Annotated in this window: 55 protein-coding genes, 1 tRNA gene and 1 riboswitch (1 of these 57 cut by a window edge); of the genes, 30 read left to right on the top strand and 26 right to left on the bottom strand. The window is 72.1% G+C overall.

The genetic code is table 11. From position 1 onward, the window contains the following. Window positions 1–165 (bottom strand): DUF397 domain-containing protein (locus ACIP4O_RS11700; RefSeq protein WP_401574929.1); only part of this gene is annotated, 165 nt, incomplete at its 3' end. Beyond that, complete coding sequence (locus ACIP4O_RS11705) at window positions 162–686, bottom strand: DUF5753 domain-containing protein (protein WP_401574930.1); 525 nt, start codon at window positions 684–686, stop codon at window positions 162–164. The genes ACIP4O_RS11700 and ACIP4O_RS11705, both read right to left, overlap by 4 nt. Window positions 687–1,014: 328 nt before the next feature. Here ACIP4O_RS11705 and ACIP4O_RS11710 point away from each other — a divergent pair, with 328 nt between their 5' ends. After that, window positions 1,015–1,275: a hypothetical protein gene (locus ACIP4O_RS11710; protein ID WP_009068317.1), complete on the top strand. Its 261-nt coding sequence runs from the start codon at window positions 1,015–1,017 to the stop codon at window positions 1,273–1,275. A 125-nt stretch (window positions 1,276–1,400) separates the two neighbouring features. Here the strand turns inward: ACIP4O_RS11710 and ACIP4O_RS11715 are convergent, their stop codons facing one another. From ACIP4O_RS11715 to hemC, 3 genes are all read right to left on the bottom strand, one after another. Beyond that, on the bottom strand, window positions 1,401–2,228 hold the full coding sequence (locus ACIP4O_RS11715; RefSeq protein ID WP_401574122.1) for an SAM-dependent methyltransferase: 828 nt from the start codon (window positions 2,226–2,228) through the stop codon (window positions 1,401–1,403). Between the two features lie 86 nt (window positions 2,229–2,314). Then, entirely contained in the window at window positions 2,315–2,644 is a 330-nt protein-coding gene (gene cutA, locus ACIP4O_RS11720; RefSeq protein ID WP_401574124.1) for a divalent-cation tolerance protein CutA, read from the bottom strand. Window positions 2,645–2,682: 38 nt separating this feature from the next. Further along, window positions 2,683–3,627 carry a hydroxymethylbilane synthase gene (gene hemC / locus ACIP4O_RS11725; protein ID WP_401574126.1) on the bottom strand — a complete coding sequence of 315 codons (945 nt, stop codon included), beginning with the start codon at window positions 3,625–3,627 and terminating at the stop codon, window positions 2,683–2,685. Window positions 3,628–3,895: 268 nt separating this feature from the next. On the opposite strand from hemC, the gene ACIP4O_RS11730 reads away from it, so the two are divergent. From ACIP4O_RS11730 to ACIP4O_RS11740, 3 genes are all read left to right on the top strand, one after another. After that, the gene (locus ACIP4O_RS11730; protein WP_361332238.1) at window positions 3,896–5,686 is read left to right on the top strand and encodes a DEAD/DEAH box helicase; all 1,791 of its coding nucleotides are present in this window, start codon (window positions 3,896–3,898) and stop codon (window positions 5,684–5,686) included. A gap of 358 nt (window positions 5,687–6,044) precedes the next feature. Next, a complete protein-coding gene (locus tag ACIP4O_RS11735; protein WP_361332236.1) occupies window positions 6,045–6,689 on the top strand; it encodes a helix-turn-helix domain-containing protein in 645 nt (214 codons plus the stop codon). Window positions 6,690–7,144: 455 nt separating this feature from the next. Continuing rightward, a complete protein-coding gene (locus ACIP4O_RS11740; RefSeq protein ID WP_401574129.1) occupies window positions 7,145–7,930 on the top strand; it encodes a S16 family serine protease in 786 nt (261 codons plus the stop codon). 89 nt (window positions 7,931–8,019) lie between these two features. On the opposite strand, the gene ACIP4O_RS11745 is transcribed toward ACIP4O_RS11740, so the two are convergent. The 8 genes from ACIP4O_RS11745 to ACIP4O_RS11780 all read right to left on the bottom strand — a co-directional run bounded on the left by ACIP4O_RS11745 (window position 8,020) and on the right by ACIP4O_RS11780 (window position 15,238). Beyond that, window positions 8,020–8,301: a hypothetical protein gene (locus ACIP4O_RS11745; protein ID WP_401574132.1), complete on the bottom strand. Its 282-nt coding sequence runs from the start codon at window positions 8,299–8,301 to the stop codon at window positions 8,020–8,022. A 114-nt stretch (window positions 8,302–8,415) separates the two neighbouring features. Beyond that, window positions 8,416–9,027, bottom strand: a complete 612-nt coding sequence (locus tag ACIP4O_RS11750; protein ID WP_401574134.1) for an ArsR/SmtB family transcription factor — start codon at window positions 9,025–9,027, stop codon at window positions 8,416–8,418. Window positions 9,028–9,127: 100 nt separating this feature from the next. Next, window positions 9,128–10,234, bottom strand: coding sequence for an NAD(P)-dependent alcohol dehydrogenase (locus ACIP4O_RS11755; protein ID WP_401574136.1), 1,107 nt, complete (start codon window positions 10,232–10,234; stop codon window positions 9,128–9,130). 145 nt (window positions 10,235–10,379) lie between these two features. Continuing rightward, a complete protein-coding gene (locus tag ACIP4O_RS11760; protein WP_401574138.1) occupies window positions 10,380–11,414 on the bottom strand; it encodes a glycine betaine ABC transporter substrate-binding protein in 1,035 nt (344 codons plus the stop codon). 17 nt (window positions 11,415–11,431) lie between these two features. After that, window positions 11,432–12,442: an ABC transporter permease gene (locus ACIP4O_RS11765; protein WP_401574140.1), complete on the bottom strand. Its 1,011-nt coding sequence runs from the start codon at window positions 12,440–12,442 to the stop codon at window positions 11,432–11,434. After that, window positions 12,439–13,959: an ABC transporter ATP-binding protein gene (locus tag ACIP4O_RS11770; RefSeq protein ID WP_401574142.1), complete on the bottom strand. Its 1,521-nt coding sequence runs from the start codon at window positions 13,957–13,959 to the stop codon at window positions 12,439–12,441. The genes ACIP4O_RS11765 and ACIP4O_RS11770 overlap by 4 nt, the downstream gene beginning before the upstream one ends. Further along, window positions 13,952–14,599: an ABC transporter permease gene (locus tag ACIP4O_RS11775; protein ID WP_401574144.1), complete on the bottom strand. Its 648-nt coding sequence runs from the start codon at window positions 14,597–14,599 to the stop codon at window positions 13,952–13,954. The genes ACIP4O_RS11770 and ACIP4O_RS11775 overlap by 8 nt, the downstream gene beginning before the upstream one ends. Window positions 14,600–14,764: 165 nt before the next feature. Then, window positions 14,765–15,238: an Lrp/AsnC family transcriptional regulator gene (locus tag ACIP4O_RS11780; protein ID WP_164287929.1), complete on the bottom strand. Its 474-nt coding sequence runs from the start codon at window positions 15,236–15,238 to the stop codon at window positions 14,765–14,767. Window positions 15,239–15,375: 137 nt separating this feature from the next. On the opposite strand from ACIP4O_RS11780, the gene ACIP4O_RS11785 reads away from it, so the two are divergent. Continuing rightward, window positions 15,376–16,767 (top strand): FAD-binding oxidoreductase, encoded by a 1,392-nt coding sequence (locus tag ACIP4O_RS11785; RefSeq protein WP_401574147.1) that lies wholly within the window; start codon window positions 15,376–15,378, stop codon window positions 16,765–16,767. Window positions 16,768–16,874: 107 nt separating this feature from the next. Here the strand turns inward: ACIP4O_RS11785 and ACIP4O_RS11790 are convergent, their stop codons facing one another. Continuing rightward, window positions 16,875–17,354 (bottom strand): SsgA family sporulation/cell division regulator, encoded by a 480-nt coding sequence (locus ACIP4O_RS11790; protein WP_361332217.1) that lies wholly within the window; start codon window positions 17,352–17,354, stop codon window positions 16,875–16,877. Between the two features lie 213 nt (window positions 17,355–17,567). Between ACIP4O_RS11790 and ACIP4O_RS11795 the strand changes: the two genes are divergently transcribed. Next, the gene (locus ACIP4O_RS11795) at window positions 17,568–19,598 is read left to right on the top strand and encodes an RDD family protein (RefSeq protein WP_401574149.1); all 2,031 of its coding nucleotides are present in this window, start codon (window positions 17,568–17,570) and stop codon (window positions 19,596–19,598) included. 57 nt (window positions 19,599–19,655) lie between these two features. Continuing rightward, window positions 19,656–20,549, top strand: a complete 894-nt coding sequence (locus ACIP4O_RS11800; protein WP_401574151.1) for an RDD family protein — start codon at window positions 19,656–19,658, stop codon at window positions 20,547–20,549. A gap of 9 nt (window positions 20,550–20,558) precedes the next feature. Here ACIP4O_RS11800 and ACIP4O_RS11805 read toward each other — a convergent pair whose 3' ends face one another. Beyond that, a complete protein-coding gene (locus ACIP4O_RS11805; protein WP_401574153.1) occupies window positions 20,559–20,807 on the bottom strand; it encodes a hypothetical protein in 249 nt (82 codons plus the stop codon). A gap of 368 nt (window positions 20,808–21,175) precedes the next feature. Here ACIP4O_RS11805 and ACIP4O_RS11810 point away from each other — a divergent pair, with 368 nt between their 5' ends. Further along, a complete protein-coding gene (locus tag ACIP4O_RS11810) occupies window positions 21,176–23,545 on the top strand; it encodes an immune inhibitor A domain-containing protein (protein WP_401574155.1) in 2,370 nt (789 codons plus the stop codon). Between the two features lie 115 nt (window positions 23,546–23,660). Continuing rightward, on the top strand, window positions 23,661–24,050 hold the full coding sequence (locus tag ACIP4O_RS11815; RefSeq protein ID WP_401574157.1) for a hypothetical protein: 390 nt from the start codon (window positions 23,661–23,663) through the stop codon (window positions 24,048–24,050). Window positions 24,051–24,118: 68 nt separating this feature from the next. Here ACIP4O_RS11815 and ACIP4O_RS11820 read toward each other — a convergent pair whose 3' ends face one another. Both ACIP4O_RS11820 and ACIP4O_RS11825 read right to left on the bottom strand, forming a co-directional pair. Beyond that, entirely contained in the window at window positions 24,119–24,703 is a 585-nt protein-coding gene (locus ACIP4O_RS11820; protein ID WP_361332205.1) for a nicotinamidase, read from the bottom strand. A 148-nt stretch (window positions 24,704–24,851) separates the two neighbouring features. Then, the gene (locus ACIP4O_RS11825) at window positions 24,852–26,201 is read right to left on the bottom strand and encodes a nicotinate phosphoribosyltransferase (RefSeq protein WP_401574160.1); all 1,350 of its coding nucleotides are present in this window, start codon (window positions 26,199–26,201) and stop codon (window positions 24,852–24,854) included. A 237-nt stretch (window positions 26,202–26,438) separates the two neighbouring features. On the opposite strand from ACIP4O_RS11825, the gene clpS reads away from it, so the two are divergent. Next, window positions 26,439–26,729, top strand: coding sequence for an ATP-dependent Clp protease adapter ClpS (clpS, locus tag ACIP4O_RS11830; protein WP_031001208.1), 291 nt, complete (start codon window positions 26,439–26,441; stop codon window positions 26,727–26,729). Beyond that, window positions 26,729–27,316, top strand: a complete 588-nt coding sequence (locus ACIP4O_RS11835; RefSeq protein ID WP_164287908.1) for a DUF2017 domain-containing protein — start codon at window positions 26,729–26,731, stop codon at window positions 27,314–27,316. The genes clpS and ACIP4O_RS11835 overlap by 1 nt, the downstream gene beginning before the upstream one ends. Before the next feature lie 93 nt (window positions 27,317–27,409). Here the strand turns inward: ACIP4O_RS11835 and ACIP4O_RS11840 are convergent, their stop codons facing one another. Next, a complete protein-coding gene (locus tag ACIP4O_RS11840) occupies window positions 27,410–28,423 on the bottom strand; it encodes an SDR family NAD(P)-dependent oxidoreductase (RefSeq protein WP_401574162.1) in 1,014 nt (337 codons plus the stop codon). A gap of 308 nt (window positions 28,424–28,731) precedes the next feature. Here ACIP4O_RS11840 and ACIP4O_RS11845 point away from each other — a divergent pair, with 308 nt between their 5' ends. From ACIP4O_RS11845 to ACIP4O_RS11865, 5 genes are all read left to right on the top strand, one after another. Continuing rightward, window positions 28,732–30,216 (top strand): amino acid permease, encoded by a 1,485-nt coding sequence (locus ACIP4O_RS11845; protein ID WP_401574165.1) that lies wholly within the window; start codon window positions 28,732–28,734, stop codon window positions 30,214–30,216. Between the two features lie 91 nt (window positions 30,217–30,307). Continuing rightward, window positions 30,308–30,730 carry a Mov34/MPN/PAD-1 family protein gene (locus tag ACIP4O_RS11850; RefSeq protein WP_164286086.1) on the top strand — a complete coding sequence of 141 codons (423 nt, stop codon included), beginning with the start codon at window positions 30,308–30,310 and terminating at the stop codon, window positions 30,728–30,730. Between the two features lie 136 nt (window positions 30,731–30,866). Beyond that, a complete protein-coding gene (locus ACIP4O_RS11855; protein ID WP_010295339.1) occupies window positions 30,867–30,971 on the top strand; it encodes a putative leader peptide in 105 nt (34 codons plus the stop codon). A 121-nt stretch (window positions 30,972–31,092) separates the two neighbouring features. Further along, entirely contained in the window at window positions 31,093–31,371 is a 279-nt protein-coding gene (locus tag ACIP4O_RS11860; protein WP_401574168.1) for a MoaD/ThiS family protein, read from the top strand. After that, window positions 31,371–32,321, top strand: a complete 951-nt coding sequence (locus tag ACIP4O_RS11865; RefSeq protein WP_401574170.1) for a PLP-dependent cysteine synthase family protein — start codon at window positions 31,371–31,373, stop codon at window positions 32,319–32,321. Before ACIP4O_RS11860 ends, ACIP4O_RS11865 begins: the two co-directional genes overlap by 1 nt. Window positions 32,322–32,464: 143 nt before the next feature. Here the strand turns inward: ACIP4O_RS11865 and ACIP4O_RS11870 are convergent, their stop codons facing one another. Next, window positions 32,465–32,911 carry a type II toxin-antitoxin system PemK/MazF family toxin gene (locus tag ACIP4O_RS11870; RefSeq protein ID WP_401574172.1) on the bottom strand — a complete coding sequence of 149 codons (447 nt, stop codon included), beginning with the start codon at window positions 32,909–32,911 and terminating at the stop codon, window positions 32,465–32,467. Window positions 32,912–33,257: 346 nt separating this feature from the next. On the opposite strand from ACIP4O_RS11870, the gene ACIP4O_RS11875 reads away from it, so the two are divergent. Beyond that, window positions 33,258–34,010: an MBL fold metallo-hydrolase gene (locus tag ACIP4O_RS11875; protein ID WP_401574174.1), complete on the top strand. Its 753-nt coding sequence runs from the start codon at window positions 33,258–33,260 to the stop codon at window positions 34,008–34,010. A gap of 107 nt (window positions 34,011–34,117) precedes the next feature. Here the strand turns inward: ACIP4O_RS11875 and ACIP4O_RS11880 are convergent, their stop codons facing one another. Then, window positions 34,118–35,410, bottom strand: coding sequence for a PTS transporter subunit EIIC (locus ACIP4O_RS11880; RefSeq protein ID WP_401574176.1), 1,293 nt, complete (start codon window positions 35,408–35,410; stop codon window positions 34,118–34,120). 148 nt (window positions 35,411–35,558) lie between these two features. Here ACIP4O_RS11880 and ACIP4O_RS11885 point away from each other — a divergent pair, with 148 nt between their 5' ends. The 4 genes from ACIP4O_RS11885 to rdgB all read left to right on the top strand — a co-directional run bounded on the left by ACIP4O_RS11885 (window position 35,559) and on the right by rdgB (window position 37,773). Continuing rightward, window positions 35,559–35,792: a glucose PTS transporter subunit EIIB gene (locus ACIP4O_RS11885; RefSeq protein ID WP_008745947.1), complete on the top strand. Its 234-nt coding sequence runs from the start codon at window positions 35,559–35,561 to the stop codon at window positions 35,790–35,792. A gap of 75 nt (window positions 35,793–35,867) precedes the next feature. Further along, window positions 35,868–36,593 (top strand): ribonuclease PH, encoded by a 726-nt coding sequence (gene rph / locus ACIP4O_RS11890; RefSeq protein ID WP_401574178.1) that lies wholly within the window; start codon window positions 35,868–35,870, stop codon window positions 36,591–36,593. Window positions 36,594–36,743: 150 nt separating this feature from the next. Next, window positions 36,744–37,136 carry a hypothetical protein gene (locus ACIP4O_RS11895; protein WP_361332182.1) on the top strand — a complete coding sequence of 131 codons (393 nt, stop codon included), beginning with the start codon at window positions 36,744–36,746 and terminating at the stop codon, window positions 37,134–37,136. Window positions 37,137–37,170: 34 nt separating this feature from the next. Further along, window positions 37,171–37,773 (top strand): RdgB/HAM1 family non-canonical purine NTP pyrophosphatase, encoded by a 603-nt coding sequence (rdgB, locus tag ACIP4O_RS11900; protein ID WP_401574181.1) that lies wholly within the window; start codon window positions 37,171–37,173, stop codon window positions 37,771–37,773. A gap of 54 nt (window positions 37,774–37,827) precedes the next feature. Here rdgB and ACIP4O_RS11905 read toward each other — a convergent pair. From ACIP4O_RS11905 to bcp, 4 genes are all read right to left on the bottom strand, one after another. Continuing rightward, a tRNA-Leu gene (locus ACIP4O_RS11905) sits at window positions 37,828–37,911 on the bottom strand. Window positions 37,912–37,927: 16 nt separating this feature from the next. Next, window positions 37,928–39,091, bottom strand: a complete 1,164-nt coding sequence (locus ACIP4O_RS11910) for an HNH endonuclease (RefSeq protein ID WP_401574183.1) — start codon at window positions 39,089–39,091, stop codon at window positions 37,928–37,930. Window positions 39,092–39,226: 135 nt separating this feature from the next. After that, window positions 39,227–40,726 carry a glycine betaine/L-proline transporter ProP gene (gene proP / locus ACIP4O_RS11915; RefSeq protein ID WP_401574185.1) on the bottom strand — a complete coding sequence of 500 codons (1,500 nt, stop codon included), beginning with the start codon at window positions 40,724–40,726 and terminating at the stop codon, window positions 39,227–39,229. 121 nt (window positions 40,727–40,847) lie between these two features. After that, the gene (gene bcp, locus ACIP4O_RS11920; RefSeq protein ID WP_401574187.1) at window positions 40,848–41,327 is read right to left on the bottom strand and encodes a thioredoxin-dependent thiol peroxidase; all 480 of its coding nucleotides are present in this window, start codon (window positions 41,325–41,327) and stop codon (window positions 40,848–40,850) included. A gap of 274 nt (window positions 41,328–41,601) precedes the next feature. On the opposite strand from bcp, the gene ACIP4O_RS11925 reads away from it, so the two are divergent. The 3 genes from ACIP4O_RS11925 (at window position 41,602) to sugE (ending at window position 42,865) form a co-directional block, all read left to right on the top strand. Beyond that, complete coding sequence (locus ACIP4O_RS11925; RefSeq protein WP_361332170.1) at window positions 41,602–41,931, top strand: DUF3618 domain-containing protein; 330 nt, start codon at window positions 41,602–41,604, stop codon at window positions 41,929–41,931. Between the two features lie 157 nt (window positions 41,932–42,088). After that, a complete protein-coding gene (locus ACIP4O_RS11930) occupies window positions 42,089–42,391 on the top strand; it encodes a co-chaperone GroES (RefSeq protein ID WP_361332280.1) in 303 nt (100 codons plus the stop codon). Window positions 42,392–42,444: 53 nt separating this feature from the next. Continuing rightward, window positions 42,445–42,509, top strand: a riboswitch (guanidine-III (ykkC-III) riboswitch). A gap of 35 nt (window positions 42,510–42,544) precedes the next feature. Next, window positions 42,545–42,865, top strand: coding sequence for a quaternary ammonium compound efflux SMR transporter SugE (gene sugE, locus ACIP4O_RS11935; RefSeq protein ID WP_361332168.1), 321 nt, complete (start codon window positions 42,545–42,547; stop codon window positions 42,863–42,865). Between the two features lie 104 nt (window positions 42,866–42,969). On the opposite strand, the gene ACIP4O_RS11940 is transcribed toward sugE, so the two are convergent. Then, window positions 42,970–46,149, bottom strand: a complete 3,180-nt coding sequence (locus ACIP4O_RS11940) for a transglycosylase domain-containing protein (protein ID WP_401574189.1) — start codon at window positions 46,147–46,149, stop codon at window positions 42,970–42,972. Window positions 46,150–46,369: 220 nt separating this feature from the next. Here ACIP4O_RS11940 and ACIP4O_RS11945 point away from each other — a divergent pair, with 220 nt between their 5' ends. From ACIP4O_RS11945 to ACIP4O_RS11960, 4 genes are read left to right on the top strand one after another with little or no spacing between them, the layout of a single operon-like run. Further along, window positions 46,370–47,179: an ABC transporter permease gene (locus ACIP4O_RS11945; protein WP_401574191.1), complete on the top strand. Its 810-nt coding sequence runs from the start codon at window positions 46,370–46,372 to the stop codon at window positions 47,177–47,179. After that, window positions 47,172–48,020, top strand: coding sequence for an ABC transporter permease (locus ACIP4O_RS11950; protein WP_401574193.1), 849 nt, complete (start codon window positions 47,172–47,174; stop codon window positions 48,018–48,020). Before ACIP4O_RS11945 ends, ACIP4O_RS11950 begins: the two co-directional genes overlap by 8 nt. A gap of 37 nt (window positions 48,021–48,057) precedes the next feature. After that, a complete protein-coding gene (locus ACIP4O_RS11955; protein WP_401574195.1) occupies window positions 48,058–49,038 on the top strand; it encodes an ATP-binding cassette domain-containing protein in 981 nt (326 codons plus the stop codon). A 51-nt stretch (window positions 49,039–49,089) separates the two neighbouring features. Beyond that, on the top strand, window positions 49,090–49,773 hold the full coding sequence (locus ACIP4O_RS11960) for a DUF1707 domain-containing protein (protein WP_401574197.1): 684 nt from the start codon (window positions 49,090–49,092) through the stop codon (window positions 49,771–49,773). Between the two features lie 24 nt (window positions 49,774–49,797). Here the strand turns inward: ACIP4O_RS11960 and ACIP4O_RS11965 are convergent, their stop codons facing one another. Beyond that, a complete protein-coding gene (locus tag ACIP4O_RS11965) occupies window positions 49,798–51,123 on the bottom strand; it encodes an SGNH/GDSL hydrolase family protein (protein WP_401574199.1) in 1,326 nt (441 codons plus the stop codon). Between the two features lie 370 nt (window positions 51,124–51,493). Here ACIP4O_RS11965 and ACIP4O_RS11970 point away from each other — a divergent pair, with 370 nt between their 5' ends. Next, on the top strand, window positions 51,494–53,041 hold the full coding sequence (locus ACIP4O_RS11970; protein ID WP_401574201.1) for a DUF445 domain-containing protein: 1,548 nt from the start codon (window positions 51,494–51,496) through the stop codon (window positions 53,039–53,041). Window positions 53,042–53,293: 252 nt separating this feature from the next. Then, window positions 53,294–54,539, top strand: the 5' portion of a protein-coding gene (locus ACIP4O_RS11975; protein ID WP_401574203.1) for an MFS transporter. 287 nt of this gene lie beyond the right edge of the window; 1,246 of the gene's 1,533 nt are visible here — the first part of the coding sequence; it begins with the start codon at window positions 53,294–53,296; its stop codon lies beyond the right edge, outside the window.

The raw sequence follows: 54,539 nt of genomic DNA on the forward strand, positions 1-54,539 counted from the left end.
GACGAGGCCGGTCCAGGAGTGCGAAGTCAGGTTCAGGACGGGTCCGTTGGGGAGTTTGCTGTCCCGTACGGGTACGAGCCCGCTGGTCAGCAGGTCCGCGCTGCACTCCACGCAGGCACCGCCGTTGGAGCTGTAGGACGACTTTTGCCAGCGGAGAGTTGTCACAGCTTGCCCTTTCGTGCCTGAGTGATCAGCGCCACCGTAGCCGACGGCGACAGCGCTTCGGCCATGAGGTGATGATAGGCCGCCCGGATGCCCAGCAGTCTTGATGGTTCCCGCTCCATCTGGCCTTGAATTTGCGATTCCGCGTAACCCACTTGGCTGCCGTCAGCCATCGTCAGCAGGTAGACGGGCAGATTGAAGGGGCGAGCCTGCCCCAGCGCGTGGGGCGCCACCTGGAGAACCGCGTTCGGACGCGCGGCGAAGGCCGCCAACGCCTCGAACTGTTCTTGCATCACGCCGTCGCTCCCCACTCGGTGACGCAGGCAGCTTTCATCCATGATCACGAGCATCATGGGAGGGCGTAGTCGCTGCAACGACGCCTGGCGTTTGGCCAGGTAGGTGAGCCTGTGTTCCGCTTGTTCCTCGGTGATGAGGCCCCGCCACACGTCCGCCTCGGCCAAGGCGCGCGCGTACGCGGGAGTTTGCAGCAGACCGGGTACGAGACCGATCTCGAACAGCCTTATTTCGACGGCTCGTTCTTCCGCCCGCGATCGGCGTCCAGGAGAGCTTCGTTCACGATCCCCCCTTCCTTTTTGACAGGTTGAAGTGGTCCCGACTGTACGTCAGCTTGTACTCCAGTGTGACGGCTTCGCTACAGAGGGGGACCAGTATGGCGAACGAGCCCCAGCCGGAAACGGCGCGCACCTCACCGACCGACAGCGAACCCTGCGCGACGTGCCACACGTGGCGGTTGGCGGAGAGGGGCGCGGAAGCGGAACGGGACTACTCGCGGGCGGCTGACTGTCGCGTCATGCTCAGGCGGCATCGCGCCGACGCGCACGGCGGTTCCGAGTGACGACCTCTGAGGAGAGCGCCGGGCGGCTCAGCGTCGGGCGCTACGCCCGCGACCGGAGGACCGGCCTCGTCGGACGGGTGATGGGGCACGTAGGCCCGTACACGCAGCTGCGCCCGGTCAGGGGTGGGTGTGAATGGGACGCGGACCCGGTGGACTTGGAAGAACTCGGCGGCTCGGACGAACTGAGCGCCAAGGTCGCGGAGAAGAACAGGGAATCGGCGGTGGGGCTCGCGATGAAGTACCCGAATCCCCTTTGATCGGGCAGGGTCTCGGCTACCGGTAAGGCCCGGTGACCGGGCTCGCTGGCCACGCGCCGATGGCGCGTGGCGCGTGACCGACACGGCCGCCTCAGTTTCCGGAGCGCCCGGACGGGGCGGCACTCTCAGGGCTTGCGCGCGACGCCCACCCAGAACGGCAGCGTCGCCGTGTCGAGGAGCTTGTCGGGGAGGTCGCCCAGCTCCGGGCGCCAGTTGTCCGGGCCCACGAGGCCGGGTTCGACGAAGGTGAAGCCCTCGAAGAAACGGGCGATCTCCTCGCGGGGGCGCAGGGCGAGCGTGATCCGCCCGGCCCGGTACCGCTCGTCCGCCTCGTCCACCCGCGCGTCGTTCGCCTTGAAACCCGCCTGTGTCACGACGAGTTGGCTGCCCGGAGCGAGGGCGTCCCGCAAAGTGGCCACGATCTCGTGCGCGCCCTGCTCGTCGCTGATGAAGTGCAGCAGGGCGATGAGGGAGAGCTGCACGGGCCGGTCGAAGTCGAGGATTTTCGCGGCCTCTTCGAGGATCTTCCCCGGCTCCCGCGCATCCCCCTGCACATAGGCCGTGACCCCTTCGGGCGTCCCCGTCATCAACGCCTCGGCATGCGCCAGCACGATCGGGTCGTTGTCGCAGTACACGACGCGCGCCTCGGGGGCCACCTCCTGCGCGACCTGGTGCAGGTTCGGGGCGGTCGGTATCCCCGTACCGATGTCGAGGAACTGCCGCATGCCCTCCTCGGCCGCCCATCGCGTCACCCGGCGCATGACCGCCCGGTTCGACCGCGCCATGTCCCGCACCCCCGGCTCCAGGGCGAGCATCCGCCGCCCCAACTCCTCGTCCGCCGGGTAGTTGTCCTTGCCGCCGAGGTAGAAGTCGTAGACACGGGCGGGGTGGGGCGTGCTGGTGTCGATGACGGCCGGGGCGGAGGCGGGAAGCGATGGGTCGGAGTGGGGCACGGGAACTCCTCAGGCGGGGTCGCTGGTTCGTGTGCGCGAGCGATCAACTCCCGCAAACTACCCGCCAAGAGCCCGCCGGGCGAGCCTCATTCCCGCGTCTCCGCAGCCACCCACGCCAGGTACTCCGCGCTGCCGCCCGTCAGCGGCAAGGCGATGATCTCCGGTGTGTCGTAGGTGTGTTCCGCCCTGATCCGGGCTTCCAGGGCGTCGTACCGCGCCGCCGTCGTCTTGTACGTGACACGCCACTCGGTGTCCGTCGTCACCTCGCCCTCCCAGCGGTACACGCTCGTGAGCGGCCCGTCGATCTGCGCGCACGCGGCGAGGCGCGACTCGACGGCCCGCGCGGCGAGGTGGCGGGCACGCTCCTCGGAGTCGGTGGTGGTGAGGACGGTGAGGAAGCGGGTGGGGTCGGTCATGGGGCGAAGATAGCGGGCCGGTGAGAATCCGAAGCCACTCAGCCCGCCGCCCCGGCGAGGATGCGGGCCGCGCCCTGGGCGAGCAGGGATTCCGCCACCGTCAGCGACAGCTTCTCCGGCTCGGCCGCCGGACCCTCCGCCGTGGCGGTGATCTGCTCGGTGCCGTCGGGGGTGGTCACGGCCGCGTGGAGGCGGAGGCGGGTGGGGGAGGGGCGGCTCGTCCAGGTGCCGAGGGGGACGGAGCAGCCGCCGTGGAGTTCGGCGAGCAGCACGCGTTCGGCCCGCACCGCCGCATCCGTCGCCGCGTCCCCGCTCCCGGCGAGGAGACGGGCCGCCTCGCTGTCCTCCCGCACCTGGATCGCGAGCGCCCCCTGACCGGGCGCGGGCGGGTACGCCTCCGGGTCCAGGTACTCGGTGATCTCGCCCGCGAGCCCGAGACGGTGCAACCCGGCCGCCGCGAGGACGACGGCGTCGAGCGTGCGGGTACGGGCCAGCCGGGCCGGGACGTTGCCCCGCACCGGGACCACCTCCAGGTCCGGCCGCAGGGCGAGGAGCTGCGCGATCCGCCGCGTCGAGCCCGTACCGACCCTCGCTCCCGTGGGCAGTCCCGCGAGCGTCGCCCCGCACAGCGCGTCGCGCACGTCCTCGCGCGGACCCGGCGTGCGGAGCAGCACCGTGCCGGGGGCCGGTGCGGTCGGGAGGTCCTTGAGGCTGTGCACGACGATGTCCACCTCGCCCCGTACCAGCGCCGCCTCCTGCCGCGAGGAGAAGGCCGAGACACCCGCGCGCCGCGTCACCTCGGCCACCGTGGGCGTGCGCCGGTCCGCGTCCCCGGCCTCCGTGATCACCCGCCGCACGAACCGGACCCCCGGCACCTCGCGCTCCCAGCGCTCCACCATCTCCCGCACCTGCGCCCGCGCCAGCGCGCTCCCGCGCGAGCCGACCGCCACCACGTTCTCCGCCACGCCGCTCGACTCCCTCACCGCTCCGCTCCTCGGGCCGTCCGAGTCTAGGTAGGCCCGGCAGACGGCCATGCCAACGCACTGTCGCCAAGCGGGTTGCCGGGCAGGAAACGGGGCAGCGCCTCTCCGGTGGCACCGTGCTCGTGACAGCGCGCCCACGCCCTGTGCCGTCCCGGTGTGACCCCCGTCGCACCCGTGCCCTTCCTTTGTGCCGGGCGCCGTGCCCGTCCTCGGGGCGGGGATAGGGTGGCTGCTCGTCCACGCAGCCGAGCCTGATTCAGCGGAGAACGTGACTACCACCCCCACCTCCTCCACACACCTCTCTCCCGCCTTCCCCGGCCGGGCCCCCTGGGGTACGGCGGGGAAGCTGCGCGCCTGGCAGGAGGGCGCGATGGAGCGGTACGTACAGGAACAGCCGCGCGACTTCCTCGCGGTCGCCACTCCCGGCGCCGGGAAAACGACCTTCGCGCTCACGCTCGCCTCTTGGCTGCTGCACCACCACGTCGTCCAGCAGATCACCGTCGTCGCCCCGACCGAGCACCTCAAGAAGCAGTGGGCGGAGGCCGCCGCGCGCATAGGGATCAAGCTCGACCCGGACTACAGCGCGGGCCCCGTCTCCAAGGAGTACGTGGGCGTCGCCGTCACCTACGCGGGCGTCGGGGTGCGCCCGATGCTGCACCGCAACCGCGTCGAGCAGCGCAAGACCCTCGTCATCCTCGACGAGATCCACCACGCGGGCGACTCCAAGTCCTGGGGCGAGGCGTGCCTCGAAGCCTTCGAACCCGCGACCCGCCGCCTCGCCCTCACCGGCACCCCCTTCCGCTCCGACACCAACCCCATCCCCTTCGTCACCTACGCGGAAGGCAACGACGGCATCCGCCGCTCCGCCGCCGACTACACCTACGGCTACGGCAACGCCCTCGCCGACGGCGTCGTGCGCCCGGTCATCTTCCTCTCCTACAGCGGCAACATGCGCTGGCGCACGAAGGCGGGCGACGAGATCGCCGCACGGCTCGGCGAGCCCATGACCAAGGACGCGATCTCGCAGGCCTGGCGCACCGCGCTCGACCCGCGCGGCGAGTGGATGCCGAACGTGCTGCGCGCCGCCGACCAGCGCCTCACCGAGGTCCGCAAGGGCATCCCCGACGCCGGCGGCCTCGTCATCGCCTCCGACCAGGACCAGGCCCGCGCCTACGCCAAGCTCATCCGCGAGATCACCGGCACCAAGGCGACGCTCGTCCTCTCCGACGACTCCGGCGCCTCCGACAACATCGACACGTTCTCGCACAACGAGGACCGCTGGATGGTCGCCGTCCGCATGGTCTCCGAAGGCGTCGACGTGCCGCGCCTCGCCGTCGGCGTCTACGCCACCACCATCTCCACGCCGCTCTTCTTCGCCCAGGCCGTCGGCCGCTTCGTGCGTTCGCGCAGGCGCGGCGAGACCGCCTCCGTCTTCCTCCCCACCGTCCCCGACCTGCTCGGCCACGCCAACGCCCTTGAGCTGGAACGGGATCACGTCCTCGACAAGCCGAAGAAGAACGGCGAGGAGGACCCGTACGCCGAGTCCGAGAAGGAGATGGACGAGGCGAACAAGGAGCAGGACGAGGACACCGGCGAGCAGGAGGAGTTCTCCTTCGAGGCGCTGGAGTCCGAGGCCGTCTTCGACCGCGTCCTCTTCGACGGCGCCGAGTTCGGCATGCAGGCGCACCCCGGCAGCGAGGAGGAGCAGGACTACCTCGGCATCCCGGGGCTCCTCGAACCCGACCAGGTGCAGATGCTGCTCCAGAAGCGGCAGGCCAAGCAGATCGCGACGAGCCGCAAGAAACCGGCGGAGGACGCCGACCTTCTCGAACTCCCCGCCGAGCGGCGGCCCGTCGTCTCGCACAAGGAACTCCTCGAACTGCGCAAGCAGCTCAACACCCTCGTCAGCGCCTACACCCACCAGAGCGGCAAACCGCACGGCGTGATCCACACCGAACTGCGCCGCGTGTGCGGCGGGCCGCCGAGCGCGGAGGCGACGGCGGGGCAGATCCGGCAGCGCATCGACAAGGTGCGGGAGTGGGCCACGCGGATGAAGTGAGGCAGCGGCGCAGGCGCACCGGCGGCAGGGCGGGCGGGGCGGCGACGCACCGCCCGCGACCCGTCCCGGGCGCCGCGCCTCCCCTTGTGTGCTTTCCGTGTACATGCTGAGTTCCTCAAGAGGTAATACGGACGGTTCGGCTCCGTTACCGCCCGGATACTGGACAACGCCTTCCGCTGAGCGGGGACCGCTCGCTACTGTCCGGGCAACGCACACGCCCCGTGGCAGCGTCGCCCCGGAGCGCAGCCGGTGCGACTCGCAGGCGGACCGGGTACGAGGTGCCGTGCGCCGGACGGGACCGGTGGCCCCGCGCCCGTACGGTCGGGCCCCGCCGCACCTCATCGAAGGAGTGGGCGTCGTGACCGCGGAGACCTCTCAGACGCTCGACCGTGGACTCAAGGTCCTCAAACTGCTCGCCGAGACCGATCACGGTCTCACCGTCACCGAACTCTCGGCCCGGCTCGGGGTCAACCGCACCGTCGTCTACCGCCTCCTGGCCACGCTGGAACTGCACGCGCTGATCCGGCGCGACCTCGGGGGCCGCGCGCGCATCGGGCTCGGCGTGCTCGGTCTGGGCAGGCAGGTGCACCCGCTCGTGCGGGAGGCCGCGCTGCCGGCGCTGCGCTCCCTCGCCGAGGACATCGGCGCGACCGCGCACCTCACGCTCGTCGACGGCAGCGACGCGCTCGCCGTCGCCGTCGTCGAGCCCACCTGGACCGACTTCCACGTCGCCTACCGCACCGGCTTCCGCCACGCCCTCGACCAGGGCGCGGCGGGCCGGGCCATCCTCGCCTCCCGCACCCCGGCGGGCCGCACCGTCCCCACCTGCACCCTCACCCGCGACGAACTCGACGCGGGCGCCTGCGGAGCCGCGGCCCCCCTCCTCGGCGTCACGGGCCTCGAAGGCAGCGTCGGCGTCGTGATGCTCCCCGACTCCGTCCCCGAACGCGTCGCGCAACGCGTCGTGGACGCCGCCCGCGAGGTGGCGGACGCCCTGCGCTGAGGGGGCGGGCGCCCTGCGCTGAGGGGAATGGTGGGGAAGCGGTCGGTGGGGTGGCCCGTGCGAGTCGGCGGGGTGGCCCGGGCCGGGCCGCCGGATGGCTCGGGCGAGGCGGTGGGGCGGCTTGGGCCCGGGTGGCCGGGCAGCTTGCCCCGGGTGGCACGGGCTTGCGCTGAGCGGGGGCGGACCCCCTGCGGCGAGCAGCGCCCCGCGCCGAGCGGGCGGCTTTGCGCCGGATGACGGCCGCTCGCATTGAACGGCCAGGCGCTGTGCCCCGAGCGGGCACCCTGCCCCGAGCCGGCACCCTGCCCCGAGCCGGCGCCCTGCCCCGAGCGGCCGTCTGGGGCTGAGCGTGGGGGGAGGCCCGCGCCGGGCGGGGGCGGGGCGAGTTGCGCGGGCGGCGCGGCTGGCGCGGGTGGGGACGCCGGGGGCCGAGTGGCTCGCGTTAGATTGTGGGCGTGTCCTTCCGTCTCAGGCGCCCCCGCGTCCTCCTCCTGTGCGTCCTGCCGGTGCTCGCGCTGATTCTCGTCGCCGCGCTCGCACCGCTGCCGTTCACCGTCGCCCAGCCCGGCACCACGGCGAACGTGCTCGGTTCGGACAAGGGGCAGAAGGTCATCACGATCAGCGGCGCCCCCCAACGCCGCACCAGTGGACAGCTCAGGATGACGACCATCCTCGCCACCGCCCCCGACGCGACCGTCAAGCTCGGGGACGTGATCGACGGCTACTTCCGCACCGACCGCGCCGTCATGCCGCGCGGCTCGGTCTACCCCGGCGGCGACATCAAGGAGATCGAGAGGCACAACCTCGCCGACATGCGCTCCTCCCAGGACCACGCCACCAACGCCGCCCTCTCCTTCCTGGGCCGCACCGACGAGAACGTCAACGTCACGCTGCGCCTCGCCGACGTCGGCGGCCCGAGCGCCGGGCTCCTCTTCTCGCTCGGCATCGTCGACAAACTCGACGGCGACGGCAAGGGCGGCGACCTCACCGGGGGCCGCACCATCGCGGGTACGGGCACGATCACCGACGGCGGCGAGGTCGGTGCGGTCGGAGGCGTCGCGCTCAAGACGAAGGCCGCCCGCCGCGACGGCGCGAGCGTCTTCCTCGTCCCGAAGGACGAGTGCTCCGACGCCCGCTCCGAACTCCCGAAGGGCCTCCGCCTCATCCCCGTCACCACGCTCAAGGGTGCGGTCTCCGCGCTGCGCGCGCTCAACGACGGCGGCAAGGTACCGAGTTGCTGACCGCGCGAGCCGCATCGGCAAGCTGAGCCACCCCGGCACCGGCCTCACGCGCGCACCAGCGCGCACCACCGCGCGCCCCGGCACCGGCCTCACGCGCGCACCACCGCGCGCCCCGGGACCGCGAGCCGCAGCCCCAGGCCGACGAGCCCCCAGCCGAAGCGCGCCCGCAGCCCCCGTATGTCCCTCGCGCCCAGCGCCTGTTCCGCTTGTCGCGCGTGCTCCCCGCGGAGCCCCCGCTTCCGGGCGAGCGCGTCGGCGGTGGCCTCGGCCCGCAGGTCCCTGGCCCGGTAGGAGTGCAGCAACTGGTGGTCGGTCTCCAGGATTCCGAAGGCTCCCATGAGGACGTGCTTTCCGTAGATCTCGTACGACATGGCTGCCGCCTGCCTCTCTGCGACGTGCGAAGTGAACGTTTGTTCGAATGAATGGTCGTGCGGTGCCCCGTCGCGCGGACCGGGCGCGCGGGACCCGCGCCCTTCATGGGTGCCTCAGGTGCGGGCCTGGCGGTGCATCGGCAGGGCGTGGAGGTGCACTCGGACCTCCTGCCGCCCTGCCTCCTTCGCGTCCCGCCCGTCGTACTCGTTGACGAGAGCGAGCAGTCGCTTGCTCAGTTCCGTCAGCTCTTCCGGGGTCAGGTGCAGGCTCATGTCGCTGAACGTCCCCGCCTCGTTCCACGGCGTACCGCGCCAGCGGTCGCGGTCGGCGACCCAGGCGGCCGTCTCGCGGTAGTGCGACGAAGCGAGTTCGTGGAGCAGGACATCGGCCGCGCCTCGCAGTTCGGGGTTGTCCTGGTCGATCTCGCCCGCGTCGAAGGTGATCGAGTCGGGGACCGCGCGCCACCAGCGCTCGCGCCCCTTCCCGTGCTCCGGGTCGTCCTCGACGAAGCCGTACTCCGCGAGCTGGCGCAAGTGGTAGCTCGTCGCGCCGCTCGACTCGCCCAGCTCCTTGGCCAGCTGCGACGCGGTGGCGGGACCGCCGCGCCGCAGGGAGTTGAACAGCTGCATGCGCAGCGGGTGGGCGAAGCCGCGCAGCCCGCGCGCGTCGAGCTGCCGCGTCGTGTGTGCGATGGCCTCTTCGGCGGGCGTCAGGTCCTCGTTCATGGCACTACCGTAGGCAACGCAAAGACTCTTTGCAAGGTATTTTTGCAAAGAGCCTTTGCGTTCATCCGGAAGGGTGAACTCCACCTCGCCGGAGGCGGGTTCAGAACACGACCACCGGCTTCACCGTCGCCCCCGAGGCCGAGTCCTCGAACGCCTTGTTGATGTCCTCGAACGCGTACCGCTTGACCAGCTTCTCCACCGGGAAGCGGCCCTGCGACCACAGTTCCACCAGGCGCGGGATGAAGTTCTGCGAGACCGAGCTGCCCTGGATGATCGTCTTGAAGGTCCAGCCCTTGGGGAGCGAGAGGCCGATCTCGAAGGGGACCTCCGTGCCGGCGGGGGCCGAGCCGACGGTGGCGAGGACGCCCCGTACCGCCAGCGCGTTCGCCAGGTGCGAGAGGACGGCGGGGACGGCGGTCGTGTCGAGGATGTAGTCGACGCCCCGGCCGCCGGTGATCCGCTCCAGCTCCGCGCCGAGGTCGGTGGTCCCGCTGTTGACGGTGTGCGTCGCGCCCAGCTCGCGGGCCAGTTCGAGGCGCGAGTCGTGCACGTCCACGGCGATCACCGTGCCGCACCCGGCCACCCCGGCCGCCATGATCGCCGCGAGCCCGACCCCGCCCGCGCCCGCGACGGCGAGCACGGAGCCCGCCTCCGGACGCAGGTCGTTGAGCACCGAGCCCGCACCGGTCTGGATGCCGCAGCCGAGCGGTGCCAGGAGCTCCAGCGGCACGTCGGCGGGCACCGGCACGACGCTCCGCTCCAGCGCGTTGACGTACGTACTGAAGGAGGACTGCCCGAAGTAGTGCGAGGAGACGACCTCGCCGGCCTCGGTGGACAGGGAGGTGGACCCGTCGCGGCGACGGCCCGCGAAATCGACGCTCATCATGTTGGCGCAGTACGCCACGTCGCCCGCCAGGCACTGCGCGCAGTGACCGCAGTACGCGGCCGAGAGGATGACGTGGTCGCCCGGCTCGACGCTCGTGACGTCGGCCCCGACCTCCTCGACGATCCCCGCGCCCTCGTGCCCGAGCACGGCGGGCAGCGGCGTCGGGTAGACGCCGTCCCGCGTCAGCGCGTCGTTGTGGCAGATGCCCGAGGCCACGAGCCTGACCCGGACCTCGTCGTTGCGGATGTCGTCCAGGCGCAGCTCCTCGATGCTCAGCGGGGCCTTGCGCTCCCGGGCGACAGCGGCGGTGACCGTCTTCATGGCGTCGTACTCCTGTGCTTCGCAATAGGGAACCAAAACGTTCCTTATCTGTACGGTACTGCGCCCCGCCGGAAGCGCGGGCGCGCCCCCTTCCCCCTCGGGGCCCGCTGCCCCCCTGGGGCCCGCCGCCGCGTCACGCGCCCCCTTACTCCCCTCCCTTCTTCACGAACCCCTCCTCCTCCAGCCAGTCCCGCGCCACGTCGTGCGGGTCCTCGCCGTCCACGTCCACCTTCGCGTTCAGCTCCAGCGCCACCGCGTTCGTCAGCTTCTTCGTGATCGGCGCCAGCACCGTCTCCATCCGCGGGTGCTCTTCGAGCGACTTCGTGTGGAAGACGGGCGCCACGTTGTAGTTCGGGAAGAAATGCTTGTCGTCCTTCATGACCTTCAGGTTCAGCGCCTTGACGCGGCCGTCCGTCGTGAACACCTCGCCGAAGACGCACGCCCCCTTCGCGGTCTGCGTGTAGACGATGCCGCCCGCCATCTTGGTGACGCGCGAGTTCGGGATGTTCATGCCGTAGGCCCGCTTGAGCCCGTTGAGCCCGTCCTCGCGCGCCGCGAACTCGCCCTCGACGCACAGCGTCACCGCGCCGGGGTTCTTCTTCGACAGCGCCGCGACGTCGGAGAGGGTCTTCGTGCGGTACTTCCGCTCGTTTCGCTGGTTGAGCGCGAGCGCGTACGTGTTGTTGAGCGGCCCGGGCGGCCCCCACGTGATGCCGTTGCGCCGGTCCGCGTCGCGCACGGCGACCCACTGCTCGTGCGGGTCGATGATCGGTTTCGTGTGGCCGAGGTACGTGATCCAGCCGGTCCCCGTGTACTCGTACATCGCGTCCGCCGTGCCGCTCTTGACGGCCTCGCGCGCGCCGATCGAGCCCTGGATGCCGGTACGGTCCAGGACGTCGGCGCCCGCCGCCTTGAAGGCGATGCCCATGATCGCGCCGAGCACGAGCTGTTCGGTGAACTCCTTCGAGGTCACGGTGATCTTCGCGTCCTTGAGCGGCTCGCCCTTGCCCACGGACCCAGGCCCGACGTCGTCCACGAGCGGGCTGCCACTCGTGAGCCCGCACCCCGCCGCGCCGATCAGGAGCGCCCCGGCGAGCGCGGCGACGGCGGTACGGGGGTACTTCGGGCCGGTGCGGAGGCGGCCGCGTACCCCCGCGGGCGAGCCGCCGCGTTCACCCATACGAATGACACCCGCCTTCATGAGCCGACCTCCAGTCCCCGCGGCCTCAGCAGCAGTTCCGCCAGCGAGGCGAGCCAGTCGACGAGGAGGGCGAGCACGATCGTGAGGATCGAGCCGATCACGAGGACCGACATGCGCTGGTTGGTGATGCCCGCCGTGATGATGTCGCCGAGCCCGCCGCCGCCACCGAACGTCGCGAGGGTCGCGGTGCCGACGTTGAGCACGAGCGCGGTACGCACGCCCGAGAGGATCAGCGGCACCGCGAGCGGCAGCTCGACCCTGCCGAGCACCATGAGCGGCGACATGCCGATGCCGCGCGCGGCTTCGAGGAGCGTCGGGTCGTTGGCGCGCAGGCCGGCGATCGTGTTCGAGAGGACGGGCAGGATCGCGTAGATGATGATGCCGACGAGCGCGGGGAACTCGCCCGTGCCCAGCCAGATCACGAGCAGCGCGAGGAGCCCGAGCGCCGGGGTCGCCTGCCCGATGTTGGCGAAGGCGACCGCGACGGGCGCGGCTTTGCGCAGTCGCTGCCGGGTGAGCAGGATGCCGAGCGGGATCGCGATGACCAGCACGAAGAACGTGGAGATGACGGTGAGCTGGATGTGCTGGCGCACCCGCAGCCAGATGTTCCCGCCGCCGAGCGAGTTGCGGGCGATGACGTCGAGCGTCGCCGTGTCGTAGTAGAGCCACGTGCCGAGCAGCGCGAGCGCGAGCACGAGGGGCAGGAAGGTGAGTTTGCGCCAGCCGATACGGCGCGTGGCGCGCTCGACGCGGCCGCCGCGCGGCGCGTCGTGCTCGTCGCGCGGGCCGTCGCCCTCGCGCCCGTCCCGGCCGTCGTCCTCACGCCCGTCCCGGCCGTCGTCCTCACGCCCGTCGTCCTGAGGGCCGCCGTCGCCGCGCGCGCGGTGCGGGCCTTCGTACCTGGTGGCGGTACGGGCGAGACGTTCGGGGGCCGGGTCGTGACCGCGTGCCGTCTCGCGGTCCTCGGCCGGATCGCGCGGGCGGCGCCGGGGGTCCTGCTCGCTCATCCGGCCCCACCGCCCCGGCGCGGGTCATCGGGGCGCGACTCGCCCCGCCCGGTCTCCGGCCCCGCGTCGCTGACCGCCGAGCCGCCCGGCCGCAGTCCGCCGGGGTTCTCGGGCGACCCGTCGGGCGCCGCGGTCCCCGTCCCGCCGGGCGCCGCCCCCGCCCCCGTACCGCCCGCTCCCGTCCCCGTACCGCCCGAGGCCCCCGCCCCTTCCTCCTCCGCCTCCAGCGCCGTGACCCGGCCGTGGTGCGCGTGGTCCTGCTCCTCCTGGATCTCCTCCAGCTCGTGGCGGTGCTCGATCGCCTCCAGCCGGTCTTCTTCGAGCAGTTCGTGCACCGAATTCATCAGGGTCTGCATGTCGACGACGCCCTCGTACTCGCCGCGCCGCCCGGTCACCGCGACGCGGCCCGCGTTGTCCGTGAGCACCGCCTCCAGGGCGTCGCGCAGGGTCGCGTCCCGCGTCACCGTGTCCTGCACGAGCGCCCCGGCCCGCGAGAGCGAGCCCTTGGCGCGGCTGAGATCGCCGCGCCGGAGCCACTTATAAGGGCGCTCGCGGCGGTCGAGCATGAGCAGTTCGGTGCGCCCGTCCTCACGCAGCTTGTCGAAAATGGTCTGGAGCGGGTCGTCGACGGACACGGTCGGCCAGTCGGTGATCCCCACGTCCCGTACCCGGGTGAGGTTGAGGCGCTTGAGCGCCGCGCCCGCGCCGACGAAGCCGGAGACGAAGTCGTCCGCCGGATTGGTCAGGATCGCCTCCGGGGTATCGAACTGAGCGATCTTCGAACGATCACGCAGCACCGCGATCCGGTCGCCGATCTTGATCGCCTCGTCGAAGTCGTGCGTCACGAAGACGATCGTCTTGTGCAGTTCGTGCTGAAGCCTGATCAGTTCGTCCTGGAGGTGATCGCGCGTGATCGGGTCGACGGCGCCGAAGGGCTCGTCCATGAGCAGCACGGGCGGGTCGGCGGCGAGCGCGCGGGCGACGCCCACGCGCTGCTGCTGACCGCCGGAGAGCTGCCGCGGATAACGCCCGCGGAACTCCGCCGGGTCGAGCCCCACCAGGTCGAGCATCTCCTCGACCCGGTCCTTCACGCGCCCCTTGGACCAGCCGATCATCTTCGGCACGAGCGCGATGTTCTGCGCCACGGTCAGGTGCGGGAAGAGACCGGACGACTGGATCGCGTAGCCGATCTTCCGCCGCAGTTTCACCGGGTCCATGTCGGTGACGTCCTCGCCGCCGATCCTGATCCGTCCGCTGCTCGGTTCGATGAGCCGGTTGATCATTTTGAGCAGCGTCGTCTTGCCGCCGCCCGAGGGGCCGACGAAGACGACGGTCTCGCCCGCCTTGATCTCCAGGCTCACGTTCTCGACGGCGGGGACGGTGGTGCCCGCGTAGATCTTGGTGAGGTTCTCCAGCTCGATCGTCGCCCCGCTCGTGTCGCCCGTCCCTGGCGCGTCCGGGGCGGTGCTCGCTGAGGGCGCCGAGGCGCCCGAGGGCGGTGTGGTGGCGTCAGACACGGATACCCCTCGGAATGGTGAGCCTGCCGATCAGGACGTAGCCGAAGTCGAAGAGCAGGGCGAGGACGACGATGCCGACGGTGCCGGCGAGGACCTGGTTGAGCGCGTTCTTGCTGCCCAGCGAGGCGATGCCGCGGAAGATCTCGTTACCGAGCCCGGGCCCGGACGCGTACGCGGCGATCGCGGCGATGCCCATGAGCATCTGGGTGGAGACGCGGATACCGGTGAGGATCGGTGGCCACGCGAGCGGCAGCTCGACCCGCAGGAGCCGGGAGGTACGGGACATCCCGATGCCCTTCGCGGCGTCCACGAGCGTCGCGTCGACCCCGCGCAGGCCCACGATCGCGTTCCGGACGATCGGCAGCAGCCCGTACAGCACGAGCGAGATGACCGTGGGCGCGACACCGAGCCCGACGATCGGCACGAGCAGGCCGATGAGCGCGAGCGAGGGCACGGTGAGGATCGTGGACGTCGCGGTCGTGGCGAGGTTGCCCGCCCACTCCGAGCGGTAGCAGAAGACGCCGATCAGCACCCCGATGACGGTCGCGATCACCATGCACTGGAAGACGGCGCTCGCGTGCTGGTAGGCGTCCGAGAGCAACTGCTCGTGCCGGTTGCCGACATAGGTCCAGAAATTCACGCCACCGCTCCTGACTCCCGACGTCGTCCGGCCGGTCCACCGCGCTCGGGGGCGGTGCGTGGACGTGCCGTACCGCTCCACAGTGGCGGCGGCGCCGGGACCGCGCTCCCCGGGTACGGCCATCCGGCGGGCGCGGGGGCGAGGCGGCGTGGGGGAGGGGCGGGTCTACTCCCGCGCGGCGTGCGCGGCCTGCTCGATGAGCGGGAGGACCCGCAGCGGTACGGGGTTCTCCATGACGATCGCCGTCGAGGCCCGTACGATCCCCTCGAAACCGACGACCTGGTCGATGACCCGCTGCAGATCGGCGTTGGACCGGGCCACGAGGCGGCACAGCATGTCGCCCTGCCCCGTCGTCGTGTGCAGTTCGAGCACCTCGGGCACCCGCGCGAGGTGCGCCCGCACCTGCTCCCCGCGCCCCTGCCGGATCTCCAGCGTCGCGAACGCCGTCACCGGGTACCCGAGCGCCGCCGGGTCCACCTCCGGACCGAACCCCCGGATCACTCCCCGCGCCCGCAAGCGGTCGAGCCGCGCCTGCGCCGTCCCGCGCGCGACCCCGAGCCGCCGCGACAGGGCGAGCACCCCGATCCGCGGCTCGCGCGCGAGCAGCAGCAGAAGACGGGCGTCGAGGGCGTCGATCATGAAGGGCTCCCGGCCGAACGGGTGACGAGTGCGAGCGAGCCAATTCAGTCATCCGGGGGCGGGGGCGGACAAGGTGCGAGGTGGACGAGAGCCCGGGGTCTTCACACCCGGCGCTCCCCGGTGCCACTGTGGGGATCATGACCGAGCCGCTGAGCGAGGACGCCTCCCCCCTTCTCGACGACCTCCGGGCCGGGCTGCCCGCCGGAGCCGTCGTCGACGATCCCGAGGTGATCGCCTCGTACGCGCACGACATGGCGAGCTTCTGCGCGGCCGGGCGCGCGGCCGTCGTGGTGCTGCCGCGTACCGTCGAAGAGGTCCAGCACGTCATGCGGACCGCGACCGCGCACCGCGTGCCCGTCGTGCCGCAGGGCGCGCGCAGCGGGCTGTCGGGGGCCGCGAACGCGATCGAGGGGTGCGTCGTCGTCTCGCTCGTCAAGATGGACCGCATCGTCGAGATCGATCCCGTCGAGCGCGTCGCCGTCGTCGAGCCCGGCGTCATCAACGCGGCGCTCTCGCGCGCCGTCGCCGAGCACGGACTGAACTACCCGCCCGATCCGTCGAGCTGGGAGATGTGCACGATCGGCGGGAACATCGGGACCGGCTCCGGCGGGCTGTGCTGCGTCAAGTACGGCGTCACCGCCGAATACGTCCTCGGGCTCGACGTCGTCCTCGCCGACGGCCGCCTCCTGCGCACCGGGCGCCGCACCGCCAAGGGCGTCGCCGGGTACGACCTCACGCGGCTCTTCGTCGGCTCCGAGGGCAGCCTCGGGATCGTCGTACGGGCCGTGCTCGCCCTCAAGCCCGCGCCCGCCCCGCGACTCGTCCTCGCCGCCGAGTTCGGCACAACGTCCGCCGCCTGCGCGGCCGTCAACGCGATCATGACGGGCGGCCACACCCCGTCCCTCCTCGAACTCATGGACCGCACGACCGTCCGCGCCGTCAACGCGCACGCCCGCATGGGCCTCTCCGAGTCCACCGCCGCCCTCCTCCTCTGCGCCTTCGACACCACGGAACCCGCGGCCGACCTGGCCGCTGTCGCGGCCCTGTGCCGCGCGGCGGGCGCGAGCGAGGTCGTCCCCGCCGAGACCCCCGCCGAGTCGGAACTCCTCCTCGCCGCACGGAGGTTGTCGCTCGTCGCCCTCGAAGCCGTCAAGGGCACCACCATGATCGACGACGTCTGCGTGCCCCGCTCCCGCCTCGCCGAACTCCTCGAAGGCGTCGAACGCATCGCACGAGCACACGAGTTGACCATCGGCGTCTGCGCCCACGCAGGCGACGGCAACACCCACCCCACCGTCTGCTTCGACGCCGCCGACGAGGACGAGTCCCGCCGCGCCCGCGCCTCCTTCGACGAGATCATGGCCCTCGGCCTCGCTCTCGGCGGCACCATCACCGGCGAGCACGGCGTCGGCCTCCTCAAGAAGGAGTGGCTCGCCCGCGAGTTGGGCGAGACAGGCCTGGAGGTACAACGCGCGCTCAAGGCCACCCTCGACCCGCTGGGCATCCTCAACCCCGGCAAGGTGCTGTAGGCGGGGCGGGAACCGGCGGTACGCGTACGCAGCCGCGCGCCCGGGTACGGAACCGCCCCCGCGCCCCGCAGGGAACCGCCCCCGCGCCGCCCCCGCGTCCGGGCGGCTCACTCGCTCTCGTACCCCTCCTCCCGCCACGGATCGCGGTCCCGCTGCCACAACTCCTCCACCGGCATCGGCGCGAGCAGGTGCCGCAGGCCCTCCTCGATGCCGAGCAACTCGGCCTCCGTTCCCGGTGGTACGACGCGCAGCGTGCGCTCCAGCCACGCCGTCATCGGCAGTGCGGGCGCCTGGATGAGCGCCTCGCCGTCCGGCGAGGTGAGCGCGACCCGTACCGTCTCGCGACCGTCCTCCTTCGCCGGCCACACCCGCACGTCGCCGTGGCCCGAGGGCCGGAACACGCCTTCGATCAGTAGTTCGCGCGAGAAGGTCCACGCCACCGGGGACTCGGAGTTGAGATGGAAGAGGATGTGCACGGCGTAGGGGTCGTCCGTGCGGTACGTCAGCCGTGCGGGTACCGCGACGGTGCGTTCCGGCGAGACGAGGAGCTGGAGTTCGAGTTCACGTTCCACGACGGAGTGCGCCACGGCTGGTCCCTTTCTGCCTCTGCGACGGCCCACCTACAGGCCCGTACCGGGAGAGAGGGCGGTCGCAGCACAGCATTACGCGGGTTGCGGAAAGATTTTTGCTCAACCGCCGGGATTGCCCCCACCTCCGCCGGACCGGCCCGCAACACGCCCGAGTTCTGGTAAATGTGGACGCCCACCCCACTCACCGAGCAGATACGGGACGAGCGGACGATGAGCGCCCCCACTCCGGCAGCAGGCGACGCGTACCCCGGCGAGGGGTACTACCCCGATCCCTCCATCCCCGGCTACCTGCGCTACTGGAGCGGTACGGGGTGGGTCCCCGGCACCAGCCGCCCCGCGCCCGCCGACGGTTCGGTCCCGGCCCCGCCCCCCGGCTACCCGCGCCAGGCCGCACAGCCGCCGCCCGCCCCGGCCGCGGCCGCTCCCGAGGAGACCGGCCCCCTCTTCTTCGACGGCCCCCGTACCGCCACCTCGCCCGTCCTCTACGGCCCCGAGCCGACCAACCCGCCCCAGGAGCCCGGCCCTTGGGACGCGCACCCTCCGCAGGGCCGGTCCCCGCGCGTCTCCTGGGGCACCGGACCCGAGCAGGGCAACGACCCCCGCGTCCCGCACCCCGCCGCCTCCCCGGAGTCCACCGGCGAGCCGAACCCCTACCGCGACACGCCGCAGCCGACGTACGACCCCCGCCCCCCGCTCGAACCCGTCCGCCCCCAGCCCGCACACCCCCGCCCGGAGGGCACGGGCACGGTGAGCCTGCGCCCACAGGGTCAGGTGACGCCCTATCAGGGGCAGGGGCAGGGGCAGGGGCAGGGCGCGGGCGTTGCCGGGGCGGGCGTCGATGGCGCGGCGCCCGGCGGTGGTACGGGGCCCGGGGAGCGGCGCGCGCTCGACGCGCCCGGCGCGTATCCCGCCCTTCCGTCGGCCGGTGGTCCCACGACGGGCGGCCAGGGGACGCTGTCGATGCGCCCGAGGAGCGGTGGCGGGGCGGCGGGGGAGTGGGGGCAGGGGCGGCAGTGGGCCGGGGGTCCCGGCGCGAACCCCGAGAACGGTACGGACGAACCGGGCGGCTTCGAGGCGGGCGGCTCCGAGCCCGGGGCCTTCGAGCCGGGCGGCTCCGCGTCAGGTGCGTCCGCGCGGGGCGGCGTCGCCTTCGGCAAGCCGGCGGGCATGGACGACACGGTGCGGGCCCGGGCGGCCCGCCTCGCGGAGCAGGAGGCCCCGCCTGCGGCGTACTCACCGGGGGCGTCCGGGTACGCGGACGCGACGGGGAACCACGGCAGTGGTCATCCCGGGAACCAGGTCCCCGGCGCCCCTGGGAGCCAGGTCCCCGGCGCCACCGGGAACCCCGCCCCCCTCGGGAACCCCGCCCCCCTCGGGAACCCCGCCCCCCTCGGGAACCCCGCCCCCGCCCCCCTCGGGAACCCCGCCCCCCTCGGGAACCCCGCCCCCCTCGGGAACCCCGCCCCCGCCTCGCGCGTTGGGCCCACCGGGGGGCCCACCGAACCCCTAGGTGAAGCGTTCGACCGCCCCCTAAGGGACACCCCCGCGTCCCCTCCCGCCCCAGAACCTTCTCCCGCTCCCATCCCCATCCCCACCCCCACCCCCGCTCCCCCTCCCGCCCGCTCCTGGGCCGCCCAGGTCTCCGCCCTCGCCCAACCCGCCCACCCCGCCGCCCCGGGCAGCGAGGGCAGCGCCCCAGCCACTCCCTTCAAGCCCGTCCGCGAGGACCCGTTCACCGCCGCCGCGCGGCGGCAGGCGGCGGCGCGGCCCGCCGGGCTCGGGCGGCGGCTCCTCGCGCGGATCGTGGACAGCCTGCTGCTCGGCGCGCTCACCGGGGCGGCGGTGGTCCCGCTCGCGAGCCGCGCCGCCGACCACGTACAGGCGAAGGTCGACGCGGCGAAGCTGAGCGGCGAGACCGTCGAGGTCTGGCTCGTCGACACGACGACCGTGAGCTGTCTGCTCGCCTCCGTCGGCGTCCTCCTCGTCCTCGGTCTCCTCTACGAGGCGCTGCCGACCGCCCGGTTCGGCCGTACGCTCGGCAAGAAGCTGCTCGGCCTGCGGGTGCGCGACATCGAGGAGCACGAGCCGCCCGGCTTCGCCGCCGCGCTGCGCCGCTGGCTCGTCTACGCGGTCCCGGGGCTGCTCGGGATCGGAGCGGTGGGCGTGCTGTGGGCGTGTTTCGACCGGCCCTGGCGGCAGTGCTGGCACGACAAGGCGGCTCATACTTTCGTGGCCCGCTGAGGTCCGACCGGCCCACGTCCCGTGGCAGGGCCCCGCCTCCCGCGCTCGACTCGGGACATGACGAGCGCACCGCCTCCGCCCGACGACGAGGACCGCCCGGGCGAGGACGACCCCTTCCGCAAGCGGCAGCCCCCCGCAGGCCACGGCGGCGGCTCCCCCTACGACCCGCCGGACGGCGAGCGGCCCGCCGCGGACGAGGGCCGCGCGGGCTCCCCGTACGACCCGCCGGGCGCCGCGCAGCCCCCGTACGAGCGCCCCACGGGCAATACGCCGCCCCCGTACGGCGGCGCGAACCCGCCCCCGCCGGGCGGTGCGAGCGGGCCCGGGAACGAGGCGAGAGACCCGTACGGGAACGGCCCCGGAAACCCGTACGGCGGCGACCCGAACAACCCCTACGGCGGGCAGGGCCCGTCCGGCGGGCAGGGCCAGAACCCCTACGGTCCGTACCCCGGCGGCCCCTACGGTCCCTACCCCGGTGGGCCGGACGGGCCGCCCGGTGACCCGCTCGCGGGCATGGCGCCGCTCGCGCCGAGCGGAAAACGCGTCCTCGCGCGGGTCATCGACATGGTGCTCGTCGGCATCGTCGTCTACCTGCTGACGCTGCTCTTCCGCGTCTCGGAGACGGACTTCGACCACGCCGACGCGGGCCGCTCGATCGGCCAGTCCTTCGTCGCGGCGATCCTCTACATCGGCTACGACGTGCTCCTGAGCCAGCGGCGCGGGCAGACGCTCGGCAAGCGCCTCATGAACCTGCGCGTGGCCAGGCTCGACAACGGGCTGACCCCGGACACGCGCACGCTCCTCGTGCGGGCCGCCGTGCTGTGGCTGCCCTTCGCCTTCTGCTGCGCCTGTGTGTGGACCGCGATCTGCGGAGGCTGGTCGTTCATCGACCGCCCCTACAAACAGGGCCTGCACGACAAGGCGGCGAAGACCGTGGTGGTCGTGGTCTGAGCGGGTCGCTCAGCGGGGGTACGAGGAGGCGGTGGGCCTGGCGGCCGGGACCGCGGAAGGCGGCCGGGCGGCGGGTGGCACGTGCGGGGCCTGCGGGCGCAGGGCGTAGGCGACCGCGACACCGAGGGCGAGCGCGGCCACGCACGTGAGCGCGATCCAGGCGGTCGACGTGGTCCCGGACAGGAGCAGGACGAGCAGCACCGTGAGGAGCACGGTCGCGGAACCGCTGGCGAGTTGGGCGAGGCGCGGACGTGACATGAGGGACCGTCCTGTGACGGGTACGAGGGCACGAGCCCGCCGTACGGGGGCTCTCACGGCGTCCATTCCCAACGGGTCCCGCGGTAAGCGCGGTGGGCGGGGAGGCGTCGGGGCACGGGGGGCGCATGGATTCACGCTTCCGCGTGAGCCGGCCGCCGCGGCTCCCCGCCCACCCATGTCCTTTCTGTGCGGAACGTGTGCGAGCAGTAACGCACGTGCCGCCTCCGCGTCAAGATCTGGTTTTTCTTCCGCCTCTCCGGTCGAATAGCGAACCACGTGTATCCGCACGTGTGTTCCGGGATTCGTCGGAACGAGTGACGTCCCGTCACCCGACACCGGGACCCGCTTCCGGGGAGGACAGCGCACAGGTGAGCAGACAACGGAGAGCCCTCAGAGCGGCCGCCGTCACCGTGGCGACCGGCCTGATCGGCGCCACCGCCGCGTCGTTCGGGGTCGCACAGGCCGCCGACGGTCAGGTGGGCAGCAAGGACGGCCAGAAGATCGAGCGCCGTGACCCGGCCCTCGGCAAGAAGGGCGCCGAGCACAACCTTGAGGGCCCCTTCAGCGAGAAGCAGGACGCGCAGCGCCAGGAGGCGCTCAACCAGCTTCTGACGGGCAAGAAGAAGGCCACCGAGCGCGACGGCTCGAAGGTCCTCAAGCTCGACAAGGGCAAGTACGTCGAGCTGGGCCGCGAGAAGACGGACAAGATCTTCACGATCCTCGTGGAGTTCGGCGACGACGTCGACCCGTCGTACGGTGGCCAGCCGGGCCCGCTGCACAACCAGATCGCCGAGCCCGACCCGAAGAACAACAACTCGACGGACTGGCAGCCGGACTTCAACCAGCAGCACTACCAGGACCTGTACTTCTCCGACTCCAAGGACGACAACGTCCAGTCGATGAAGAAGTACTACGAGAAGCAGTCCTCGGGCCGCTACTCGGTCGAGGGCGAGGTCACGGACTGGGTCAAGGTCAAGTCCAACGAGGCCCGTTACGGCAGCAACAAGTGCGGCGCCTCCACCTGCTCCACCGCCTGGGACCTCGTGCGCGACGGTGTCACCCAGTGGGTCTCCGACGAGAAGGCGGCCGGCAAGTCGGCGGCCGACATCAAGGCGGACCTGGCGCAGTTCGACCAGTGGGACCGCTACGACTACGACGGCGACGGCGACTTCAACGAGCCGGACGGCTACATCGACCACTTCCAGATCGTCCACGCCGGTGAGGACGAGTCCGCGGGCGGCGGCGTCCAGGGCGAGGACGCGCTCTGGGCGCACCGCTGGTACGCGTACGGCACCGACCAGGGCCGCACGGGCCCGGCCGAGAACAAGGCCGGCGGTACGCAGGTCGGTGACACCGGCATCTGGGTCGGCGACTACACGATGCAGCCCGAGAACGGCGGCCTCGGCGTCTTCGCGCACGAGTACGGCCACGACCTGGGCCTGCCCGACCTCTACGACACGACGAACACGGGCGACAACTCCGTGGCGTACTGGTCGCTCATGTCCTCCGGTTCCTGGCTCGGCCGCGGCAAGGACGCGATCGGCGACCTGCCCGGCGACATGAACGCCTGGGACAAGCTCCAGCTCGGCTGGCTCAACTACGGCACCGCGAACGCCGCGAAGAGCTCGACGACCAAGCTGGGCGTCGCCGAGTACAACACGAAGGACAAGCAGGGCCTCGTCGTCAATCTCCCCGACAAGGAGGTGACCACGACCATCGTCAAGCCCGCGAGCGGCGCGAACCAGTGGTGGTCCGGCAGCGGCGACAACCTGAACAACACGCTGAGCCGCTCGGTCGACCTCACCGGCAAGTCCGCCGCGTCCCTGGACCTCAAGGGCTGGTGGGACATCGAGGCCGAGTACGACTTCCTGTACGCCGAGGCCAGCACGGACGGCGGCGCGAACTGGGAGCCCCTGGAGGGCACCGCGAACGGCAAGGCCCTCCCGCGCGACGGCAGCGACAAGCCCGCGCTCACCGGCCCCTCCGGCGCGTACCAGGACCTCTCGTACCCGCTCGACGCCTACGCGGGCAAGAAGATCGACATCCGCTTCCGCTACCTCACGGACGGCGGACTGGCGAAGAAGGGCTTCACCGCCGACGACATCAAGGTCGTCGCGGACGGCTCGGAGCTGCTGAGCGACGACGTCGAGAACGGTGACAACGGCTGGACCGCCAAGGGCTTCAGCCGCGTCGGCGAGTCCTTCACCAAGGACTACGCGCAGTACTACATCGCCGAGAACCGCCAGTACGTCTCGTACGACACGACGCTCAAGACCGGCCCGTACAACTTCGGCTGGCCGAGCACCCGTCCCGACTGGGTCGAGCACTTCTCCTACAACCCGGGTCTCGTGATCTGGAAGTGGGACACCTCGCAGGCGGACAACAACACCACCGCCCACCCGGGCGAGGGCCTCATCCTTCCCGTGGACGCCCACCCGAAGGCCGAGAAGTGGGCGGACGGCACCGTGATGCGCAACCGCGTCCAGCCCTACGACGCCGCGTTCTCGTGGTACCCCTCGGCGGGCTTCACCCTCCACAAGGACGGGGTCGCCACCAAGATCAAGGCGAAGCTCGGCGTGCCGATCTTCGACGACCACCGCAACACCTACTACGACCCGGCGAACCCCACCGGGAGCGTGAACATTACTGACACCAACACGACGATCTCGATCCTGAGCCAGCCGCTCAGCGGCTCGACGATCACCGTGCACGTGGACCGCGCCACACTGAAGAAGTAATCACCGCAGGTCAGAGCATGATCGGCCGTCGCCCTCTAGCGGGCGGCGGCCGATCGCGTTTAGATGCCTCCATGCGGTCCTTATTGACACGACGTCTTACGGGGGTGTGACAACGATGACCGGAAGTGGTTACTGCGTGTTGCCGGGCGGCGATGTGATCGTCGCCCTGACCCTGCCCAGACCCGCGGGCGCGGGGTGTGCGGGCGCGGGGCTCACGGGTTCCGGGGCGCCCCGTGGCGCCGGTGCCAGCGTCCGCGTGCTCGTCCGCGCGAAGAACCGTTCCCGCGCCCTGACGCGGCTGCGCAACCTCGGCCTGCGCGCCGTCTACCTGCGCGGCAACGTCGCGCCGCCGACCCCCGACGAGATCACCGCCGTTCTGCACCACCCCGAGGGACTCCTGTGGCGTGCGGCCCCGGACGACCCGTACGAGCTGTGGCACCCCATAGCGGCGCTCCTGCGCCCGCAGAGCGCCCTGGGGGCGGAGCTGGGGGGACGGGCGGCCTGACACCCGTATCGGGTTGTCATGCTCGCGCTGGACGCGAGGCGGGCCGCCCGTCCCGGCTCCGGGCGCGCTCAGGCCACCACCGGCTCCCCGTTCAGCTCGACCCCCGCCTCGCGCAGCTCGGTCAGCGCCCGGTCCGTCGTCTCGCGCGCGACCCCGGCCGTCAGGCCGAGCAGGACCCGGGTGCGGAAGCCCTCCTTCGCCGCGTCGAGCGCCGTGGCGCGCACGCAGTGGTCCGTCGCGAGGCCCACCACGTCCACCGTGTCCACGTCGTGCGCCCGCAGCCAGTCCGCGAGCGACGCGCCGTTCTCGTCCGCGCCCTCGAAACCGCTGTACGCGGCCTCGTAGGCGCCCTTGTCGAAGACCGCCTCGATGGCGCCCGAGGCGACCGCGGGCGCGAGATTGGGGTGGAAGCCGATGCCCTCGGTGCCCTGCACGCAGTGCGGCGGCCAGGAGCGGACGAAGTCGGGGTTGCGCGAGAAGTGGTTGCCGGGGTTGATGTGCGCGTCCCGCGTCGCGACGACGTGATCGAAGCGGGCCCCCTGGGTGATCAGCTCGGTGACGGCCGCGGCCACGTCGGCCCCGCCGCTGACCGCGAGGCTGCCGCCCTCGCAGAAGTCGTTCTGGACGTCGACGACGATCAAGGCGGTGGCCATGGCGGAATCCTTCGCTTTCTGCGGGCGGGGCGGGCGAGGCGGGCGGGGGCGGTGCGGCGTTCTTGCGGCGGGCCGTGGTGGGGCTCTGCCCCACACCCCGCTCCTCAATCTCCCCCAGCCTCCGGCCGGGAGGTACCCCCGGAGGAGCTTAGTTTGTGGCCGTGTGGTGCAAGTGGTACTCCGTCGGGATCACCGGTTCGCCGCGGGAGAGCTGTGTCGCCGAGAGCGGCAGTCCCTCCAGCGCCGCCTTGTGCCGGTCCCGGGCCGCGCTCATCGGCTCGCGGCCCACGACCTCGCCCTTCGTCACGAGCGGCACGAGGAGCAGGTCCGCGCTCAGCGCGTCCGGCACCTCGCCCGTACCGACGACCTCGGCCTCGGCGATCCCCGCCGCGTCCCTGCGCCGCGCCGCCCACTTGCGGCCCGCGACGGACGCCTTGCCCCCCACCGAGCGCTTCGCGACCGGCTCCAGGGGCGCGCCGCGCTCCGTGGAACGGGCGCGGGCGACGAGCTTGTAGACCATCGAGCACGTCGGGTGGCCGCTGCCCACGACGAGCTGCGTACCCACCCCGTAGGCGTCGACCGGCGCGGCGGCGAGCGAGGCGATCGCGTACTCGTCCAGGTCCGAGGTGACGACGATCCGCGTGTCCCGCGCGCCGAGCGCGTCGAGCTGGTCGCGTACGCGGTGGGCGACGAGGAGCAGGTCGCCCGAGTCGATCCGTACCGCGCCCAGCCCGGGTCCCGCGACCTCGACCGCCGTGCGGACCGCGTTCTCGACGTCGTACGTGTCGACCAGCAGCGTCGTGTCCGGGCCCATCGAGGCCACCTGCGCCTCGAAGGCGGCGCGCTCGTCGTCGTGGACGAGGGTGAAGGCGTGCGCGCTCGTGCCGGTCGTCGGGATGCCGTACCGGTATCCGGCGGCGAGGTCGGACGTCGTGGAGAAACCGCCGATCCACGCGGCGCGCGAGGCGGCGACGGCGGCCAGTTCGTGGGTGCGGCGCGCGCCCATCTCGATGAGCGGGCGGCCCCCGGCGGCGGAGGACATCCGCGAGGCCGCCGCGGCGATCGCCGAGTCGTGGTTGAGGATCGAGAGGATCACCGTCTCCAGGAGCACGCACTCCGCGAACGTGCCCTCGACGCGCAGCACGGGGGAGCCGGGGAAGTACACCTCGCCCTCGGGGTAGCCCCAGATGTCGCCCGAGAAGCGGTACTCCGCGAGCCAGGCGAGGGTGTCCTCGTCGACCACCCGGTGCGCGCGCAGGTACTCCAGCTGGTCCGCGTCGAAACGGAAGTTCGCGACCGCGTCGAGCACGCGCCCGGTGCCCGCCACGACCCCGTACCTGCGCCCCTCGGGCAGGCGGCGCGTGAAGACCTCGAAGACGCAGGGGCGCTCGGCCGTGCCGTTGGCCCGCGCGGCCTGGAGCATCGTCAGCTCGTAGTGATCCGTGAAGAGCGCTGTCGACGGGACGTCCACCGGCAGGCCAAGGTCCGCTGTGTTCATACGGGGGATGCTACCCCAGTTAGCGTCACTCTGACGATTTCTGGGGGTGGCTTGGGTCACGCCGGTACGGGGCGTGACCGCGCGGCCCCGAAGGGGCCGTTCGTGCGACGGGCCCCGGACAGTGGCAGCATGGCCCCCGTGAGTGTGTCGTCCGTCTCCCCAGCCCCTTCGCCCGCCGCCCCCGCATCAGGGCGCGGTGCCGCCCGTCCGGCGGCCCGACTGGCGTCCCCCGCCCCGATGGAGGTGGAGCGGCCCGACGCCGAGGCCGAGTCCTTCGCGGTGACGGAGCCGGATCTCCCGTGGATCACGCTCGTCCACAACGACCCCGTCAACCTGATGAGCTACGTGACGTACGTCTTCCAGTCGTACTTCGGCTACTCCAAGGACAAGGCCACCAAGCTGATGCTCGACGTGCACAACAAGGGACGCGCCGTCGTCTCCAGCGGCAGCCGCGAGGAGATGGAACGCGACGTGCAGGCGATGCACGGCTACGGACTGTGGGCGACGCTCCAGCAGGACCGCGACTGATGCCCGGCCTCTTCGAACGCACCCCGGACGGCGCCGCCGAGGTCACCCTCGACACCGTCGAGACCAGCATCATCCGCTCGCTCGCCGTGCAACTCCTCGAACTCGTCGGCCCGGGGCCCGGCGGTGACGACGACGACCCGCTCGCGGGCCTCTTCGCCGAAGGCCCCAGCAAGCCCCCGTCCGACCCGGTGCTGCGCCGCCTCTTCCCCGACGCCTACACCCGCCCCGGCGAGGACGAGGGCCCCGAACTCCACGCCGCCTCCGCCGAGTTCCGCCGCTACACCGAGAACGACCTGCGCGCCCGCAAGCGCGAGGACGCCCTCGCCGTCGTCCGCACCCTCGACTCCCTGCGCACCGACGCCCGCGGCAACGCCCGCCTCCAGCTCGCCGGCCTCGCCGCCCAGACCTGGCTGCGCACCCTCAACGACCTCCGCCTCGCCCTCTCCACCCGCCTCGACATCAAGGCCGAGGGCGACACGGAACTCCTCTACGAGCTCCCGGACAGCGACCCGCGCAAACCGATGGTCATGGCGTACCTGTGGCTGGGGGGCCTCCAGGAGACGCTCGTGGAGACCTTGCTGCCCTGACGAGGTGACCGGCGGGGTGCTGCTGCCCTCATGGGGTGACCGGCGAGGCGCTGCTCCCCTGACGGGGTGACCGGTGAGGCGCGGCGGCACGTCTCAGGAACTCGTCCGCGGCCCGGGCCGCTCCTGGTTCGCGCGCTTCACCGCGCGGTCGTTGAGCGCGCTGCCCCACGCGCGCAGCCGACGGGCCACCGCGTGCCGGGGCTCGCCCGCCTCGTGCCCCTGGCGCAGTGGGCCGCGCCCCTCGGTCGAGGGCAGCAGGCGCGCGCCCACGGCCGTCAGCCGCGTCGTGAGCCCCGGCGCGATCCCGTGCGTGAGCTGCGCGGCCTTCGCCGCCGGGGTCAGGACGAGCCGGGCGCGCCGCCGCGCGACCGCGGCCACGATCCGCCGCGCCGCCCGCTCCGCGTCCATCGACAGCAGCGGCGCCCCCGCCGCCGCGCTGAACCAGCCGAACTCGGCCCCCGTATCGCCCCCGAACTCCGCCTGTCGGTGCGAACCGGTCCGCATGAGCCCCGGGTGCACCGCCGTCACACTCACCCCGTCCGCCGTCGTCTCCGCGCGCAGCCCCTCCGCGAGCGCCCCCACCGCCGCCTTCGCGCACGAGTACGGCAGCAGGTGCGGCACCCCCAACAGGCCGCCCACCGAGCCGATGAGCGCCAGCCTGCCCCGGCTCTCCCGCAGGTAGGGCAGCGCCTCCAGCGCCGTGTGCAGCGCCCCGCCGAACATCACGTCCATCGCGTCGCCGAACTCCTCGGCGCCCACCGCCGCGACCGGCGCCACCTGGATGACTCCCGCGTTCGCGACGACCACGTCGAGCCCGTCGCGCGCGTGCGTCGCCCGCAGCAGTTCCCGTACCGCCGCCTGCTCGCGTACGTCGCACACCGCGACCCGCACGGTCGCCCCGGTCCGCTCCCGCAGCCGCGCCGCCGCCCGCTCCAGCTCGTCCCCGTCCCGCGCGGCGAGCGTCACCACGCAGCCCTGCCGGGCCAGCTCCTGACCGATCAGCAGCCCGAGGCCGCGCGAGCCTCCGGTGACCACGGCCGAGAGGCCGCCGAGCCGGGGGGAGCGGGCCGGACGGGGGGAGCGGGCCGGACGGGGGGAGCGGGGCATGGGGACCTCCGGGCAGTCGACGGGAAGCCGCGGGTACGCGGGCGACGGTCCACGGGGAGTTCCCCGCGCCCGCCCCCTCAACCGTGACCCGCCGCGGCCCGCTCCGCATCCCCGCGCCGTACACCGCCCCGGTGCCACGAGACGGCGGCCCCCTCCCCGCACCCGGCCGGGGCCACTCCCGACGCGGGCTCTTTCACGCGGACGAGTGCCGCGCCTTCACGCGTACGAGTGCCGCGCCTCCCGTCCTGTCACGCCTTATGCGCACAAAGTGGTTATCTGATCTCCTCACCGGGAGAGAGGCGCGACACATGACGTCCACGCAGATCGGCACACCCGGCGAAGAGCCGGCGGAGCCCGTGGAGGCGGCCGCGAGGACGGAGAGCGGCGAGGGCTACCACCGGGCGCTGGGCGCGCGGCAGATCCAGATGATCGCCATCGGCGGCGCGATCGGCACCGGCCTCTTCCTCGGCGCCGGAACCGCCATCTCGAAGGCGGGCCCGAGCCTGGTCCTCGCCTACGCGGTGGCCGGGCTCGTCATCTACTTCATCATGCGGGCGCTCGGCGAACTCCTCCTCTACCGCCCCGTCTCCGGTTCCTTCGCCGAGTACGCGCGCGAGTTCCTCGGCCCCTTCTTCGGCTTCGTCACGGGCTGGACCTACTGGCTCGGCTGGGTCATCACCGGCATCACCGAGGTCACCGCCGCCGCCAAGTACATGACGTTCTGGTGGGCGATCCCGCAGTGGGCCTCCTCGCTCGCCTTCACCGTCCTCCTCTTCGGCGTGAACCTCATCTCCGTGCGGCTCTTCGGCGAGCTGGAGTTCTGGTTCTCGATGGTCAAGGTCACCGCGATCGTCGGCATGATCCTCATCTGCCTCGGCATCCTCACCCTCGGCTTCTCCGACGCGGGGCAGAGCGCGAGCGTCGCCCACCTGTGGGACGACGGCGGGCTCTTCCCGCACGGACTGGGCGGCACCCTCATGACGCTCCAGATCGTCATGTTCGCCTTCCTCGCCGTCGAACTCGTCGGTGTCACGGCGGGCGAGTCCGAGAACCCCGAGAAGAACCTCCCCAAGGCGATCAACACCGTCCCCTGGCGCATCGCCGTCTTCTACATCGGCGCGCTGATCATGATCCTGTCCGTCGTCCCCTGGAAGAAGTTCCAGCCGAACGTCTCGCCGTTCGTCGCCGCCTTCGAGCAGATGGGCCTCGGCGTCGGCGCGGCCGTCGTCAACTTCGTCGTCCTCACCGCCGCGCTCTCCTCCTGCAACTCCGGCATGTACTCGACGGGCCGCATGCTCCGCGACCTCTCCCTCAACCGCCAGGGCCCCACCCTCTTCGCCCGCCTCACCCGCACCGGCACCCCGCTCCTCGGCACCGCCTTCTCCGCCGCCCTCATGCTCGTCGGCGTGTGGATCAACTACCAGTGGCCGGGCAAGGCGTTCCAGTACGTCATGTCGCTGGCCACCATCTGCGGCGTCTGGGCGTGGATCATGATCCTGCTCTGCCAGCTCCGCTACCGCCGCAAGGCCGAGCGCGGCGAACTCCCCACCTCCCCCTTCCCCGCCCCCGGCGCCCCCTTCACGAGCCTGTTCGCCCTCGCCTTCCTCCTCTTCGTCCTCGTCCTCATGGGCTTCGACAAGGACGCCCGCATCGCCCTCTACGCGGCGCCCGTCTGGGGCGCGCTCCTCGTCGGCGCCTACCGCGTCCACCTCGCCCGCGCCCCGTACGCACGCCCCGTACGACAGCAGGACGGCCCCGCTGACCCCGAGGAGACGGCCCCCGCCGAAGCCTGAACGTCCGGGCGTCCAGCTGCCGGGCGGGCCCGTCCCACGGACCGGGACAGGCCCACCTGTACGCGCGTACGGCCCGTCTAGGCTGGCCCCCATGCTGACCCTCACCCAGGAGCTGTACGACCGGATCGTCGCCCACGCGCGCGCGGACCACCCCGACGAGGCGTGCGGGATCGTCGCGGGACCGGCGGGCAGCGACCGCCCCGAGCGCTTCGTCCCCATGCTCAACGCGGCCCGCTCGCCCACCTTCTACGAGTTCGACTCCGGCGACCTGCTCCGCCTCTACCGCGACCTCGACGACCGCGACGAGGAACCCGTGATCGTCTACCACTCGCACACCGCGACCGAGGCGTATCCCTCGCGCACGGACATCTCCTACGCCAACGAGCCGGGCGCCCACTACGTCCTCGTCTCCACCGCCGACACCGACGAGGCGGGCCCCTTCCAGTTCCGCTCGTACCGCATCGTGGACGGCGTGGTCACGGAGGAGGACGTGAAGGTCGTCGCGGCCTACTGAGGGGCGGGGCGGGGGGAGCACCGGGGTGGGCGGTACGGGCGCGAGACGCCCCCCTCGCTCCAGCATGTGAACGCCGGGCGTCCGCGCCTCGGGACACCCCTCCGGGTATCGGGCCGGGAATCGTTACGATGACCGCATGGTTGACCTCGACGTGCGTACTCAGGAGCCGGGCACCCCGCTGCTCACGGCGCGGCGCCACGTCGACCTCTGCCGCGTCGCCGGCGCGCTCTGTCCGCGCTGAGCGCTGAATCCCCCGCGCGCGCCGCCCCTGCCCGCGGGCGCACGCGCCACGGCGCCCCATCCCCGTACCGCCGCAACGAGGCGCCCCCGCGCGCCCACGACCTCCCGAAAAGGAGACCGCCATGGCCATCGAGGTCCGCATCCCGACCATCCTCCGCACCTACACCGACGGCGCCAAGGCCGTCGAGGGCAGCGGGGACACGCTCGCCGAGCTCTTCGCCGACCTCGACAGCCGCCACGCCGGCATCCAGGAGCGCATCGTCGACGGCGGCAAGCTCCGCCGCTTCGTCAACGTCTACCTCAACGACGAGGACGTCCGCTTCCTCGACGGCATCAGCACCAAGCTCAGCGACGGCGACAGCGTCACGATCCTCCCCGCCGTCGCCGGCGGCGCCCGCTGATGCGGTACGAGAGCGCTCTCGCCGCTGTCGGCAACACCCCGCTCGTCCAGCTCCCCCGGCTCTCGCCGGGGGAGGGCGTGCGCCTGTGGGCAAAGCTGGAGGACCGCAACCCCACGGGGTCCGTCAAGGACCGGCCCGCGCTCCACATGGTCGAGCGGGCCGAGAAGGACGGGCGCCTCACACCGGGCTGCACGATCCTGGAGCCCACGAGCGGCAACACCGGCATCTCGCTCGCCATGGCCGCCAAGCTCAAGGGCTACCGCATGGTCTGCGTCATGCCCGAGAACACCAGCCAGGAACGGCGCGACCTGCTCGCCATGTGGGGCGCGGAGATCATCTCCAGCCCCGCCGCCGGCGGCTCCAACACCGCCGTGCGGGTCGCCAAGGACCTCGCGGCCGAGCACCCCGACTGGGTCATGCTCTACCAGTACGGGAACCCGGACAACGCGGGCGCCCACTACGCCACGACGGGCCCCGAACTGCTCGCCGACCTCCCCTCGGTCACCCACTTCGTCGCCGGGCTCGGCACGACGGGCACCCTCATGGGCGTCGGCCGCTACCTGCGCGAGCACAAGCCGGACGTGAGGATCGTCGCCGCCGAACCCCGCTACGACGACCTCGTCTACGGCCTCCGCAACCTCGACGAGGGCTTCGTCCCCGAGCTGTACGACGAGAGCGTGCTCACCACCCGCTTCTCCGTCGGCTCCGCCGACGCCGTCACCCGCACCCGCCAACTCCTCCAGGAGGAAGGCATCTTCGCGGGCATCTCCACCGGCGCGGCGCTCCACGCGGCCATCGGCATGGGCAAGAAGGCCGTCACGGCGGGCGAGGAGGCCGACATCGCCTTCGTCGTGGCGGACGGCGGCTGGAAGTACCTCTCGACCGGCGTCTACACGGCACCGACGACGGAAGAGGCGATCGCGACCCTGCAGGGACAGCTCTGGGCCTGAGGGGCGCGACCGCGCGCGGGGCGGGGCTCAGCTCGGGGGAGCCCCGCCCCTTCCTCCACCCGGCTCCCATATTCGTGTGGGGCCCCCGGCGCCCTTGTAGCCGGGCGATCCAAGAGACCGCCCTCAGTAGGGCTGAGCCCCCTTCACCCCTTCCGCACCCGCTCCCACACCCCCGCGTCCACCGCACCCGCCCGGCGCCGGAAATCCCGCAGCGGCACCTTCCGCCGCTCCCCGGTCTCCAGGTAGCTGCGCCGCCCCTCGCGATCGTCCACCGCACCGGCCGGCAGCGCCACGACCCCGCCCCGCTCCGGGTGCTGACGGCTCGTGATCTTCATGACCCGCGCCGCGCGCGGCCCCACCGACAGCACCAGGCACGGCCGGTCCTTCGCCCCCGGCCCGTCCTCGAACGGCACCAGCGCCCACCAGATCTCGCCCGGCCGCGGCTCCCGCACCCGCGCCCCGCCGGACCCCCGCGGCGGACGCCGCCGCCCCCGAGGCCCCCGGTCACTGCGCCCCCACGCGTCGACGAGCGACACGAGCAGCCCGAGCACCACCACACCGGCAAGCAGCCACCACCACGACACACCCATACCGGCGACCGTACCCGCGCGGACCGGCCGACCGGCGTCCTGGGGTCCGGCGGGGACCGTTGTGCGGGAGCCCTCGCATCCGGAATCCCCGCGCCCGGAATCCCCGCGCCCGGAATCCCCGCACCCGGGAACCCCCCACCCATCCCGCCCGTTGTGGCCTCCAGGGGGGCACCCCCGCATGTAAGGGCCACCCCTAGGGGATTCCCCCCACCCCTCACGGGTGGTCTTGCCGGTGACTTCTCCCACAACCCGCCGCAGGCGTGAAGCCGCCCACCGGCACTCCCCGTACGCTCGACGGATCGCACCCGCACCCCGCTCACCCCGTCCGCGCGGAGGTTCCCGCTTCATGAAGCTCACCGTCGTCGGCTGCTCGGGCTCGATCCCGTCCGTGGACTCGCCCTGCTCCAGCTACCTCGTAGAGGCCGACGGCTTCCGGCTGCTCCTCGACATGGGCAATGGCGCCCTCGGCGAGTTGCAGCGCCACATCGGCCTGAACGAACTCGACGCCGTCGTCCTCAGTCACCTGCACGCCGATCACTGCATCGACATGTGCGCGTACTTCGTCGTGCGCTACTACAACGCCGACCCCCTCACCACCGGGCCGCTGCCGGTCTACGGCCCCGAGGGCACCGAGGAACGCCTCACCGCGGGACACGGCGACACCCCCACGCGTTCCGCGATGGCCGAGGTCTTCGACTTCCACACCCTCAAACCGGGCAGCTTCCGCATCGGACCCTTCACGCTCCACGCCGAGCAGGTCCGCCACCCGGTCGAGGCGTACGGCTTCCGCGTCGAGCACGAGGGCCGCTCCCTCACGTACTCCGGGGACACCGGCCCCGCCCCCGCACTCGACCAACTCGCCGCCGACAGCGACCTGTTCCTGTGCGAAGCCGCCTTCACCGACGGCAAGGAGGACATCCCCGACCTCCACCTCAACGGCCGCGAGGCCGGCGAGAGCGCCCAGCGCGCGGGCGCCCGCCGCCTCGTCCTCACCCACATCCCCCCGTGGACCGACCCCCACCTCAACCTGACGGCCGCCCGCGAGGTCTACGAAGGCCCGGTCGAGCTGGCGCACACGGGCGCGGTGTACGAGGTCTGAACGGCGGGGACCGCACGGCGCCGGTACGGGTACGGGGCCGCCCCACCGTGGGCCGCCCCGTACTCGTACCCGACCCGTACCGCCGGGGGAACGTATCGCCCGCCCCCTCACGCCCGCGTCTCGTCCTCCAACTCCTCCTCCGGCTCCCGCCCCGGTGTCTTCAGGTCGAACCGCGTGATCGCGAAGCGGAACACCACGTAGTACACGACCGCCGCACACGCTCCGATGATCAGCAACAGCCACGGTTTCGTCGCCAGCGACCAGTTGATGACGTAGTCGATCAGCCCCGCCGAGAAACTGAAACCGTCCTTCGCCCCCAGCGCCCAGGACACCGCCATCGAGACGCCCGTCAGCACCGCGTGCACCGCGTACAGCAACGGCGCCACGAACAGGAACGAGTACTCGATCGGCTCCGTGATCCCCGTGACGAACGAGGTCAGCGCGACCGACAGCATCAGCCCGCCCACCTCCTTGCGCCGGTGCGGCTTCGCGCAGTGCGTGATCGCCAGCGCGGCGGCGGGCAGCGCGAACATCATGATCGGGAAGAACCCCGTCAGGAACTGCCCCGCACTCGGGTCACCCGCCAGGAAGCGGTTGATGTCCCCGTGCACGATGTCCCCGTCCGATGCCTTGAAGTCGCCGAACTGGAACCACACGAACGTGTTCAGGAACTGGTGCAGCCCCACCACGAGCAGCGCCCGGTTCGCGACCCCGAACACCCCCGAACCCCACGCCCCCGCGTCCGACAACCACTCCCCGAAGCTCGTCAGCCCGTCCCCGATCGGCTGCCACGCCCACGCCGCGAGCCCTCCGAGCAGCAGCCCGATGAACGCCATCAGGATCGGAACGAGCCGCCGCCCGTTGAAGAACCCCAGCCAGTCCACGAGCTTCGTCCGGTAGAACCGCCGCCACACATACGCCGAGATCAGCCCGATCACGATCCCGCCGAACACCCCCGGATTCTGGTACGTCGCCGCCGTGAACGCCTTCCCCGCGTAGTCGACGCACCCCCCGTCCACCGCCTCCTGCCCCTTCGGGCAGTCCACCGGGAACGCCTGGAGCACCGCGTAGAAGACCAGGAACCCCGTCACCGCCGCGAGCGCCGTCGAACCGTCCGACTTCTTCGCCATCCCGATCGCGACACCCACGCAGAACAGCAGCGGCAGCCCCAGCGTGGAATCGAGCAGCGCCCCGCCCGCCGCGTCGATCACCTTCGCGACGTTCGTCCATCCCAGGCCGTCGTCGCCGAAGACGTCCGGCTGACCCAGCCGGTTGAGAATCCCCGCCGCGGGCAGCACCGCGATCGGCAACTGGAGCGAACGCCCCATCTTCTGCAGGCCCTGGAAGAACTTTTCCCAGGGACCGGGACCCGCCGTCGCCGCACTCGTCGCCGCGCTCATCCACTTACCTCCCGTGCCGCCCGGGCCGCGCCCCTGCTGAGCGTCATGATTCGGCACCCCGGCAGCCGCCGCCCGTGAAGATGGGCCAACGGTGAGTTAACGTGACAAAACCCCCATCACGGAGCACCGGGCACAAGGAGCGTGGCGCATGGCCAGCAAGGCGGAGAAGATCGTCGCCGGACTCGGCGGCCTCGACAACATCAGCGACATCGAGGGCTGCATCACCCGGCTGCGCACCGAGGTCTACGACGCCTCCAAGGTCGACGAAGCCGCGCTCAAGGCCGCCGGCGCCCACGGCGTCGTCAAGATGGGCACCGCCATCCAGGTCGTCATCGGCACCGACGCCGACCCCATCGCCGCGGACATCGAAGACATGATGTGACCCGAGCACCGCGCGGTACGGGGGACGCCGACCAGGCGTGCCGGGTGTCCCCCACGACCAACTAGGCTCAGCCGCATGTCACGCATCGACGGCCGCACCCCCGACCAGCTCCGCCCCGTCTCCATCGAACGCGGCTGGAGCAAGCACGCCGAAGGCTCCGTACTCGTCTCCTTCGGCGACACCCGCGTCCTGTGCACCGCCTCCTTCACCGAAGGCGTGCCGCGCTGGCGCAAGGGCAGCGGCGAGGGCTGGGTCACCGCCGAGTACGCGATGCTCCCGCGCGCCACCAACACCCGCGGCGACCGCGAGTCCGTGCGCGGCAAGATCGGCGGCCGCACCCACGAGATCTCCCGCCTCATCGGCCGCAGCCTCCGCGCCGTCGTCGACACCCGCGCCCTCGGCGAGAACACCGTCGTCCTTGACTGCGACGTCCTCCAGGCCGACGGCGGCACCCGCACCGCCGCCATCACCGGCGCGTACGTCGCCCTCGCCGACGCCGTCCGCTGGGCGCAGGGCAAGAAGCTCGTCAAGGCCGGACGGGTCCCGCTGCGCGACACCGTCTCCGCCGTCTCCGTCGGCATCGTCGACTCCGTCCCGTACCTCGACCTGCGGTACGAGGAGGACGTGCGCGCCGAGACCGACATGAACGTCGTCCGCACCGGCGACGGCCGCTTCGTCGAGGTCCAGGGCACCGCCGAGGCCGCCCCCTTCGACCGCGCCGAACTCGACGCGCTCCTCGACCTCGCGAGCGCGGGCTGCGCGGACCTGGCGGCCCAGCAGCGCGAGGCGCTCGAAGGCTGAGCCGACCGCTCGGGTAAAGAAAACACCAAGCGAAGTACGGGCCACGAGCAACCGAACAATCGTTCACGGCGTCATCCCGCATGACGGAGACCCGGAGGAGGCCACTCCTCCGGGTCTCGATCCGCCGTGGACGAAAGGGACCGCCCGCTCATGCCCGCGCACCGCCGAGCCCGCCGCACCGCCGCCGCCCTCCTCCTGGCCGCCCTCCCGCTGCTGGGCCTCACCGCCTGCGACGCCGCGCAGAAGGCGCTCGACTGCGTCCACACCGCCGACACCATCGCGGACCACGTCACCAACCTCCAGCAGTCCGCCGACAGCCTCGGCAACGACCCCCTCGACCCCGACGCCGAACTCACCGCCATCGACAAGGACCTCGACGCCCTCGGCAAGAAGGCCGACGACGCCGACCTCAAGCAGGCGCTCGACGGACTCGGCAAGGCCGTCGACACGGTACGGGCCGATGTCGCGAGCGGCGACGAGACACCCGACCTCGACCCGCTCACCGACGCGGCGGGTGAGCTGACGAAGGTCTGCACCCCGTGACCTGCGCGGTTCCCCTTGCGGAATACTGGCGTCCATGAGCCGTCTCATCCTCGCCACCCGCAACGCGGGCAAAGTCACCGAACTGCACTCCATCCTCAGCGAGGCGGGGCTCGGGCACGAACTCGTCGGTGCCGACGCGTACCCGGAGATCCCCGACGTCAAGGAGACGGGCGTCACGTTCGCGGAGAACGCCCTCCTGAAGGCGCACGCCCTGGCGCGGGCGACAGGCCTCCCGGCGGTCGCCGACGACTCGGGCCTGTGCGTCGACGTCCTGGGCGGCGCCCCCGGCATCTTCTCGGCCCGCTGGTCGGGCCGCCACGGCGACGACGAGGCGAACCTGCGCCTCCTCCTGGCCCAGCTCTCCGACATCGCCCCCGAGCACCGCGCGGCCGGCTTCGCCTGCGCGGCGGCGCTGGCCCTCCCGGACGGCACGGAACGCGTGGTCGAGGGCCACCTCCGCGGCACCCTCCGCCCGGAACCGGCCGGAGAGAACGGCTTCGGCTACGACCCGATCCTTGAGCCGGAGGGCCTGGACCGCACCTGCGCCGAACTGACCCCGGCGGAGAAGAACGCGATCAGCCACAGGGGGAAGGCGTTCCGGGCGCTGGCGCCGGTGGTGCGGGAACTGGTGGGGTGAGAGCGCTCTCGGCGGTACGAGGAAGGGGCGCCCTGCAGGGCGCCCCTTTTCCCGTACGGCCGGTGGGACTCGAACCCACACGGGATTTCTCCCACCCGGACCTAAACCGGGCCTGACTGCCAGTTCCAGCACGGCCGCGAGTACACCGAGCCTACTAGATGGCCTGGGGATCGGTCCGGCGTGATCGCCGCCCCCACGTCTCCGTCAACGCGTGGCAGTTCGGGCACAAGTACCGCAGATTATCCGCCCGGTTGTCGTGCCAGTCGCCGTTGACGTGGTCGATGTGCAGGACCAGCGGCTCGCCGTCCCAGTGTCCGGCGTTGCCACAGCGGGCGCATGCGTACGGGCGGCCCAGCGCCTGGAGCGCGGGGTGCAGGCGGTCGCGGGAGATGCGGGTGGCCGTGGGTGGGTGGACCCGGAGCAGCGCGGCCCTGGGGGACGCCGGTGCGGGGCAGGGCGCTGCCCAGGGACGCCGGGTGAAGTGGCTCGTATCCAGGCCGAGCCGGTCGATCGCGCCGCGCACCCGGCGATGTGTGGTCCCGCCCAGCGGCAGCCTCAGCGCGCGGGCCACGTCCGCGTAGCTCGTGCAGCGGGCCACGGCCTCGCGGACCTCGGCCTCGGGGAGCGGGGGGAGCTGCTTCTTGACGAAGTGACGGGTGTCGATGTCGTGCTCGGCGATCTGGCGCCGGAGGGCGCCGACCGTGCGCGTGTCGTCGCCGAGGCCGAGGGCCCGGGCCAGCCCGGGGACGCTGTTCACCTCGGCCGCCGTCGCGCGCAGTTCCGTGATCGTGGGCTCCGGCGGAGCATCAGGCGGACGGAGGCGCGGCATGTGCGCGGTGCTGATCCCCGCGGCGACGATGCGCCGTGACAGGTGGGAGAGCGTCCCCGAGGCCGGGACCGCGCCGAGGGCGAGCGCGACCTCGCGGAGGTTGGATGCGTCTCGTACCGCCTCCGCCAGTTCCTCGTTGCCGTACTTGACGGCGCGCTGTGTGAAGTGGTCCGTACTGATGCCGTCCGCGGCCACGCGCCGACGCAGCGTGCGGCAGCGTCCGGCGGTGGGGCGGACGCCGAGGTGCCGGGCGAGTCCTTTCCAGCTCGTGACAGCGGCCACGGCCTCCGAGAGTTCCCTGCGTGTCCAGTCGGGCAACCGCTCTTCCAAAGCCTCCAGGTCGTAGCCCAGCGCTTCCAGTCTGCTCCGTACGTGATTGCGCTGCCCCACGTTCTGCGGGGCCGCTCCCAGCCGTTCCATCACCTCCCCCCAAGCCACCGCCCCCGCGAAGGCCCCCCGCAGCTCCTCGTCCGTATACCTGACCGCCATCCCGCACCCCGTTCGATCGAGCGTCCACCCCCCACAACGACACCCGTTCGACCCCGGTTACCCCGAACAGCGGAACGCCCCGCACCTTCACCGGTACGGGGCGTTCCTCTTCACACAGGTCGGATCAGCCGATCGTCAGAACCTCGGTTCCGGGGTCTGGGCCTGGACGAGTTCCGCCGCCTCCTCCTCCGTCTCCACCGACGGGGGCGAGCCCGCGAGGGGGAGGTTGGCCGTTTCCTTCAGGCACAGGACCGCGATCACGCCCACCACGGCCGCCGCCGTCGCGTAGTAGGCCGGCATCAGGTTCGTGTCGAAGGCGCTGATCAGGGCGGTGATCACGAGAGGGGTCGTGCCGCCGAAGATCGAGGTGGCCAGGTTGTAGGAGACCGAGAGGGAGCCGTAGCGGACCTGCGTCGGGAAGATCGCCGGGAGCGCCGCCGACATCGTGCCGAGGAGGCAGACCAGGGAGAGGCCCAGGAGGAGCAGGCCCAGGGCGATCAGGAACACGCTGCCCTGGCGGATGAGGAGGAAGGACGGGAGGGAGAGGACCAGGAAGCCGATCATCCCGGTCATCAGGAGCGGCTTGCGGCCCACGCGGTCCGAGAGGCGGCCCACCTGCTGGAGCAGGCACATCTGCACGACCATCACGAGGAGCAGGATCAGCAGCCCCTTGTTGGTCCCGTAGCCGAGTTCGTCGGAGAGGTACGTCGGCATGTAGGACAACAGCATGTAGTCGGTGATGTTGTACGCGGCGACGAGCGCGAGGCACAGGAGCAGCGGGCGCCAGTACCGCGTGAAGATCTTGCCGAGGTCGGAGACGGCGGAGGTCTCGACCGCGTCGGCGGCCTCGCTCGCCCGTACCTGGCCGCCCTCCAGCTTCTGGAACGCGGGCGTCTCGTCGAGCTTCATCCGCAGCCACAGGCCGATGAAGCCGAGCGGTGCCGCGACGAGGAAGGGGATGCGCCAGCCCCAGTGGAGCATCTGGTCGTCGCTGAAGAAGGTCGTCAGCAGGACGACGAGGCCGGAGGCCGCCACGTATCCGGCGAGGGTGCCGAATTCGAGGAAGCTGCCGAAGAAGCCGCGCCGCTTGTCGGGCGCGTACTCGGCGATGAACGTCGAGGCGCCCCCGTACTCGCCGCCCGTCGAGAAGCCCTGGACGAGGCGGAAGAAAATGAGCAGGACCGGGGCCCAGATGCCGATCGTGGCGTGCGAGGGGATGAGGCCGATCGCGAGGGTGCCGACCGACATCATGATCATCGTGATGGCGAGGATCGACTTGCGGCCGATCTTGTCGCCGAGGGGGCCGAAGAAGGCGCCGCCGATGGGGCGGACGAGGAAGGCCACGGCGAAGGTCGCGAAGGAGGAGAGGAGCTGGGCGGTGTCGTTCCCGGAGGGGAAGAACACCTTGCCCAGCGTCGACGCGAGATAGCTGTAGATCCCGAAGTCGTACCACTCCATGGCGTTGCCGAGCATGGCCGCCTTGGTGGCCCGCTTGACCGCCGCCTCGTCGGTCACGGTGATGTCGCTGCGGCGCAGCTTGGGATTGCGCCGTTTGTCGATCGCGCGGAAGAGCACCCGGTGGCGTCTGACCGCGGCGGGGTCCACCACCGGCTCGTCGTTGTCGGTCGCCGCCATCACGGTGTTCCTTTCGCAGGTCCTATTGCCAAGCTGAACACCTGCGCGCTTCCGCCGCGCTCAAACAAACTCGTTCAGGGGGCACCGATCCGGCTACCGAGAGTGACAATTATGTCCGGTTTCAGGCGGTTTCGGCGAGACCCAGATCACGGATGATCTTCGCGACGTGACCGGTGGCCTTGACGTTGTAGAGGGCGCGCTCGACCTTGCCCTCCTCGTCCACGACGATCGTGGAGCGGATCACACCGGTGACGGTCTTGCCGTAGAGCTTCTTCTCGCCGAAGGCGCCGTACGCCTCCATGACGGCCTTCGACGGGTCCGATACGAGCGTGACGCGCAGGTCCTCCTTCTCGCGGAACTTCGCGAGCTTCTCCGGCTTGTCGGGCGAGACGCCGATGACGTCGTAGCCCTCGCCGGCGAGGAGGTCGAGGTTGTCGGTGAAGTCGCACGCCTGCTTGGTGCAGCCGGGGGTGAGCGCGGCGGGGTAGAAGTAGACGATCACTTTCCGTCCGCGACGCGCGGAGAGCGAGATCTCCTTGCCGTCGGCGTCCGGAAGGGTGAAGTCGGGGGCGGGATCGCCGGGCTGAAGGCGCTCGCTCATGGGGTGCTCCTGTTTCCGGGGAGGGGTACGGGGTACGCGGCCGAGCCTAAGCCAGCGCGCGGGCGAGCCGGGCGGCCCCGTACGGCTCCCGCGGTGTCCTCGTACGGCTCCCGCGGTCCCCTCGTCCGGTCCGTACAGGGGGTGCCGAGGGGTGCGCGGGCGGTACAGCTGACAGACTGTCGTGCTACGGGCCCCGTGCGGGGCGCGGAGAGTGCACAGGAGCGACGGGTGTCCCCGATCAAGGGCCCCGGGACACGACGACGGAGGCAACGCGGTGTCGGAAGCGGATGCCAGGACCCCTGCGGAGATCGAGGCGGACATCAGGCGCCGGCGTGTGCTGCTGGCCGAGACCCTCGACGAGATCGGGGTGCGTGTGCACCCGAAGACGATCGCGGGCGATGCGAAGGCGAAGGCGACGGCGAAGGTCGATCAGACCCTCGGGCGGGCGTACGTGGAGGTGAACCGCACACTGAACGGGGTGCGCGCGAAGTTCGTGGACGAGGAGGGCAGCCCGCGCCTGGAGCGGATCGTGCCGGCGGCTGTGCTGGTGGTGGGCGTGGTCGGGCTCGTGGTCGCCTCGGGGCGCAAGGGCCGGAAGAAGTGACGCGGCCCGGGGGGCCGGATGCCGGCCGGTGCCCCGGGTCCCGGGGTTCCGTACCGGCCGTGCGGGGTCCCGGGTTAGATTTCCTGGCGTGAGCGAGAACCACGGCACGAACCAGGCCCACGACACGCAGGCCCATGACGACAAGCTGCCCATCCGGATGCTGCACGACCGCGTCCTGGTGCGGAGCGACAACCCCGAGGGGGAGCGTCGCTCGGGCGGCGGGATCGTCATTCCGGCGACGGCGGCGGTGGGGCGGCGGCTCGCCTGGGCGCGGGTGGCGGCGGTCGGGCAGAACGTGCGGTCGGTGGAGCCGGGGGACCGGGTGCTCTACGACCCGGAGGACCGCGCGGAGGTGGAGGTGCGCGGTGTCGCGTACGTACTGATGCGGGAGCGGGACCTGCACGCGGTGGCGGCCGACCGTTTCGAGGGCGCGGAGGACTCGACCGGGCTGTATCTCTGACGTTCGCCGAGGGCCTCGGGGTGGTGACAGGAGTCACCGCCCCGAGGCCCTCGGTGTTGCTAGCCTCGGAAGTACCCCGACGAGACGCGCCGTACCGGGTCACGAAAGACGACGCACCCCTGTTCGCGTTCTTTCGTTCGGAGGTGTCCCGTCATGGCGTGGATCGCTGTGATCATCGCGGGTCTGCTGGAAGTGGCCTGGTCGATCGGCATGAAGTACACGCACGGTTTCACGCGGCTCGTGCCGAGTCTCTTCACGGGCGCGGGGATCGTCGCCTCGATGCTGCTGCTCGCCTACGCGGCGAAGACGCTGCCGATCGGTACGGCCTACGGGGTGTGGGTCGGGATCGGCGCCGCCGGTGCGGCGGTGCTCGGCATGGTGGTGCTCGGTGAGCCGGCGACGGCGGCGCGGATCTTCTTCGTGTCGCTGCTCGTGGTGGCCGTGGTGGGGCTGAAGCTCACCTCGGGGCACTGAGGTACGGGGAGCGGGCGCCGTCCGGGTGGACGGCGCCCGCTCTCGTACGTACGGGGGCGGGCTTCCCGCGTGCGGTCGGCCGCCGCCGGGATGCCCGCGTGCGGTCAGCCGCCGCCCAGGATGCCGCCCGGGGTGCCGCCGCCGGGCTGTTCGCCGCCGCCCGGGTCGCCGTTCGCGCCGCCCGGGTCCCCGGCGCCGCCCGGTCCCGTGCCCGCGCTGTCGCCGCCCGGGTCGGTGCCGCCGGGCCCTGTGCCCGCGGTGTCGCCGCCCGGGTCGGTGGCGCCGCCGGTCGGTTCACCGCCGCCCGGGGGTGTCACGGGGCCGCCGGACGGAGTGCTGCCCGTGGCGCCCGTGCCGTTCTGCTGGCCCGTGCCGTTCTGGCCGTCGTCGGCGGGGGTCGAGGCGGTCGGGTTGCTCGGGCTCGTTCCCGTGCTCGGGCTGTTGCTGCTGCTCGGTGCCTGCGAGACGGGCGGCTTGCGCTTGGCGCCCTTGGCGAGCTTGAGGTCGAAGTCGTGTGCCTTCTTGCCCTTGAGGGCCTGCTTGACGTACTGCGACCAGATCTCGGTGGGCGGGCCGCCGCCGTTCATGCGGGCGACGCCGAGTGCTCCGTAGAGCGGGACGTGCTTGGCGGTCTTCGGGTCCTGGCCCATGACCGAGACAACCGTCGCGAGGTCGGGGGTGTACCCGGCGAAGAGCGCGGCGGTGTCCTCCTCTGCGGTGCCGGTCTTGCCCGCGGCGGGCCGGCCGGCGCCGCGCGCGGCCATCGCGGTGCCCTTCTCGACGACGCTCTGGAGGATGGACGTCGTGGTGTCGGCCGCCGTGCGCCGCACCGCCTGCGTGGAGTGGTGGCCGGGCAGCTCGACCCGCTTGCCGTCGCGGTCGGTGATCTTGACGACGAGCTGGGCGGAGTTGTGCCTGCCGTGGTTGGCGAGCGTCGCGTACGCCTCGGTCATGCGCAGCACGCTCGGGGTGGCGGTGCCGAGCGCGATCGAGGGGTACGGGGCCAGGGACGGCGTGCCCTTGGCGAGGCCGAGGGCCTCGGCGGTCTTCTTGACCTTCGCGGGACCGACATCGACGGCCATCTGCGCGTACACCGAGTTGACGGACTTGTCGGTGGCGACGCTGACCGGGATGCGGCCGTAGTCGCGCTCGTCCTCGTTCTCGGGGCTGAACGGGATGGAGCTGCCCTTGACGGGGCGCTTGCTGGTGCCGTCGTACATCGTGGCGGGCATGATCGTCTGGCCGTCCTGCGTCGTGGAGTGGTTCTCCAGCGCGGAGGTGAAGACGAAGGGCTTGAACGTCGAGCCGACCTGGAAGTCGGCGCGGGTCGCGTTGTTCGTGTACTGCTTCACCCAGTCGATGCCGCCGTACATCGCGACGACCTGGCCGGTCTTCGGGTCGATGGAGGCGGCGCCCGCGCGGACGTTGCGGTCGGCGGGGCGGTTCTTCTTGTCGAGCTTGTCGATGAGCTGGTCGTCCACCGCCTTGACCAGGGCGTCCTGGTTGCTCTTCTTGAACGTGGTGGTGATGCGGTAGCCCTGGTTGGTGAGGTGGTTCTTGTCGATGCCGTTCTCGGCGAGGTAGTTCTTGACGGCCTCGACGAGGTAGCCGCGCTGGCCGGAGAGCGAGGAGTTGGTGCTCGTGGGCTCCTTGGGCGTCGGGAACTTCGCCTTCGCGCGGTCGGCCTGCGTCATCCAGTGCTGCTTGACCATGCCGTCGAGCACGTAGGACCAGCGGGCCTCGGCGGCGCGCTTGTTCTCGGGGTAGACGACGACGTCGTACGCGGAGGGCGCGTTGAGGAGCGAGGCGAGGTAGGCGCCCTCGGGGACGGTGAGCTGGCCGACGTCCTTGTCGTAGTAGGCGCGCGCTGCGGCCTGGATGCCGTAGGCGTTGCGGCCGAAGTAGCTCGTGTTGAGGTAGCCCTCCAGGATCTCGTCCTTGCTCTTCTCGCGGTCGAGCTTGAGCGAGATGAAGAACTCCTTGGCCTTCCGGGTGACCGTCTGGTCCTGGTCCAGGTAGTAGTTCTTGACGTACTGCTGCGTGATGGTCGAGCCGGACTGCTTGCCCTTGCCGGTCGCGGTGTTCCACGCGGCGCGGACCATGGCCGTCGGGTCGACGGCGGACTCCGTGTAGAAGTCGCGGTCCTCGGCGGCGAGCACGGTGCGCTGGACGGACTTGGGGATCTCGGAGAGCTTCACGTTGACGCGGTTGACGGTGCCGTCGCGCGCGAGGAGGGTGCCGTCCGCGTAGTAGTAGACGTTGCTCTGGAGCTGGGCGTCCTGGTTGCCCTCGGGGATGTCGGTGGTCGCGTAGCCGACGGCGAAGGCACCGCCGAGGAGCACGATCAGCAGGACGAGTCCGCCGAGGGTCATGCGCCAGGTCGGGAAGAGGCGGCGCCAGCCCTTGCGCTTGCGGGACTTGCGGCCCTTCTTCTTGGGCTGCTCGGGTCCGTCGCCGTCGTCGGCGGCCATGGCGGTGGTGCCGGTGTCGCCGGGGGGAGGGGGAGTGCCGGGCGCGCCGGCGGCCGCGGCGGCCCCCGCGCTCGCGGGACCGGCGCTCGCGGGACCGGCCTTCGGGGGGCCGGTCTTCTTGCGGCGCGGGGCGTCCTCGTTGCCGGGGACTCGCAGCTGGGTCGTGCGTTCGGCGGGGATCTCTTTCGGGGGATCGGCGGGGGCGGGCTTGGCGGGGGCGGGCTTCGCGCTCGGGGCGGTCTTGGCGCTCGGGGCGGGCTTGGCGTCCGCCTTGCCGTCCTGCGCTGCCTTGCCGTCCTGCGCCGCCTTGCCTTCCTGGGCGGGCTTGTCGCTCGCGCTCGGGGCGGGCTTGGCGTCCCGCGTCCCCTTGGCGTCGGGCTTGGCGTCCGGTGCGGACTTCGCGTCCGGTGCGGGCTTCGCGTCCGGTGCGGGCTTCGCGTCGGAAGCCGTCTTGGGCCGCTGGGCGGCGTCCGCGTCCGTATCGGCGTGGGCGTCCGCGTGCGCTTCCGGGCCCGAGCCGGGCTTCGCGGCCCCCGCCTCGGCGCCCCGCGCCTTCGAGGCGTCAGGCGTCGCTCCCGGTACGGGCTTCGCGGCACGCGAGGCCCCCGCCCCCGGCTCCGTACCGCCGGGGACCGCCTCCGCCGTCCCTCCCGGCTCGTCCCCCGCCGTCTTCCGCGCCGCCGCCTGTCCCTCGCGTGATTCCCTCCGCTCGTTCCCCTCGTCGCGCCGGGACGTCCCGGCCTCTTGCTTCCGGGATGTCGTGCCGTCCCCGGTGTGGTCGCCGTCGCCGTGCTGCTGCGGCTCGTCGGTCATGTTGTGCGGAACTCCTGCTTCGCTTCGTGCACCCGGTGCCCACGTACGCACCGAGGCGCGGGGCGGTCGGAACACGGTGCCCGCCTCGGCGGCTCGTGATCCCTCCCCCGTGTAAAACGCGTGGCGCGCGCGTACGGCTCCCCTCTAGGGTCGTGACTTTGGCCCGAGAGGCCGAATCCACACCATTCGCGCGGAAAATCCGCACCGAAAGAGAGGTGTCGTGCGCACCGTTCGGCTCTATGCGGCAGTCGCCGCCGGTGGGTTCCGCCGCTACGCGACGTACCGCTGGGCGACCTTCGCCGGGGTGTTCACCAACACGGTGTTCGGCGTCATTCTCGCCTATACGTATCAGGCGTTGTGGCAGGAGCGTCCCCACCTGGGCGACTACACGCTTTCACAGGCGCTCACGTACGTCTGGATCGGGCAGGCGATACTCATGACCTCCATGGTCATGGGAGGCGGATTCGAGGTCGAGCTGATCGAGCGCATCCGCGCCGGCGACATCGCCGTGGACCTCTACCGGCCCGTCGATCTCCAGTCGTGGTGGCTCGCCGGGGATCTCGGGCGCGCGGCGTTCCACCTGCTCGGGCGGGGGATCGTGCCCTTCGCGGCGGGGGCGCTGCTCTTCGACCTCGCGATCCCCGCCGCGCCCTCGCGCTGGCTGTCCTTCCTCGCCGCGGTCGCGCTCGGGGTCGTGGTGAGCTTCGCGCTGCGCTACCTCGTGGCGCTCTCCGCCTTCTGGCTGCTCCACGGCGACGGGATCACGCGGCTGCACGTCTTCGTGGCGACGTTCTTCTCCGGGGTCTCGCTGCCGCTCAACGTCTTCCCCGGCCTGCTCGGCGAGGTGGCCCGCGCGCTGCCGTGGGCCTCGCTCGTGCAGGTCCCCGCCGATGTGCTGCTCGGTACGTACGAGGGCGGCGCGCTGCTCGGCGTGTACGGCTTCCAGGCGGGCTGGGCCGTGCTGCTGCTCGCTCTCGGGCGCCTCGTCCAGTCCGCCGCGACACGCAGGGTGGTGGTCCAGGGTGGCTGAGACGGCCGGCCCCACGGCGGTACGGGAGCGGGGCGCCCTGCGCACCGGGCTGCGCGCGTACCGGCTGGTGAGTCTCATGTGGGTGCGCTCGATGCTCGCGTATCCCCTCTCCTTCGCGCTGAACCTCTTCGCGCAGGCGGCGATCACGGGTCTGGACTTCGTCGTGATCCTGCTGATGTTCTCGCACGTCGACGCGCTCGGCGGCTACGGCCTCCCGGACTTCGCCGTGCTGTACGGGCTCTCCTCGGTCTCCTTCGGGCTGTGCAACCTCTTCCTGGGCTCGACGCAGCGGCTCGGCCAGCGCGTGCGCGACGGCACGCTCGACGCGCTGCTCGTGCGCCCGGCCCCCGTCCTCGCGCAGATCGCCGCCGACCGCTTCTCGCTCAACCGGCTCGGGCGCACCTTCCAGGGCCTCGTGGTGCTGGCGTACGGGCTGGGCGCGGCGGGCATCGACTGGGACGCCGGGCGCGTCCTGGTGATCCCGTACGCGGCGGTGAGCGGCGCGGCGATCTTCGGCGCTGTGTACGTGGCGGGGGCGGCCTTCCAGTTCGTGGCGAACGACGCGGCCGAGGTGGAGAACGCGTTCACGTACGGCGGGCAGACGATGCTCCAGTACCCGCCGACGGTCTTCGCCAAGGAGGTGGTGCGCGCGGTGACGTTCGTGCTGCCGCTCTCCTTCGTCAACTGGGTCCCCGGCGCGTACCTCCTGGGCCGTCCCGCGCCGCTCGGCCTGCCGGCGTGGTGCGCGCTGCTGCCCCCGCTCGTCGCCGTCGCGGCGCTCGCGCTGGCGGGTCTCGCGTGGCGTGCGGGGCTGCGGGGGTATCGCTCGACGGGGAGCTGAGGCGGTGTCCGTGACCGGTGGTGGAAAGGTGGAAGCAGTGGAAAGCGACGACGTGATCGTCCTCGAAGACCTTCAGAAGGAGTTCACGCTCCGGCGCAGGACCGCGTTCCTGCGGTACGAGAAGCGGGCGGTGCGGGCCGTGGACGGCATCTCGTTCCGGGTGCGGCGCGGCGAGATGGTCGGGTACATCGGGCCGAACGGCGCGGGCAAGTCGACGACGATCAAGATGCTCACCGGCATCCTCACGCCCTCGGGCGGCCGGCTGCGGGTCGCCGGGCTCGACCCCGCACGGCAGCGGCTCGCGCTGACCCGCCGTATCGGCGTCGTCTTCGGCCAGCGCACGACGCTGTGGTGGGACCTGCCGCTCATCGACTCGTACCGCCTCATGCGGCACCTGTACGACGTGCCGCTCGCCCGCTACCGCGAGACGCTCGACCGCTGCGTGGAGCAACTGGAGCTGGCGGACCTGCTCGACGTACCGGTCCGGCAGCTCTCGCTGGGGCAGCGGATGCGCGGCGACATCGGCGCGGCGCTGCTGCACTCGCCGGAGGTGCTGTACCTGGACGAGCCGACGATCGGGCTCGACGTCTTCTCGAAGGCGCGGGTGCGCGAGTTCCTGCGCGAGCTGAACGCGGAGCAGGGCACGACGGTGCTCCTGACGACGCACGACCTGACCGATATCGAGCAGGTCTGCACGCGGGTGATGGTCATCGACCACGGGCGGCTCGTGCACGACGGGGACCTGGCGGGGCTGCACGCGCTGGGCGGGAGCGAGCGGATGCTCGTCCTCGACCTGGAGCGCGAGCTGCCCGCGGTCTCGGTGCCCGGCGCCCGTACGGTACGGGTCGAGGGGCCGCGTCAGTGGCTCGCCTTCCCCGCCGGGGCCTCGGCGGCGCCGCTCGTGGCGCGGATCGCGGCCGACTACCCGCTCGCCGATCTCTCGGTGCGCGAGCCGGACATCGAGTCCGTCATCGCGCGGATGTACGCGCGCGGCAGGAGCGACGCGGTGACCTCGTAGGGTGGTCGTATGACTGACGAGCGGGCCGAACTACCGCCCAGGACAACGGATATGACCAAAGCGCGAGCGGACGCCCCGCTCGCCCGGGGGGAGCTGCGCGCCTCGGACGCCGACCGGGAGCGGGTGGCCGAGCGGCTGCGCGAGGCGGTCGCCGAGGGACGCCTGGACATGGAGGAGTTCGACGTACGGCTCGGCGCGGCCTACGCGGCCCGCACGTACGGCGAACTGGTGCCGCTCACGCGGGACCTGCCGGAGAGCGCCACGGGCGCGGCGCCCACCACGGCTCCGGCTCCGGCTCCCGGCGGGGGCCGGGTCGGGCGGGTCGGCGCGGAGGCGACCTCGCGCGGGGCCTTCGCGCTCTTCGGCGGCTTCGCACGCCGGGGGCGCTGGGTGATCGGGAGGGCCTTCACGGCCTTCGCGATGTGGGGCGGCGGTGAGATCGACCTGCGCGAGGCCGATTTCGAGGACCGCGAGACGGTCATCCGCTGCTTCACGATCTGGGGCGGCATCGGCGTCGTGGTCCCGCCCGAGCTGCGGGTACGGGTCTCGGGCATCGGGATCATGGGCGGCTTCGGCGGCGACCAGTTCTTCGAAGGGCCGCCGGACTCGCCGCAGGTGACGGTGAAGGGCCTGGCCCTGATGGGCGGGGTGGGCGTCCAGCGCAAGGAGCGGAAGGGCGAGAAGCGCAGGCTCAAGGAGGAGCGGAAGCGCGGGGAGCTGGAGGCGGAGGACTGAGCGCGGGGCGCCCGCGCGGGGCCCTCACAGCTGCGCGGGAGCCGCCCCCCTAAGGTCCGCCAGGTTCACCGTCTCGGCCATCCGCAGGTACCCCGCGTCGTTGAGGTGGAGGTGGTCGCCGCAGTCGTAGGCCGTGGCGAGGCGGGCCGGGCGGGCCGGGTCCCGCAGTGCCCGGTCGAAATCGGCGTACGCGTCGAAGACGCGTCCCGAGCGGATCTCGGCGTTGACCGCCTGCCGGGTCTGCTCGCCGCGCGCCGAGTAGCCCCGGTGGCCCTCGAAGGGCATGAGCGTCGCGCCGACGACGTGCAGGCCCCTGGCGTGCGCCCGCGCGGTCAGCTCGCGCAGTCCGTCGACGATCCGCCGGGCGTCGTACTGCTGCGGGGCGCGCAGGATGTCGTTGATGCCGAGGTCGATGAAGACGGCCTTCACCCCGGAGCGGCCGAGCACGTCGCGGTCGAAGCGGTCGAGCGCGGCCGGGTTGTCGGCCGGGCGGCCCGTTCCGGCGAGCAGGACGCGGTTGCCGCTGATACCGGCGTTCACGACGCTGTAGGGCGGGGCGCCCTGCTCCGCCGCGAGGCGGCGGGCGAGGCGGTCGGGCCAGCGGTGGTTGGCGCCGGTCGTGGAGTGCAGCCCGTCGGTGAGCGAGTCGCCGAGCGTGACGAGGGTCCCGGCCACGCGATGGCTGAGGACGTCGACGGCGGTGACGTACCGCCAGAAGGAGGACTGCGCGGTGTACGCGGCACCGTCCGGGTCCCTCGTGCGGTCGCCCTCGGCGAGGTAGCTGGTCTGGCGGGCCTGGGCGTGGAAGGTGACGGGGCCGCTCGCGAGCGGCGAGTACGTCGTGACGAGGAGGTCCGCGTCGCCGGGGACGCTCATCCGCACCGCGTCGCTCACCCGCTGGCCGCCCGCCGGGATGACGACGGTGGTGGTGCCGCCGAAGGTGAGGCGGCGCAGGGTGCCGGCCGCCGCCGTGGGGTTGCCGGGCGCGGCGGCGAGGGCGACGGTCGCGCTCGTGACCGACAGGGGCTGCTGCCCGTACAGGTTGGAGAGGGTGACGCGCGTCGCCTCGCCCGCGACGGAGGTGTGCACGACGTTGCGCACCGAGCGGCCCGCGAGGCCCTCGATCAGCGTGCCCGGCTCGGCCCCGCTCGGCGGCGCCGACCACGTACCGACCCAGCTCCCCGAGGAGGCCGGAGCGGCCGAGCCGCGCGCGGCGGGCGGGGCCGCCGTGACGGTGTCCTCGTCCTTGCTCCGCCCGGAGCCGGTCACGAGCAGGAAGATCGCGGTCGAGCACAGCACCACGAGGGCCGTGACGGCGGCGAGCACGCCATAACCGTGACGCTTGGTCATGTACGGGGTTTCTCCTCGGACAGCGGGAGCCCGAGGCTCCGGTCGGACGATCCCATGATGCGACATGGGTGGGGGGCGTGCCGTACGCACCCTTCGTCCCGACAGACGCCGGGAATCGCAGATCCGTTCCCCCGGCGAACGGGGTAGGGACAATGGGAACGGCCCCTCGCGTCCCCGAAGCCCAGCTCCGGGCGATGCGCGAGGGGCCGCGACAGCGGGCCGCGGCAGGCCACGAGGGTGAGGAAGGGGCGGCGGGGCGATGGGGACGCAGGGGGCGGGTGAGGCGAAAATCACGGGGTCGGGACCGGCGGCCGGGACGGAACCGGGACCCGGACCGGGAGTGGGCACGGGATCGGGAGCGGAGGACGGCATGGGCGGAGCTTCAGGGGGACCGACGGGCGGCGACGGCTCGGCGGCGGGGGCGGCAGGGGCGGAGCGGGGGGCCGAGGGCGGTACGGGGCGCGGCGCGGCCGCGGAGCCGGGTGGTGCCACGGGGCCGGGTGGCCCGGCGGGGCCGGGTGGCCCTGCGGGTGGTCCGGGCGAGCCCACGGGTCCGGGCGGCCCGCCCCGTACAGCCTCGGCCACCGCCACAGGCGGCCCGCCTCGCAAGGGCTCCGTGGGCTCCGTCGCCCGCGCGCTCGGCGGTGCCCGCAGCCCCGTCGACCTCACCCCCGCCGACCTGGAGAAACGCCGGGGCGTGCGGCGCATGAAGTCCTTCGCGCTCGGGCTGCTGCTCTTCGTCGCGGTCGTCTACGCGCTCGCGACGTGGCTCGGGCACCGCGACGCGGGCGCCTGGACCGGGTACGTCGCGGCGGCGGCCGAGGCGGGGATGGTCGGCGCGCTCGCCGACTGGTTCGCCGTGACCGCGCTCTTCCGGCACCCGCTCGGGCTGCCGATCCCGCACACCGCGATCATCCCGCAGAAGAAGGACCAGCTCGGGGCCGCGCTCGGCGGCTTCGTCGGAGAGAACTTCCTCTCCGGTGACGTCGTACGGGACCGGCTGCGCGGTATCGGCATCGGGCACCGCCTCGGCGAGTGGCTCGCCGAGCCCGCGCACGCCGACCGCGTGACGGCCGAGGCGGCGACGGCGCTGCGCGGGGCGCTCACGGTGCTGCGCGACAGCGACGTGCAGGCCGTGGTCGGCGAGGCGATCACGCGGCGCGCGAAGAGCGCGGAGGTCGCGCCCTCGCTCGGGCGGCTCCTGGAGCGCCTCGTGGCCGACGGCGGGCACCGCAAGCTCGTGGACCTCGTGTGCGTGCACGCCCACGACTGGCTCGTGACCCACCGCGACTCCGTCATGGACGCGGTGCAGGGCGGCGCGCCCGGCTGGACCCCGCGCTTCGTGGACAAGCGGATCGGGGAGCGCGTCTACAAGGAACTCCTCCGCTTCGTCACCGAGATGCGCGACATGCCCGACCACCCCGCGCGCGGCGCGATCGACCGCTTCCTCACCGACTTCGCCGGCGACCTCCAGGCCGACGGCCCGACCCGCGCCCGCGTCGAGCGCCTCAAGAACGACATCCTCGGCCGCGCCGAGGTGCAGGACCTCATCGCGACGGTCTGGGGCACGGTGCGCGGCATGATGGTCGCCGCCGCCGAGGACGAGCGCAGCGAACTGCGCCTGCGCGCCCGTACCGCGCTCCTCTCGCTGGGCGGCCGGCTGAGCGCGGACGACCGGCTGCGCGCGAAGGTCGACGGCTGGGTCGAGGGCGCGGCGGTCTACGTCGTCTCGACGTACCGCACCGAGATCACCTCGCTCATCACCGACACGGTCGCGGGCTGGGACGCCGAGCACACCTCGCGCAAGATCGAGGCGAACATCGGCCGCGACCTCCAGTTCATCCGCATCAACGGCACGGTCGTCGGCTCGCTCGCGGGCCTGGTGATCTACACCGTCTCGCACGCGCTGGGGGCCTGAGGGGGCCGTACGGGGCGGGGCCCGTACGGGTGCGGGAACTCCTGCGGGTGCGGGGCGGGTACGGGCGCGGGAACTCCTGCGGGTGCGGGGCCCGTGCGGGTGCGGCGCGCGCCGGTCCGCGCACCCCCCGCCGGACCCACTCACCACCCGCTTGGCTCCCCCGCCCCCGTATGAGCGCGCGCCCGAGGGGCATCCGGCGAATAGTGCACCGCACACCCGTCGCGGTCGCCGCTCACGAGGAGGTACCGGACCATGGCTCAGCCTTCCGACGAGCGGCCCCCCGACCAGCGGGCTTCCGGAGGGCCGGACGACGCGGCGGACATCGCCGCGCCCGGGCGCTCGGGCACCGGCACGATCACCACCTCCGTACCCGCGCGCCTGGACCGCCTCCCGTGGTCCCGCTGGCACTGGATGATCGTCATCGGCCTCGGCACGGTGTGGATTCTCGACGGACTCGAAGTGACGACGGTCGGCAATATCGCGGGCCGTCTCTCCGAACCCGGCTCGGGCCTGCCGATCACGTCCGCGCAGGTCACCGGGCTCGGCGCGGCGCTGTACGTTGCCGGCGCCTGTTCGGGCGCGCTCTTCTTCGGCTGGCTGACGGACAAGTTCGGCCGCAAGAAGCTCTTCATGGTGACGCTCGCGGTCTACCTCGGCGCGACCGCGATGACCGCGCTGTCCTTCTCGCCGTGGTGGTTCTTCGTCTTCCGCTTCCTCACCGGCTTCGGCATCGGCGGCGAGTACGCGGCGATCAACTCCGCGATCGACGAGCTGATCCCCTCGAAGTACCGGGGCCGCGTCGACCTCATCATCAACGGCAGCTACTGGCTCGGCGCGATCGGCGGCGCGCTGCTCTCGATCCTCGCGCTCAACACGGGCATCTTCCCGAAGGACGTCGGCTGGCGCCTCACCTTCGCCCTCGGCGTCGTGCTCGGCCTCGTGATCCTCCTCGTGCGGCGGCACGTCCCCGAGAGCCCGCGCTGGCAGTTCATCCACGGCCAGGGGGACGAGGCGGAGGGCCTCGTCTCGGACGTCGAAAAGGGCGTCGAGACCGAGAAGGGCCAGGAACTTCCGCCCCCGGCGGGCGAGATCACGATCCACGAGCGCAAGAGCGTCGGTTTCGGTCTCATCGCCAAGACGGTCTTCGCGCACTACCCCAAGCGCGCCGTGCTCGGCCTCTCCCTCTTCATCGGGCAGGCGTTCCTCTACAACGCGATCACGTTCGGCTTCGGCGCGATCCTCACGAAGTTCTACGACGTCCAGAGCGGCCACACGGGTTACTACTTCGCCGTCATCGCCGCGGGCAACTTCATCGGCCCGCTCGTCCTCGGCCACCTCTTCGACACCATCGGCCGCCGCGTCATGATCGCGGGAACGTACATCCTGCCGGGCGTCCTGCTCTTCATCACGGCCTGGCTCTTCGACCGCGGCTCGCTCAACGCGACGACGCTGACGGCCTGTTGGTGCGTGGTCCTCTTCTTCGCCTCGGCGGGCGCCT

The organism is Streptomyces sp. NPDC088923 (genome assembly GCF_044749745.1).
GTDB lineage: Bacteria > Actinomycetota > Actinomycetes > Streptomycetales > Streptomycetaceae > Streptomyces.

Excerpts from the sequence above, each read along its gene's own strand:
- cutA (WP_401574124.1), bottom strand. The coding sequence starts at position 2,644 with ATGACCGACCCCACCCGCTTCCTCACCGTCCTCACCACCACCGACTCC.
- ACIP4O_RS11745 (WP_401574132.1), bottom strand. The coding sequence starts at position 8,301 with ATGTCGTACGAGATCTACGGAAAGCACGTCCTCATGGGAGCCTTCGGA.
- ACIP4O_RS11750 (WP_401574134.1), bottom strand. The coding sequence starts at position 9,027 with ATGAACGAGGACCTGACGCCCGCCGAAGAGGCCATCGCACACACGACG.
- ACIP4O_RS11755 (WP_401574136.1), bottom strand. The coding sequence starts at position 10,234 with ATGAAGACGGTCACCGCCGCTGTCGCCCGGGAGCGCAAGGCCCCGCTG.
- ACIP4O_RS11760 (WP_401574138.1), bottom strand. The coding sequence starts at position 11,414 with ATGGGTGAACGCGGCGGCTCGCCCGCGGGGGTACGCGGCCGCCTCCGC.
- ACIP4O_RS11765 (WP_401574140.1), bottom strand. The coding sequence starts at position 12,442 with ATGAGCGAGCAGGACCCCCGGCGCCGCCCGCGCGATCCGGCCGAGGAC.
- ACIP4O_RS11780 (WP_164287929.1), bottom strand. The coding sequence starts at position 15,238 with ATGATCGACGCCCTCGACGCCCGTCTTCTGCTGCTGCTCGCGCGCGAG.
- ACIP4O_RS11785 (WP_401574147.1), top strand. The coding sequence starts at position 15,376 with ATGACCGAGCCGCTGAGCGAGGACGCCTCCCCCCTTCTCGACGACCTC.
- ACIP4O_RS11795 (WP_401574149.1), top strand. The coding sequence starts at position 17,568 with ATGAGCGCCCCCACTCCGGCAGCAGGCGACGCGTACCCCGGCGAGGGG.
- ACIP4O_RS11800 (WP_401574151.1), top strand. The coding sequence starts at position 19,656 with ATGACGAGCGCACCGCCTCCGCCCGACGACGAGGACCGCCCGGGCGAG.
- ACIP4O_RS11805 (WP_401574153.1), bottom strand. The coding sequence starts at position 20,807 with ATGTCACGTCCGCGCCTCGCCCAACTCGCCAGCGGTTCCGCGACCGTG.
- ACIP4O_RS11815 (WP_401574157.1), top strand. The coding sequence starts at position 23,661 with ATGACCGGAAGTGGTTACTGCGTGTTGCCGGGCGGCGATGTGATCGTC.
- ACIP4O_RS11820 (WP_361332205.1), bottom strand. The coding sequence starts at position 24,703 with ATGGCCACCGCCTTGATCGTCGTCGACGTCCAGAACGACTTCTGCGAG.
- ACIP4O_RS11825 (WP_401574160.1), bottom strand. The coding sequence starts at position 26,201 with ATGAACACAGCGGACCTTGGCCTGCCGGTGGACGTCCCGTCGACAGCG.
- clpS (WP_031001208.1), top strand. The coding sequence starts at position 26,439 with ATGGAGGTGGAGCGGCCCGACGCCGAGGCCGAGTCCTTCGCGGTGACG.
- ACIP4O_RS11835 (WP_164287908.1), top strand. The coding sequence starts at position 26,729 with ATGCCCGGCCTCTTCGAACGCACCCCGGACGGCGCCGCCGAGGTCACC.
- ACIP4O_RS11840 (WP_401574162.1), bottom strand. The coding sequence starts at position 28,423 with ATGCCCCGCTCCCCCCGTCCGGCCCGCTCCCCCCGTCCGGCCCGCTCC.
- ACIP4O_RS11845 (WP_401574165.1), top strand. The coding sequence starts at position 28,732 with ATGACGTCCACGCAGATCGGCACACCCGGCGAAGAGCCGGCGGAGCCC.
- ACIP4O_RS11850 (WP_164286086.1), top strand. The coding sequence starts at position 30,308 with ATGCTGACCCTCACCCAGGAGCTGTACGACCGGATCGTCGCCCACGCG.
- ACIP4O_RS11855 (WP_010295339.1), top strand. The coding sequence starts at position 30,867 with ATGGTTGACCTCGACGTGCGTACTCAGGAGCCGGGCACCCCGCTGCTC.
- ACIP4O_RS11860 (WP_401574168.1), top strand. The coding sequence starts at position 31,093 with ATGGCCATCGAGGTCCGCATCCCGACCATCCTCCGCACCTACACCGAC.
- ACIP4O_RS11865 (WP_401574170.1), top strand. The coding sequence starts at position 31,371 with ATGCGGTACGAGAGCGCTCTCGCCGCTGTCGGCAACACCCCGCTCGTC.
- ACIP4O_RS11870 (WP_401574172.1), bottom strand. The coding sequence starts at position 32,911 with ATGGGTGTGTCGTGGTGGTGGCTGCTTGCCGGTGTGGTGGTGCTCGGG.
- ACIP4O_RS11875 (WP_401574174.1), top strand. The coding sequence starts at position 33,258 with ATGAAGCTCACCGTCGTCGGCTGCTCGGGCTCGATCCCGTCCGTGGAC.
- ACIP4O_RS11880 (WP_401574176.1), bottom strand. The coding sequence starts at position 35,410 with ATGAGCGCGGCGACGAGTGCGGCGACGGCGGGTCCCGGTCCCTGGGAA.
- ACIP4O_RS11885 (WP_008745947.1), top strand. The coding sequence starts at position 35,559 with ATGGCCAGCAAGGCGGAGAAGATCGTCGCCGGACTCGGCGGCCTCGAC.
- rph (WP_401574178.1), top strand. The coding sequence starts at position 35,868 with ATGTCACGCATCGACGGCCGCACCCCCGACCAGCTCCGCCCCGTCTCC.
- ACIP4O_RS11895 (WP_361332182.1), top strand. The coding sequence starts at position 36,744 with ATGCCCGCGCACCGCCGAGCCCGCCGCACCGCCGCCGCCCTCCTCCTG.
- rdgB (WP_401574181.1), top strand. The coding sequence starts at position 37,171 with ATGAGCCGTCTCATCCTCGCCACCCGCAACGCGGGCAAAGTCACCGAA.
- ACIP4O_RS11910 (WP_401574183.1), bottom strand. The coding sequence starts at position 39,091 with ATGGCGGTCAGGTATACGGACGAGGAGCTGCGGGGGGCCTTCGCGGGG.
- proP (WP_401574185.1), bottom strand. The coding sequence starts at position 40,726 with ATGGCGGCGACCGACAACGACGAGCCGGTGGTGGACCCCGCCGCGGTC.
- bcp (WP_401574187.1), bottom strand. The coding sequence starts at position 41,327 with ATGAGCGAGCGCCTTCAGCCCGGCGATCCCGCCCCCGACTTCACCCTT.
- ACIP4O_RS11930 (WP_361332280.1), top strand. The coding sequence starts at position 42,089 with ATGCTGCACGACCGCGTCCTGGTGCGGAGCGACAACCCCGAGGGGGAG.
- sugE (WP_361332168.1), top strand. The coding sequence starts at position 42,545 with ATGGCGTGGATCGCTGTGATCATCGCGGGTCTGCTGGAAGTGGCCTGG.
- ACIP4O_RS11940 (WP_401574189.1), bottom strand. The coding sequence starts at position 46,149 with ATGACCGACGAGCCGCAGCAGCACGGCGACGGCGACCACACCGGGGAC.
- ACIP4O_RS11960 (WP_401574197.1), top strand. The coding sequence starts at position 49,090 with ATGACCAAAGCGCGAGCGGACGCCCCGCTCGCCCGGGGGGAGCTGCGC.
- ACIP4O_RS11965 (WP_401574199.1), bottom strand. The coding sequence starts at position 51,123 with ATGACCAAGCGTCACGGTTATGGCGTGCTCGCCGCCGTCACGGCCCTC.
- ACIP4O_RS11970 (WP_401574201.1), top strand. The coding sequence starts at position 51,494 with ATGGGCGGAGCTTCAGGGGGACCGACGGGCGGCGACGGCTCGGCGGCG.